50 protein-coding genes and 1 CRISPR repeat array (2 of these 51 cut by a window edge) are annotated in these 57,671 nt (G+C 55.4%); of the genes, 39 read left to right on the top strand and 11 right to left on the bottom strand.

Going from position 1 to position 57,671, the window contains the following annotated elements; translation table 11 throughout:
- The 4 genes from K7R23_RS11405 to K7R23_RS11390 form a co-directional block, all read left to right on the top strand.
- Positions 1-428, top strand: the 3' end of a protein-coding gene (locus K7R23_RS11405; RefSeq protein WP_012907146.1) for an enolase C-terminal domain-like protein. Its footprint begins 913 nt before the window's first position; 428 of the gene's 1,341 nt are visible here — the last part of the coding sequence; the start codon falls outside the window, past its left edge; it ends in the stop codon at positions 426-428.
- Between the two features lie 20 nt (positions 429-448).
- Positions 449-1,789: a glucarate dehydratase gene (gudD, locus tag K7R23_RS11400; RefSeq protein WP_012907147.1), complete on the top strand. Its 1,341-nt coding sequence runs from the start codon at positions 449-451 to the stop codon at positions 1,787-1,789.
- An 87-nt stretch (positions 1,790-1,876) separates the two neighbouring features.
- Positions 1,877-3,019 (top strand): glycerate kinase, encoded by a 1,143-nt coding sequence (locus tag K7R23_RS11395; RefSeq protein ID WP_012907148.1) that lies wholly within the window; start codon positions 1,877-1,879, stop codon positions 3,017-3,019.
- 223 nt (positions 3,020-3,242) lie between these two features.
- Positions 3,243-4,223, top strand: coding sequence for an IS110-like element ISCro4 family transposase (locus tag K7R23_RS11390; protein WP_012904434.1), 981 nt, complete (start codon positions 3,243-3,245; stop codon positions 4,221-4,223).
- 179 nt (positions 4,224-4,402) lie between these two features.
- Here K7R23_RS11390 and barA read toward each other — a convergent pair whose 3' ends face one another.
- Positions 4,403-7,159 (bottom strand): two-component sensor histidine kinase BarA, encoded by a 2,757-nt coding sequence (gene barA, locus K7R23_RS11385; protein WP_012907149.1) that lies wholly within the window; start codon positions 7,157-7,159, stop codon positions 4,403-4,405.
- 57 nt (positions 7,160-7,216) lie between these two features.
- On the opposite strand from barA, the gene rlmD reads away from it, so the two are divergent.
- The 6 genes from rlmD to queE all read left to right on the top strand — a co-directional run bounded on the left by rlmD (position 7,217) and on the right by queE (position 16,937).
- Positions 7,217-8,515 (top strand): 23S rRNA (uracil(1939)-C(5))-methyltransferase RlmD, encoded by a 1,299-nt coding sequence (gene rlmD / locus K7R23_RS11380; protein WP_012907150.1) that lies wholly within the window; start codon positions 7,217-7,219, stop codon positions 8,513-8,515.
- A gap of 51 nt (positions 8,516-8,566) precedes the next feature.
- Positions 8,567-10,801, top strand: coding sequence for a GTP diphosphokinase (relA, locus tag K7R23_RS11375; protein ID WP_012907151.1), 2,235 nt, complete (start codon positions 8,567-8,569; stop codon positions 10,799-10,801).
- A gap of 67 nt (positions 10,802-10,868) precedes the next feature.
- Positions 10,869-11,660: a nucleoside triphosphate pyrophosphohydrolase gene (gene mazG / locus K7R23_RS11370; protein WP_024132855.1), complete on the top strand. Its 792-nt coding sequence runs from the start codon at positions 10,869-10,871 to the stop codon at positions 11,658-11,660.
- A 223-nt stretch (positions 11,661-11,883) separates the two neighbouring features.
- Positions 11,884-13,521 (top strand): glutamine hydrolyzing CTP synthase, encoded by a 1,638-nt coding sequence (pyrG, locus tag K7R23_RS11365; RefSeq protein WP_012907153.1) that lies wholly within the window; start codon positions 11,884-11,886, stop codon positions 13,519-13,521.
- 88 nt (positions 13,522-13,609) lie between these two features.
- Positions 13,610-14,908 (top strand): phosphopyruvate hydratase, encoded by a 1,299-nt coding sequence (gene eno, locus K7R23_RS11360; RefSeq protein WP_012907154.1) that lies wholly within the window; start codon positions 13,610-13,612, stop codon positions 14,906-14,908.
- 289 nt (positions 14,909-15,197) lie between these two features.
- Positions 15,198-16,141: a CRISPR direct-repeat array (repeat unit 29 nt; unit sequence GTGTTCCCCGCGCCAGCGGGGATAAACCG).
- A gap of 124 nt (positions 16,142-16,265) precedes the next feature.
- Positions 16,266-16,937: a 7-carboxy-7-deazaguanine synthase QueE gene (gene queE, locus K7R23_RS11355; RefSeq protein ID WP_012907155.1), complete on the top strand. Its 672-nt coding sequence runs from the start codon at positions 16,266-16,268 to the stop codon at positions 16,935-16,937.
- Positions 16,938-16,972: 35 nt separating this feature from the next.
- On the opposite strand, the gene K7R23_RS11350 is transcribed toward queE, so the two are convergent.
- Together K7R23_RS11350 and K7R23_RS11345 are read right to left on the bottom strand one after the other, a co-directional pair.
- Complete coding sequence (locus K7R23_RS11350) at positions 16,973-18,361, bottom strand: MFS transporter (RefSeq protein ID WP_012907156.1); 1,389 nt, start codon at positions 18,359-18,361, stop codon at positions 16,973-16,975.
- Positions 18,362-18,387: 26 nt separating this feature from the next.
- On the bottom strand, positions 18,388-19,557 hold the full coding sequence (locus K7R23_RS11345; protein ID WP_024132856.1) for a M20 aminoacylase family protein: 1,170 nt from the start codon (positions 19,555-19,557) through the stop codon (positions 18,388-18,390).
- A 166-nt stretch (positions 19,558-19,723) separates the two neighbouring features.
- Here K7R23_RS11345 and K7R23_RS11340 point away from each other — a divergent pair, with 166 nt between their 5' ends.
- On the top strand, positions 19,724-22,054 hold the full coding sequence (locus K7R23_RS11340) for a helix-turn-helix transcriptional regulator (protein WP_012907158.1): 2,331 nt from the start codon (positions 19,724-19,726) through the stop codon (positions 22,052-22,054).
- 6 nt (positions 22,055-22,060) lie between these two features.
- Here the strand turns inward: K7R23_RS11340 and queD are convergent, their stop codons facing one another.
- Complete coding sequence (gene queD, locus K7R23_RS11335; protein ID WP_148222097.1) at positions 22,061-22,426, bottom strand: 6-carboxytetrahydropterin synthase QueD; 366 nt, start codon at positions 22,424-22,426, stop codon at positions 22,061-22,063.
- A gap of 300 nt (positions 22,427-22,726) precedes the next feature.
- On the opposite strand from queD, the gene cysJ reads away from it, so the two are divergent.
- The 11 genes from cysJ (at position 22,727) to cas2e (ending at position 36,167) form a co-directional block, all read left to right on the top strand.
- Entirely contained in the window at positions 22,727-24,526 is a 1,800-nt protein-coding gene (gene cysJ / locus K7R23_RS11330; RefSeq protein WP_012907160.1) for an NADPH-dependent assimilatory sulfite reductase flavoprotein subunit, read from the top strand.
- The gene (gene cysI / locus K7R23_RS11325) at positions 24,526-26,238 is read left to right on the top strand and encodes an assimilatory sulfite reductase (NADPH) hemoprotein subunit (RefSeq protein ID WP_012907161.1); all 1,713 of its coding nucleotides are present in this window, start codon (positions 24,526-24,528) and stop codon (positions 26,236-26,238) included. Before cysJ ends, cysI begins: the two co-directional genes overlap by 1 nt.
- A gap of 99 nt (positions 26,239-26,337) precedes the next feature.
- The gene (gene cysH, locus K7R23_RS11320; RefSeq protein ID WP_012907162.1) at positions 26,338-27,072 is read left to right on the top strand and encodes a phosphoadenosine phosphosulfate reductase; all 735 of its coding nucleotides are present in this window, start codon (positions 26,338-26,340) and stop codon (positions 27,070-27,072) included.
- A gap of 199 nt (positions 27,073-27,271) precedes the next feature.
- On the top strand, positions 27,272-29,920 hold the full coding sequence (locus tag K7R23_RS11315) for a CRISPR-associated helicase/endonuclease Cas3 (protein ID WP_024132857.1): 2,649 nt from the start codon (positions 27,272-27,274) through the stop codon (positions 29,918-29,920).
- Positions 29,921-30,415: 495 nt separating this feature from the next.
- Positions 30,416-31,975, top strand: coding sequence for a type I-E CRISPR-associated protein Cse1/CasA (gene casA, locus K7R23_RS11310; RefSeq protein WP_012907164.1), 1,560 nt, complete (start codon positions 30,416-30,418; stop codon positions 31,973-31,975).
- Positions 31,972-32,508 carry a type I-E CRISPR-associated protein Cse2/CasB gene (gene casB / locus K7R23_RS11305; protein WP_012907165.1) on the top strand — a complete coding sequence of 179 codons (537 nt, stop codon included), beginning with the start codon at positions 31,972-31,974 and terminating at the stop codon, positions 32,506-32,508. Before casA ends, casB begins: the two co-directional genes overlap by 4 nt.
- A gap of 13 nt (positions 32,509-32,521) precedes the next feature.
- A complete protein-coding gene (gene cas7e / locus K7R23_RS11300) occupies positions 32,522-33,577 on the top strand; it encodes a type I-E CRISPR-associated protein Cas7/Cse4/CasC (protein ID WP_024132858.1) in 1,056 nt (351 codons plus the stop codon).
- A 10-nt stretch (positions 33,578-33,587) separates the two neighbouring features.
- Positions 33,588-34,334 (top strand): type I-E CRISPR-associated protein Cas5/CasD, encoded by a 747-nt coding sequence (cas5e, locus tag K7R23_RS11295; RefSeq protein ID WP_012907167.1) that lies wholly within the window; start codon positions 33,588-33,590, stop codon positions 34,332-34,334.
- Entirely contained in the window at positions 34,316-34,966 is a 651-nt protein-coding gene (gene cas6e, locus K7R23_RS11290; RefSeq protein WP_012907168.1) for a type I-E CRISPR-associated protein Cas6/Cse3/CasE, read from the top strand. Before cas5e ends, cas6e begins: the two co-directional genes overlap by 19 nt.
- Complete coding sequence (cas1e, locus tag K7R23_RS11285; protein WP_012907169.1) at positions 34,963-35,886, top strand: type I-E CRISPR-associated endonuclease Cas1e; 924 nt, start codon at positions 34,963-34,965, stop codon at positions 35,884-35,886. The genes cas6e and cas1e overlap by 4 nt, the downstream gene beginning before the upstream one ends.
- A complete protein-coding gene (cas2e, locus tag K7R23_RS11280) occupies positions 35,883-36,167 on the top strand; it encodes a type I-E CRISPR-associated endoribonuclease Cas2e (RefSeq protein ID WP_024132859.1) in 285 nt (94 codons plus the stop codon). The genes cas1e and cas2e overlap by 4 nt, the downstream gene beginning before the upstream one ends.
- 638 nt (positions 36,168-36,805) lie before the next feature.
- Here cas2e and K7R23_RS11275 read toward each other — a convergent pair.
- Positions 36,806-37,231 carry a hypothetical protein gene (locus K7R23_RS11275; RefSeq protein ID WP_012907171.1) on the bottom strand — a complete coding sequence of 142 codons (426 nt, stop codon included), beginning with the start codon at positions 37,229-37,231 and terminating at the stop codon, positions 36,806-36,808.
- A gap of 22 nt (positions 37,232-37,253) precedes the next feature.
- Here K7R23_RS11275 and K7R23_RS11270 point away from each other — a divergent pair, with 22 nt between their 5' ends.
- Positions 37,254-37,535, top strand: a complete 282-nt coding sequence (locus tag K7R23_RS11270) for a DUF5339 domain-containing protein (protein ID WP_012907172.1) — start codon at positions 37,254-37,256, stop codon at positions 37,533-37,535.
- A gap of 89 nt (positions 37,536-37,624) precedes the next feature.
- Here K7R23_RS11270 and K7R23_RS11265 read toward each other — a convergent pair whose 3' ends face one another.
- Positions 37,625-38,662, bottom strand: a complete 1,038-nt coding sequence (locus tag K7R23_RS11265) for an aminopeptidase (protein ID WP_012907173.1) — start codon at positions 38,660-38,662, stop codon at positions 37,625-37,627.
- A 277-nt stretch (positions 38,663-38,939) separates the two neighbouring features.
- Here K7R23_RS11265 and cysD point away from each other — a divergent pair, with 277 nt between their 5' ends.
- From cysD to rpoS, 12 genes are all read left to right on the top strand, one after another.
- Entirely contained in the window at positions 38,940-39,848 is a 909-nt protein-coding gene (gene cysD / locus K7R23_RS11260; RefSeq protein ID WP_012907174.1) for a sulfate adenylyltransferase subunit CysD, read from the top strand.
- A 9-nt stretch (positions 39,849-39,857) separates the two neighbouring features.
- The gene (gene cysN / locus K7R23_RS11255; protein ID WP_012907175.1) at positions 39,858-41,285 is read left to right on the top strand and encodes a sulfate adenylyltransferase subunit CysN; all 1,428 of its coding nucleotides are present in this window, start codon (positions 39,858-39,860) and stop codon (positions 41,283-41,285) included.
- Entirely contained in the window at positions 41,285-41,890 is a 606-nt protein-coding gene (gene cysC / locus K7R23_RS11250) for an adenylyl-sulfate kinase (RefSeq protein WP_012907176.1), read from the top strand. The genes cysN and cysC overlap by 1 nt, the downstream gene beginning before the upstream one ends.
- A gap of 46 nt (positions 41,891-41,936) precedes the next feature.
- Complete coding sequence (locus K7R23_RS11245; protein ID WP_012907177.1) at positions 41,937-42,260, top strand: DUF3561 family protein; 324 nt, start codon at positions 41,937-41,939, stop codon at positions 42,258-42,260.
- A 184-nt stretch (positions 42,261-42,444) separates the two neighbouring features.
- Positions 42,445-42,756: a cell division protein FtsB gene (ftsB, locus tag K7R23_RS11240; RefSeq protein ID WP_012907178.1), complete on the top strand. Its 312-nt coding sequence runs from the start codon at positions 42,445-42,447 to the stop codon at positions 42,754-42,756.
- A gap of 18 nt (positions 42,757-42,774) precedes the next feature.
- A complete protein-coding gene (gene ispD / locus K7R23_RS11235; protein ID WP_012907179.1) occupies positions 42,775-43,470 on the top strand; it encodes a 2-C-methyl-D-erythritol 4-phosphate cytidylyltransferase in 696 nt (231 codons plus the stop codon).
- Positions 43,471-43,597: 127 nt separating this feature from the next.
- On the top strand, positions 43,598-44,077 hold the full coding sequence (gene ispF / locus K7R23_RS11230; protein ID WP_024132861.1) for a 2-C-methyl-D-erythritol 2,4-cyclodiphosphate synthase: 480 nt from the start codon (positions 43,598-43,600) through the stop codon (positions 44,075-44,077).
- Entirely contained in the window at positions 44,074-45,123 is a 1,050-nt protein-coding gene (gene truD / locus K7R23_RS11225) for a tRNA pseudouridine(13) synthase TruD (protein WP_012907181.1), read from the top strand. Before ispF ends, truD begins: the two co-directional genes overlap by 4 nt.
- Positions 45,104-45,865: a 5'/3'-nucleotidase SurE gene (gene surE, locus K7R23_RS11220; protein WP_012907182.1), complete on the top strand. Its 762-nt coding sequence runs from the start codon at positions 45,104-45,106 to the stop codon at positions 45,863-45,865. Before truD ends, surE begins: the two co-directional genes overlap by 20 nt.
- Positions 45,859-46,485, top strand: a complete 627-nt coding sequence (pcm, locus tag K7R23_RS11215) for a protein-L-isoaspartate O-methyltransferase (RefSeq protein WP_012907183.1) — start codon at positions 45,859-45,861, stop codon at positions 46,483-46,485. The genes surE and pcm overlap by 7 nt, the downstream gene beginning before the upstream one ends.
- Before the next feature lie 128 nt (positions 46,486-46,613).
- Complete coding sequence (gene nlpD, locus K7R23_RS11210) at positions 46,614-47,741, top strand: murein hydrolase activator NlpD (RefSeq protein ID WP_012907184.1); 1,128 nt, start codon at positions 46,614-46,616, stop codon at positions 47,739-47,741.
- Between the two features lie 61 nt (positions 47,742-47,802).
- On the top strand, positions 47,803-48,795 hold the full coding sequence (gene rpoS / locus K7R23_RS11205) for an RNA polymerase sigma factor RpoS (RefSeq protein ID WP_012907185.1): 993 nt from the start codon (positions 47,803-47,805) through the stop codon (positions 48,793-48,795).
- A 125-nt stretch (positions 48,796-48,920) separates the two neighbouring features.
- On the opposite strand, the gene K7R23_RS11200 is transcribed toward rpoS, so the two are convergent.
- Positions 48,921-49,325 (bottom strand): MarR family winged helix-turn-helix transcriptional regulator, encoded by a 405-nt coding sequence (locus K7R23_RS11200; protein ID WP_012907186.1) that lies wholly within the window; start codon positions 49,323-49,325, stop codon positions 48,921-48,923.
- A 169-nt stretch (positions 49,326-49,494) separates the two neighbouring features.
- Here K7R23_RS11200 and K7R23_RS11195 point away from each other — a divergent pair, with 169 nt between their 5' ends.
- The 4 genes from K7R23_RS11195 (at position 49,495) to K7R23_RS11180 (ending at position 52,455) form a co-directional block, all read left to right on the top strand.
- Positions 49,495-50,088, top strand: a complete 594-nt coding sequence (locus K7R23_RS11195; RefSeq protein ID WP_012907187.1) for a non-oxidative hydroxyarylic acid decarboxylases subunit B — start codon at positions 49,495-49,497, stop codon at positions 50,086-50,088.
- On the top strand, positions 50,088-51,515 hold the full coding sequence (locus K7R23_RS11190) for a non-oxidative hydroxyarylic acid decarboxylases subunit C (protein ID WP_012907188.1): 1,428 nt from the start codon (positions 50,088-50,090) through the stop codon (positions 51,513-51,515). The genes K7R23_RS11195 and K7R23_RS11190 overlap by 1 nt, the downstream gene beginning before the upstream one ends.
- A gap of 10 nt (positions 51,516-51,525) precedes the next feature.
- Positions 51,526-51,762 (top strand): non-oxidative hydroxyarylic acid decarboxylases subunit D, encoded by a 237-nt coding sequence (locus tag K7R23_RS11185; RefSeq protein ID WP_012907189.1) that lies wholly within the window; start codon positions 51,526-51,528, stop codon positions 51,760-51,762.
- A 153-nt stretch (positions 51,763-51,915) separates the two neighbouring features.
- Positions 51,916-52,455, top strand: a complete 540-nt coding sequence (locus K7R23_RS11180; protein WP_012907190.1) for a hypothetical protein — start codon at positions 51,916-51,918, stop codon at positions 52,453-52,455.
- Between the two features lie 104 nt (positions 52,456-52,559).
- On the opposite strand, the gene mutS is transcribed toward K7R23_RS11180, so the two are convergent.
- From mutS to sitB, 4 genes are all read right to left on the bottom strand, one after another.
- The gene (mutS, locus tag K7R23_RS11175; RefSeq protein ID WP_012907191.1) at positions 52,560-55,121 is read right to left on the bottom strand and encodes a DNA mismatch repair protein MutS; all 2,562 of its coding nucleotides are present in this window, start codon (positions 55,119-55,121) and stop codon (positions 52,560-52,562) included.
- Positions 55,122-55,251: 130 nt separating this feature from the next.
- Positions 55,252-56,118, bottom strand: coding sequence for an iron/manganese ABC transporter permease subunit SitD (sitD, locus tag K7R23_RS11170; RefSeq protein WP_012907192.1), 867 nt, complete (start codon positions 56,116-56,118; stop codon positions 55,252-55,254).
- Positions 56,109-56,966 carry an iron/manganese ABC transporter permease subunit SitC gene (gene sitC, locus K7R23_RS11165; protein WP_024132863.1) on the bottom strand — a complete coding sequence of 286 codons (858 nt, stop codon included), beginning with the start codon at positions 56,964-56,966 and terminating at the stop codon, positions 56,109-56,111. Before sitC ends, sitD begins: the two co-directional genes overlap by 10 nt.
- A protein-coding gene (gene sitB, locus K7R23_RS11160; protein ID WP_012907194.1) for an iron/manganese ABC transporter ATP-binding protein SitB crosses the window boundary here: on the bottom strand, positions 56,966-57,671 show its 3' portion. Its footprint extends 110 nt past the window's final position; the window shows 706 of its 816 coding nt (coding positions 111-816); its start codon lies off the right edge, out of view; its stop codon occupies positions 56,966-56,968. Before sitB ends, sitC begins: the two co-directional genes overlap by 1 nt.

Genomic DNA, 57,671 nt, shown 5'->3' with positions numbered 1-57,671 from the left:
CCGTTGATATACCGCTGGCCGATCCGCATTTCTGGACGCTCTCCGGCGCGGTACGTGTGGCACAGTTGTGCGACGACTGGGGGCTGACCTGGGGCTGCCACTCCAATAACCACTTTGATATCTCTCTGGCGATGTTTACCCACGTTGGCGCCGCTGCGCCGGGTAATCCCACCGCCATCGACACCCACTGGATCTGGCAGGAGGGCGACTGCCGCCTGACCAAAAATCCGCTGGAGATTAAAAACGGAAAAATTGCTGTTCCGGACGCGCCCGGGCTGGGCGTGGAGCTGGACTGGGATCAGGTGCAGAAGGCGCATGAAGCCTATAAAGCGCTGCCCGGCGGCGCGCGTAACGACGCGGGCCCGATGCAGTATCTGATCCCCGGCTGGACTTTTGACCGTAAACGCCCGGTTTTCGGTCGCCACTGATTTTGTATAAGGACGAGATTATGAGCACACAATTTACCACTCCCGTTGTTACCACCATGCAGGTGATCCCGGTTGCGGGTCACGACAGCATGCTGATGAACCTGAGCGGCGCGCACGCTCCGTTCTTCACGCGTAACATCGTCATTATTAAAGATAACTCCGGTCATACCGGCGTCGGTGAAATTCCCGGCGGTGAGAAAATCCGTAAAACGCTGGAGGATGCTATTCCGCTGGTCGTGGGCAAGGCGCTTGGTGAATACAAAAACGTGCTGAACGCGGTGCGGAATGAATTTGCCGATCGCGACGCGGGCGGCCGTGGCTTACAGACCTTCGACCTGCGCACCACCATCCACGTGGTGACCGGTATTGAAGCAGCGCTGCTTGACCTGCTGGGGCAGCATCTGGGCGTTAACGTGGCGTCGCTGCTCGGCGACGGTCAGCAGCGTAGCGAAGTGGAAATGCTCGGCTATCTGTTCTTCGTCGGCAACCGCAAGGCTACGCCGCTGCCGTACCAGAGCCAGCCGGATGAGAAGTGCGACTGGTATCGTCTGCGTCACGAAGAGGCGATGACCCCGGACGCGGTGGTGCGCCTGGCGGAAGCGGCGTACGAAAAATATGGCTTCAACGACTTCAAACTGAAGGGCGGGGTGCTGGCCGGGGAAGAAGAGGCGGAATCCATTGTCGCGCTGGCGAAACGCTTCCCGCAGGCGCGGGTGACGCTGGACCCGAACGGTGCATGGTCGCTGAATGAGGCGATTAAAATTGGTAAGTACCTGAAAGGCACGCTGGCCTACGCGGAAGATCCGTGCGGCGCCGAGCAAGGCTTCTCCGGACGCGAAGTGATGGCGGAATTCCGTCGCGCTACCGGCCTGCCGACGGCCACCAACATGATCGCCACCGACTGGCGTCAGATGGGCCATACGCTGTCTCTGCAATCGGTGGATATTCCGCTGGCGGATCCGCACTTCTGGACGATGCAGGGGTCTGTCCGCGTGGCGCAGATGTGCCATGAGTTTGGCCTGACCTGGGGCTCGCATTCCAACAACCACTTCGATATTTCTCTGGCGATGTTTACCCACGTCGCGGCGGCGGCGCCGGGCAAAATCACCGCTATCGATACCCACTGGATCTGGCAGGAAGGCAACCAGCGCCTGACCAAAGAGCCGTTTGAAATTAAAGGCGGGATGGTGCAGGTGCCGGCGAAACCGGGTCTGGGCATTGAGATTGATATGGATCAGGTGATGAAAGCGCATGAGCTGTATCAGAAATACGGTCTGGGCGCGCGTGACGACGCGATGGGCATGCAGTATCTGATCCCGAACTGGACCTTTGATAACAAACGTCCTTGTATGGTGCGTTAAGGTCTTGCCGGTCCCCCTGTGGACCGGCGATTTTTTATTTGCAGATGGGTATATGCTTAACAGAGTCATCATGCGTAAGGACGACTTATGAAAATAGTGATCGCACCGGACTCATATAAGGAAAGTTTGAGCGCACTTGAGGTGGCGAGCGCCATTGAGCAGGGCTTTCGTGAGGTCTGGCCTGATGCGGATTACGTAAAACTGCCGGTCGCTGATGGCGGTGAAGGTACGGTTGAAGCCATGGTTGCGGCGACGGCGGGACGCATTGTTGACGTCAAGGTTACTGGCCCTCTGGGCGAGCAGATTACGGCATTTTACGGTTTATCAGGCGACGAGCGCTCGGCCTTCATTGAGATGGCGGCGGCGAGCGGTCTGGAGCAGGTTCCCTTTCACCAGCGCGATCCGTTAAAAACCACCTCCTGGGGAACCGGGGAACTGATTCGTCATGCGCTGGATGCGGGCGTTGAACATATTATTATCGGACTTGGCGGCAGCGCGACCAACGATGGCGGGGCGGGCATGGTGCAGGCGCTGGGCGCGAAACTGCTTGATGCGCAGCACAACGACATCGCCCCGGGCGGCGCGGGGCTGGAGACGCTGGCGCGTATTGATATCAGCCAGCTTGATAAGCGGCTTGCTGATTGTCGCATTGAGGTGGCGTGCGATGTCACCAATCCGTTGACCGGAAAAGAGGGCGCATCGGCGGTGTTCGGCCCGCAAAAAGGGGCGACGCCGGAGATGATTGTCCGGCTGGATAAGGCGCTGGAGCAGTATGCGCAACTGATTGCCCGCGATCTGGATGTGGATGTTTCAACGCTGGCGGGCGGCGGCGCGGCAGGTGGAATGGGGGCGGCGCTGTATGCGTTTTGCGGCGCCCAGCTGCGACGCGGTATTGAGATTGTCACCGACGCGCTGCAACTGGAGGCGTGCGTAGCCGACGCCGACCTGGTGATCACCGGCGAAGGGCGCATCGACAGTCAGACCATTCACGGTAAAGTACCGGTAGGGGTGGCAAAGGTGGCGAAGCGATACAACAAGCCGGTAATCGGCATCGCAGGTAGCCTGACGGCGGATGTCGGTGTGGTACACGATCACGGGCTGGACGCGGTGTTTAGCGTAATTTACACCATCTGCACCCTGGACGACGCGCTGAAGAATGCGGAAGACAACGTGCGGATGACGGCGCGAAATGTGGCGGCAACGTTCAGTATTGGGCTGCTTTCACGCTAGTTGCCTGATGGCGCTGCGCTTATCAGGCCTTGTATTATCCCTTCAGTGCAGGGAGAACCGGCCAGTTCTCTCTGCCATGCGGTCCGCATGCCGTATCAGGCCTCAGGCTAATAACCTGTGACGTAGATTTATGCAGCGGACCGCCGTTCTCCACAAGTGACAAACCGGACAGTATCATGGACCGGTTTTCCCGGTAATCCGCATTCACAAGGCTGGTCTCACTATGGAACAGGAACTTCATTTTATCGGTATCGATGTCTCTAAAGCTAAGCTGGATGTCGATGTGTTGCGGCCTGATGGCCGTCACCGCAGCAAAAAATTTGCCAACACCCCGAAGGGCCACGACGAACTTCTCCGCTGGCTCAGCGGTCATCGCGTGGCACCGGCACATATCTGCATGGAAGCCACCAGTACGTATATGGAAGACGTTGCCGCTCATCTCAGTGATGCCGGTTACACCGTCTCCGTCATCAACCCCGCCCTGGGTAAAGCCTTTGCACAGAGTGAAGGTCTGCGCAGCAAAACCGATGCAGTGGATGCCCGTATGCTGGCAGAGTTCTGTCGTCAGAAGCGCCCTCCGGCGTGGGAAGCCCCGCATCCGGTTGAACGGGCCCTGCGGGCTCTGGTGCTGCGCCATCAGTCGCTGACGGACATGCACACGCAGGAGCTGAACCGCCTGGAGACAGCGCGTGAGGTGCAGCGTCCGAGTATAGACGCCCATCTGCTGTGGCTTCATGCCGAACTTAAGCGCATCGAAAAGCAGATAAAGGACCTGACGGATGATGACCCGGATATGAAGCACCGCAGGAAGCTGCTGGAAAGTATCCCGGGCATCGGGGAGAAAACGTCCGCGGTATTACTGGCTTATACCGGTCTGAAGGAGCGCTTCACCCATGCCAGGCAGTTCGCCGCTTTTGCGGGTCTGACGCCGCGGCGGTATGAATCAGGCAGCAGTGTGAACAGGGCCAGCCGGATGAGTAAAGCCGGACATGCGTCGCTTCGCAGGGCGCTGTATATGCCTGCGATGGTGGCGGTAAGTAAAACGGAATGGGGAAGAGCGTTCCGTGACCGTCTGGCAGGGAACGGTAAAAAAGGGAAAGTGATAATCGGTGCGATGATGCGCAAGCTGGCGCAGGTGGCGTACGGTGTTCTGAAGTCAGGCGTGCCGTTCGATGCGTCCCGGCATAATCCGGTAGCAGCGTAAAATATGGTGGAAGGGATGAAAAAACAGCGCCTGACGGCGCTGTGACTGGTATGCCTGCAATCCGGTAAGGCGGAAAATAAAAAAGCTTGCAGGCGATAACAGTATCTACAAATCAGGCCTGTAATTTGCGTATCTCCAGGCCGGATAAGGCGTTTACGTCGCCATCCGGCACCTGAAATTCATCCCAGCACCTTCTTCGCTTCGCGCGCCACGTTATCCATCTCGTCAAGCAGCTCCAGAAATTCCGGTTCCAGCTCGCTTTCCGGCGTACCGTTACGTAGCTGTCCTTCCAGCAACTGGCACAGGTTTTTCATGCGCGGCACGCCGCTATAGCCGCAGCTGCCGTGCAGCTTATGGATCAAATCCACGATTCCCCCCGGATCCTCTCCGACCAGCTGTTCTTCGATTCTGTTACGCACCTCCGGCAGAAAATCGATCAGCATTTGCAGCATATCGCGCGCCAGATCGGCTTTTCCGGCCGCCTGACGCAGCGCCAGCTGCCAGTCCAGCGTGGCGTTTGGGTTGACGGAGGGCTCTGGCCCTTCCGCCGTCAGCACGCGGGTGGTCACGCCGGTGCCCGGCTTGTAGCGCAGTAACAGGCTATGCAGCTTGTCTTCTTCGATCGGTTTCGCCAGATAGTCATTCATACCGGCGCTCAGAAGCTTCTCTTTCTGACCCGCCATCGCATGGGCGGTCACCGCGATGACCGGCGTCTGCTGCTGATGCGGCAACTGATGAATCAGCTCGCAGGCCCGGATGCCGTCCATGTCCGGCATCTGAATATCCATCAGGATCAGATCGAACTGCATCTGTTTGGCGCGATCGACCGCCTGCTGACCGCTGTCGCATAGTTCGACGTGCTGAACCAGATCGTCCAGCAGGGCGCCGATCAGCTTCAGGTTAGCGGGATTATCATCCACCGCCATTACCGTCATGGCGATCTTGCGATCGTTTACCGGCAGGGCGTTATCGTGGTGGTTATGGCGACACAGCTCCACCAGCGCCGGAAGCAGACGCGTCGAGGTCAGCGGTTTTAACAGACAGCTCGCCACGCCGTCCTGCTTGAGTTTCTCGGCGTTGACCTGAGCGTGGCAGGGCAGCGCCAGCATCAGGTAATCGGTCATTTTTGTCGCCTGAATCAACCGCTCATGCTGCATCGTCAACGGCTCTTTGAAGGTGACGGCGACGCCCAGCAGCATAATATCGTAATGTTCAGCGGCCAGCGCCGAGAAGGTCGGGCTGTAAATCACCTCCAGCGGGGTTTCGCTGAGAATATCCAGCGTACACTGTGCGGCGGTGGCGTTTGGCTCAACGTAGGCGATGCGTTTGCCCGCCAGGCTCATCGTGGCTGGCCCGTCGCTGATCACGCTCGGATTGAGATCGAGATTGATATGGAACCAGAAGGTAGAGCCCCGGTTTGGCTGGCTGTGGAAAGAGATATCGCCGCCCATTTCGTTAACCAGTTTTTGCGTAATCACCAGCCCCAGCCCGGTGCCGCCGTGACGGCGGGAGATGCTGGCGTCGGCCTGCCGGAAGGCCTGGAACAGACGCGACTGATCGCGTTCGGGAATACCGATGCCGGTGTCGCGGATTTGCACCTCTATCTGTACCTTGGTGTTACTGATCGAACGTTTCTCGACCAGAATGTCGATATTGCCGTTCTCGGTAAACTTAATCGCATTGCCGACCAGGTTAGTGATCACCTGCTGTAAACGCAGCGGATCGCCAATGACGTTATCCGGCACGTCATTTTTGATATTGAGCGTCAGTTCAAGGCCTTTATCATGCGACGAATGCGCCAGCAGCGTGACCACCTCGTCCAGCGTATTGCGCAGGGCGAAGGGGATGCTTTCCAGAATCAGTTTACCCGCTTCCAGCTTGGAGAAATCCAGCACGTCGTTAATGATCGCCAGCAGATTATTCGCCGAGCGTTCGATGGTATTGAGGTGGTCGCGCTGGGTGGTATTCAGCTCGGTTTTCAGCGTCAGGCGGGTGAAGCCAATCACGCCATTCAGCGGCGTGCGCAGTTCATGGGACATGTTCGCCAGGAACTCGGACTTAATGCGCGCGGCCTCCTGCGCACGTTTCTTCGCCAGATCCAGTTCAACGTTCTGGATCTCCATCTGCTCCAGCGTTTCACGCAGATCGGAGGTGGCCTGATCGATATTGTGCTGCATCTCTTCGTGATAGGCGGCGAGCGACATCGCCATTGAGTTGATGCCGTTTTTCAACATATCCAGCTCGCCGAGCATAAAGCCTTCGACGCGGCTGTCGAGCTGGCCGCGGCGAATACGGTCCACCGTATTGACCATATTGCGGATAGGCCCGGTGACGTCGCGCATCAGACGCCAGCCGAAGATAAGCGCAATGCCGATGCAAAACAGCATCATCACGGTGGAGATGAAAATTTCTTTATACTGCTGCAGGCGAACAGACTTGAGATCCAGCTCAAGCGCCACATATCCCAACATATTTTTCGCGTTTTTCGCATCGGTCACCGGCGACTCATCCGGCGAATAGCTTTCCGATACAATCGGCGTTCGCAGAATTAAAATATCGCCGTGCCGTTCAACGCTCAGCCGACGCGGGAAGGGTGCGCCCTGCGGAAGCTTTAGTTGTGACTGATTGAGGTTGAAGTTAGAGGTAACGAACAGCCGATTATTCTCATCGTAGACTGAAATCGCCCGCACAATATCCGAATGGCGACGATGCAGAACGCTGATAAGCTGGCCGATGGACTCACGATTTTGCAGGTTCATGCCATATTCGGTAGAGACTGCGAGAGGCTCAATAATGCTGGCCCCGGCATCTTCCAGTTGACGCTGCAGGTCGTGATAGCGATGGACGACAAAAAAGATGCTGAGCAGTAATCCGATAAGTACGGTCGGCGCCAGGATCAGAATCATCATGCGAGCGCGCAGGCTGTAGTTGGTCATGGAGTTCCGTTATGGGACAATCAGGGTCACACTGTTAATTTGAGAATAATCTCGTCGATGGCGCAATTCTACTCTGCAAAACGGCGCGTGACGACGCGCCAGATCATAACCGTGACAGTCAATGACCTCGACTCGTTTGGTCAGGGCGTGGCGCGGCATAATGGAAAGGCGCTGTTTGTCCCCGGACTGCTGTCGCAGGAAAGTGCGGAAGTGGTCGTTACCGAAGATAAAAAACAGTACGCCAGAGCGCAGGTGAAGCGTCGGCTGAATGACAGCCCGGAACGCGTATCGCCGCGCTGTCCGCATTTTGGCGTCTGCGGCGGCTGTCAGCAACAGCACGCCAGCATTGCGCTGCAACAGCGCAGTAAAAGCGCGGCGCTGTCGCGTCTGATGAAGTGTGAAGTGGCTGAGATCGTTGCCGCCGGGCCGTGGGGCTATCGCCGCCGCGCGCGCTTAAGTCTCCAGTACCAGTCGAAAACCCAACAACTGCAAATGGGCTTTCGCAAGGCCGCCTCCAGCGACATTGTCGATATCAGGCAGTGCCCCATTCTGGCGCCCCAACTTGAGGCGCTCTTGCCCGATGTCAGGGCATGCCTCAGCGCGTTGCAGGGCGTTCGTCACCTCGGGCACGTTGAGCTGGTGCAGGCGAGCAGCGGCACGCTGATGATTTTGCGCCATACGGCGCAGTTAAGCGCCGGGGATCGGCAAAAACTGGAACGCTTTTCGCATTCACGCCAACTGGCGCTTTATCTGGCGCCGACAGGCGAGATACTGGAGCGCGTTTCAGGCCAGACGCCCTGGTATGAGTCAAACGGGCTACGCTTACACTTTAGTCCGCGCGATTTTATTCAGGTCAACGAAGGGGTAAACCAGCAGATGGTTGCCCGCGCGCTGGCGTGGCTGGAAGTGCAGCCGACCGATCGCGTTCTTGATCTGTTCTGCGGCATGGGCAACTTCACCCTGCCGCTGGCGACCCAGGCGGCAAGCGTGGTCGGCGTTGAGGGCGTACCCGCGCTGGTGGAGAAAGGGCAGGAAAATGCCCGGCAAAATGAATTACACAATGTGACATTCTTTCATGCCAACCTTGAGGAGGATGTCACCCGGCAACCGTGGGCCAAAAGCGGTTTTGACAAAGTTCTGCTCGATCCCGCGCGGGCGGGCGCCGCTGGCGTGATGCAGCATATTATAAAATTACAGCCTCGCCGCATTGTTTATGTATCCTGTAATCCTGCTACGCTGGCGCGGGATAGCGAGCAACTGCTGCGCGCGGGATACCAGATTCAGCGGCTGGCAATGCTCGATATGTTCCCCCACACTGGACACCTGGAATCGATGGCGCTGTTTGAGCACAAGTAATAACGTCCGGCTTGCTGAATCCGGCAGGCCGGGTCCCTTAAGGAGAGGACAATGGTTGCGGTACGAAGTGCACATTTAAATAAAGCTGGGGAGTTTGATCCGAAAAAATGGATTGAAAGTCTGGGGATTGCCAGCCAGCAGTCGTGTGAACGTTTAGCCGAAACCTGGGCGTATTGCCTGCAACAGACACAGGGGCATCCGGATGCGGAGCTGCTGCTGTGGCGTGGCGTGGAGATGGTGGAAATTCTCTCGACGCTGAGTATGGATCTCGACACGCTGAGGGCGGCGCTGCTGTTCCCTCTGGCCGATGCCAGCGTGGTGAGCGAGGATACCCTGCGTGAAAGCGTGGGCAAGTCGATCGTCAATCTTATTCATGGCGTGCGCGACATGGCGGCGATACGCCAGCTTAAAGCCACCCATACCGATTCCGTCTCATCCGAGCAGGTCGATAACGTTCGCCGTATGCTGCTGGCGATGGTGGACGATTTCCGCTGCGTGGTGATCAAACTCGCCGAACGTATCGCCCATCTGCGCGAAGTGAAAGACGCGCCGGAAGATGAGCGCGTGCTGGCGGCGAAAGAGTGCACCAATATTTACGCCCCGCTGGCGAACCGTCTGGGCATCGGTCAGCTGAAATGGGAGCTGGAAGACTACTGCTTCCGCTATCTGCACCCGGCGGAGTACAAGCGCATCGCGAAGCTTCTGCATGAGCGCCGCATCGATCGTGAACACTATATTGAAGAGTTCGTCGGCCATCTGCGCGCCGAAATGAAAACCGAAGGCGTGAAGGCGGAGGTCTACGGGCGACCAAAACATATCTACAGCATCTGGCGCAAAATGCAGAAAAAGCACCTGGCGTTTGATGAGCTGTTTGACGTGCGCGCCGTGCGTATCGTCGCCGAACGTCTGCAGGACTGCTACGCCGCGCTGGGGATTGTTCACACCCACTATCGCCATCTGCCGGATGAGTTTGACGACTATGTCGCCAACCCGAAGCCTAACGGTTATCAGTCGATCCATACGGTGGTGCTGGGGCCGGGCGGGAAAACCGTTGAGATCCAGATCCGGACCAGGCAGATGCATGAAGATGCCGAACTGGGCGTTGCCGCGCACTGGAAATATAAAGAAGGCGCGGCGGCGGGCGGAACGCGTTCGGGCCATGAGGATCGCATCGCCTGGCTGCGTAAGCTGATCGCCTGGCAGGAAGAGATGGCCGACTCGGGCGAGATGCTCGACGAAGTGCGCAGCCAGGTCTTCGACGACCGGGTCTACGTATTTACGCCGAAAGGCGATGTGGTCGACCTGCCCGCAGGCTCCACGCCGCTCGATTTCGCCTATCACATTCACAGTGACGTCGGGCATCGCTGCATCGGGGCGAAAATCGGCGGGCGCATCGTACCGTTCACCTACCAGTTGCAGATGGGAGATCAAATCGAAATTATCACCCAGAAGCAGCCGAACCCCAGCCGCGACTGGCTTAACCCGAACCTCGGCTATGTCACTACCAGCCGTGGGCGTTCGAAGATCCACGCCTGGTTCCGCAAGCAGGATCGCGACAAGAATATCCTGGCCGGACGCCAGATCCTTGACGATGAGCTGTCGCATCTGGGCATCAGCCTGAAAGAAGCGGAAAAACTTCTGCTGCCGCGCTACAACTTCAACGAGCTGGAGGAGCTGCTGGCGGCCATTGGCGGGGGCGATATCCGTCTTAACCAGATGGTGAACTTCCTGCAGTCGCAGTTCAACAAGCCGAGCGCGGCGGAAGAAGATGCCGCGGCGCTGAAGCAGCTTCAGCAGAAAACTTATGCGCCGCAGAACCGTCGTAAAGACGACGGGCGGGTGGTGGTGGAAGGGGTCGGCAACCTGATGCACCATATCGCGCGCTGCTGTCAGCCGATCCCCGGCGATGAGATTGTCGGGTTTATCACCCAGGGACGCGGGATTTCCGTCCACCGGGCGGACTGCGAACAGCTGGTCGAGCTGCGCGCGCATGCGCCGGAGCGCATTGTGGATGCGGTATGGGGCGAAAGCTACTCGGCGGGCTATTCGCTGGTGGTGCGCGTCCAGGCCAACGATCGCAGCGGCCTGCTGCGCGATATCACGACCATTCTGGCGAACGAGAAGGTCAATGTGCTGGGCGTCGCCAGCCGCAGCGATACCAGACAGCAGCTGGCGACGATTGATATGACCATCGAAATCTACAACCTGCAGGTGCTGGGGCGCGTGCTCAGCAAGCTGAACCAGGTGCCGGACGTGATTGACGCGCGCCGTCTGCACGGCAGTTAAACACACTCTTCTGTAGGCCGGGTAAGGCTTCGCTGCTGCCCGGCTTGCTTTTTTAATGGAAAAGATTATGACTCAAATCGACCGCCTGCTCGGCATTATGCAGCGTCTGCGCGACCCGCAAAACGGCTGTCCGTGGGACAAAGAGCAGACTTTTGCCACCATCGCTCCTTACACGCTGGAAGAAACCTACGAAGTGCTTGACGCCATTGCGCGCAAGGACTTTGACGATTTGCGCGGCGAGCTGGGCGATCTGCTGTTCCAGGTGGTGTTTTATGCGCAAATGGCGCAGGAAGAGGGGCGCTTTAATTTTGACGATATCTGCGCCGCCATCAGCGACAAGCTGGAACGCCGTCACCCGCATATCTTTGGTGATGCCGCGGCGGGAGACAGTTCTCAAGTGCTGGCCCGCTGGGAGCAGATTAAAAGCGCCGAGCGGGCGGAAAAATCCCAGCACTCTGCGCTGGATGATATCCCGCTGAATCTGCCCGCGCTGATGCGCGCGCAGAAGATTCAGAAGCGCTGTTCCGCCGTGGGGTTTGACTGGACCTCTCTCGGCCCGGTGCTGGATAAGGTGCATGAAGAGATCGACGAAGTGATGCACGAAGCGCAGCAGGCCGTCGTGGATGAAGCCCGACTCGAAGAGGAGATGGGCGATCTGCTGTTCGCGACGGTCAATCTTTCCCGCCATCTGGGCGTCAAGGCTGAGTCTGCGTTACAAAAAGCGAACCTGAAGTTTGAGCGACGTTTTCGCGAAGTGGAGCGGATTGTGGCCGCGCGCGGCCTGGAAATGAGCGGCGTTGACCTCGATGTGATGGAAGCGGTCTGGCAGGAAGTAAAACGCCAGGAAACTGATCTCTAACGGGATTTTGCGAACAAGCGCTATTTGTGCGATTTTTTAAATGACAAGCGCTTGATTTGCGTCAAAAACATTTAGCCAAAAGGGGCTATTTTCTCACTCCTTATGTTTGTCATCGCCTGGAATGGAGACGAAGAATGAAAGTTTGTGGCGCTCGCTGTGTTCGGGTATACTACTTTCCCGTCCTGGTTATTCCATCGTTTCACCCTAACTTCTCAGGTTCAGCATGACAACGAACTATATTTTTGTGACCGGCGGGGTCGTATCCTCTCTGGGTAAAGGCATTGCCGCAGCCTCCCTCGCTGCCATTCTTGAAGCCCGTGGCCTCAATGTGACTATCATGAAGCTGGATCCGTATATCAACGTCGATCCGGGCACCATGAGCCCAATCCAACACGGGGAAGTGTTCGTTACTGAAGACGGCGCTGAAACCGACCTGGACCTGGGCCACTACGAGCGCTTCATTCGCACCAAAATGAGCCGCCGCAACAACTTCACCACGGGCCGCATCTACTCTGACGTACTGCGTAAAGAGCGTCGTGGCGACTATCTGGGCGCGACCGTACAGGTTATCCCGCACATCACTAACGCTATTAAAGAACGCGTACTCGAAGGCGGCGAAGGTCACGACGTTGTGCTGGTGGAAATCGGCGGCACCGTCGGCGATATCGAATCCCTGCCGTTTCTTGAAGCGATTCGCCAGATGGCCGTTGAAATTGGCCGCGAACATACCCTGTTTATGCACCTGACGCTGGTTCCGTACATGGCGGCGGCGGGGGAAGTGAAAACCAAGCCGACTCAGCACTCTGTAAAAGAGCTGCTTTCCATCGGTATCCAGCCGGATATCCTGATCTGCCGCTCCGACCGCGCCGTACCGGCCAACGAACGTGCGAAAATTGCATTGTTCTGTAACGTTCCGGAAAAAGCGGTGATTTCTCTGAAAGACGTCGATTCCATCTATAAAATTCCGGGCTTATTGAAATCGCAGGGCCTGGACGATTATATTTGTAAACGATTCAGCTTAGACTGCCCGGAAGCAAACCTGGCCGAATGGGAACAGGTTATTTATGAAGAAGCGAACCCGGCAGGCGAAGTCACCATCGGGATGGTCGGTAAGTATATTGAGCTGCCGGACGCCTACAAGTCGGTGATTGAAGCGCTGAAACACGGCGGTCTGAAAAATCGCGTCACCGTCAACATCAAGCTGATCGATTCGCAGGATGTTGAAACGCGCGGCGTCGAAATTCTGAAAGATTTGGACGCTATCCTGATCCCCGGCGGCTTCGGCTACCGCGGCGTGGAAGGGAAGGTCGCCACTGCGCGCTATGCGCGTGAGAATAATATTCCTTATCTGGGCATTTGCCTGGGTATGCAGGTTGCGTTGATTGAGTTTGCCCGTAACGTCGCAGGCATGGACAACGCCAACTCAACGGAATTTGTGCCAGACTGTAAGTACCCGGTCGTGGCGCTGATTACCGAATGGCGTGACGAGGACGGCAATGTTGAAGTCCGTTCTGAGAAAAGCGATCTGGGTGGCACCATGCGCCTTGGCGCGCAGCAGTGTCAGCTCAGCGATGACAGTCTGGTTCGCCAGCTGTACGGCGCGCCGACTATTGTCGAACGCCATCGCCATCGTTACGAAGTCAACAATATGCTGCTGAAACAGATTGAAGCTGCGGGTCTGCGTGTTGCAGGCCGTTCCGGTGATGATCAGTTGGTCGAGATCATTGAGGTACCGAATCATCCGTGGTTCGTGGCCTGTCAGTTCCATCCGGAATTTACTTCCACGCCACGTGATGGACATCCGTTGTTCGCCGGCTTTGTCAAAGCCGCCAGCGAACATCAGAAGCGTCAGGCGAAGTAAGAAGTAGAAAAGTTAGAACGGCAACGCGTACCAGGGGTACGCGTTGTTTGTCTGGAGTTTTAGTTTAACTTGTACTGAGGAAAACCTAATGTCCAAAATCGTTAAAGTCATCGGTCGTGAAATCATCGACTCCCGTGGTAACCCGACTGTTGAAGCCGAAGTACACCTGGAAGGTGGTTTCGTTGGTATGGCAGCTGCCCCGTCAGGTGCTTCTACTGGTTCCCGCGAAGCGCTGGAACTGCGCGATGGCGACAAATCCCGTTTCCTGGGTAAAGGCGTAACCAAAGCTGTTGGCGCGGTTAACGGTCCGATTGCTCAGGCTATCGTTGGCAAAGATGCCAAAGATCAGGCTGGTATCGACAAGATCATGATCGATCTGGACGGTACTGAAAACAAATCCAACTTCGGTGCGAACGCTATCCTGGCTGTGTCTCTGGCTAACGCCAAAGCTGCCGCTGCTGCGAAAGGCATGCCGCTGTACGAGCACATCGCTGAACTGAACGGTACTCCGGGCAAATACTCCATGCCGGTTCCGATGATGAACATCATCAACGGCGGTGAGCACGCTGACAACAATGTCGACATCCAGGAATTCATGATTCAGCCGGTTGGCGCAAAAACTGTTAAAGAAGCCATCCGCATGGGTTCTGAAGTTTTCCATCACCTGGCAAAAGTGCTGAAAGGCAAAGGCATGAACACCGCTGTTGGTGACGAAGGCGGCTATGCGCCGAACCTGGGTTCTAACGCCGAAGCGCTGGCTGTTATCGCTGAAGCGGTAAAAGCGGCTGGCTACGAGCTGGGCAAAGACATCACTCTGGCGATGGACTGCGCAGCATCTGAATTCTACAAAGACGGTAAATACGTTCTGGCTGGCGAAGGCAACAAAGCGTTCACCTCTGAAGAGTTCACTCACTTCCTGGAAGAGCTGACCAAACAGTACCCGATCGTCTCTATCGAAGATGGTCTGGACGAGTCTGACTGGGACGGCTTCGCTTACCAGACTAAAGTACTGGGCGACAAAATCCAGCTGGTGGGCGACGACCTGTTCGTAACCAACACCAAAATCCTGAAAGAAGGTATCGAGAAAGGCATCGCTAACTCCATCCTGATCAAATTCAACCAGATCGGTTCTCTGACCGAAACTCTGGCTGCAATCAAGATGGCGAAAGACGCTGGCTACACTGCCGTTATCTCTCACCGTTCTGGCGAAACTGAAGACGCGACCATCGCTGACCTGGCTGTTGGTACTGCTGCGGGCCAGATCAAAACCGGTTCTATGAGCCGTTCTGACCGCGTTGCTAAATACAACCAGCTGATTCGTATCGAAGAAGCGCTGGGTGAAAAAGCGCCGTACAACGGTCGTAAAGAGATCAAAGGTCAGGCGTAATCCTGTACTTTCGTTCTGATATAAAAACCCGCTTCGGCGGGTTTTTTGCTTTATATCATCCAGTGATTTTGACCCCGGTCGTTCTGTCTCGATCGTGAATTGAAATTTTCAATGGTGCGATAATCATCACACTGTTTTGGTAGATTTGAAGAAAGAATAGCTACCATCTTCTTTATCTTATTAAAATCAACAGATTAGTTGCTCTTTAAAAATGACTATTTGTAAGGATTAAGTTGGTAGAATGTTGTATTGATAGAAATTGCTTTATAAACAGTTGGTTGTATTTAGTGTGTTCCCCGCGCCAGCGGGGATAAACGGGACTCTAACGCACTCAATCCACTTAATCCCAGGTGTTCCCCGCGCCAGCGGGGATAAACGGAAACCACTGTAACCGCCTTCTAAGCGGTTTGCGTGTTCCCCGCGCCAGCGGGGATAAACCGTCATTCCGGCGCACCAACTGGAATTGCTGGAAGTGTTCCCCGCGCCAGCGGGGATAAACCGTAATAAACAAAAATCAACGCATCCTGGTGGCAGTGTTCCCCGCGCCAGCGGGGATAAACCGCAGCTGGCAAGAACAAAATCGACTGGAGCGACGTGTTCCCCGCGCCAGCGGGGATAAACCGTTTCGGTGCCGGAATGACGTGTGAGCGTATTTGTGTTCCCCGCGCCAGCGGGGATAAACCGATCTGTTTATAGCTGGCTATAAAATTTATAAAGTGTTCCCCGCGCCAGCGGGGATAAACCGTGGAAACGAACACCGCAGGGGTACGTGATTACGTGTTCCCCGCGCCAGCGGGGATAAACCGACTACGGTTGATTTATAAGAGCTACCATCCGGGTGTTCCCCGCGCCAGCGGGGATAAACCGTACGCGACATGTATTTTTTGCCGTGTTTCATGGTGTTCCCCGCGCCAGCGGGGATAAACCGTTCATGGGGGGTCACGACCCAGCCGCCCAGCTGTGTTCCCCGCGCCAGCGGGGATAAACCGTACCCCATTCAATACGGGCGATGCTGAATAGTGTGTTCCCCGCGGCAGCGGGGATAAACCGTTAATAGCTGAAACAGGTAAACTCAACCGCGAGTGTTCCCCGCGGCAGCGGGGATAAACCGGCGTAAACCCAGGGCTCGGCTTTTTTGTGAGTGTGTTCCCCGCGTCAGCGGGGATAAACCGCCATTATCGAACGCCGCGCTGAACTCGCTGATGTGTTCCCCGCGCTAGCGGGGATAAACCGACGCAACCATCATTGTTGCTGAGCACCACAATGTGTTCCTCGCGAGAGCGGGAAACACCGTAGTTTTGCCTGGCTATCTGCGATCTGCGATAATGCGCCCTCATAACCCCAGACAGAGACGATTATGCAGTACCCGATTAACGAGATGTTCCAGACCCTGCAAGGTGAAGGTTATTTCACCGGCGTCCCCGCCATTTTTATCCGTTTACAGGGATGCCCGGTTGGCTGTGCCTGGTGCGATACCAAACACACCTGGGATAAGCTTGAGGATCGGGAAGTCTCCCTGTTCAGCATCCTGGCGAAAACCAAAGAGAGTGATAAGTGGGGAGCGGCGAGCAGCGAAGATCTGCTGGCGGTAATCAATCGTCAGGGATATACCGCGCGTCATGTGGTGATTACCGGCGGCGAACCCTGCATCCACGATTTAATGCCGCTTACTGCGTTGCTGGAAAAAAACGGCTTCAGCTGCCAGATCGAAACCAGCGGTACCCATGAGGTGCGCTGTACGCCGAATACCTGGGTGACGGTATCTCCAAAAGTGAATATGCGTGGCGGCTATGACATCCTGTCTCAGGCGCTGGAGCGCGCCAATGAAATCAAACATCCGGTCGGTCGGGTGCGCGATATCGAAGCGCTGGATGAACTGCTGGCGACACTGAGCGACGACAAACCGCGGGTAATTGCGCTGCAACCGATCAGTCAGAAAGAAGACGCGACGCGTCTGTGCATAGAAACCTGCATCGCGCGCAACTGGCGCTTGTCGATGCAGACGCATAAATACCTCAATATCGCCTGATCGCGCATGGCCCCTTTTATCCGGGGCCTTTTTGTTTAACGGTTTCCCGGCAACAACGCCCAACTGACCAGCGCGGAGCTGAGGCAGATGGCGCTATTAAACAGCAGCGCATACTGCGCCGCACTGGCCATTCCCAGCGGCAGAAGCAGCGCGTACAGCGACGCCGTGACGGCAATGCCCATCGCTCCGCCGAGTGAGCTGCCCATCTTGTAAATGCCCGACGCCACGCCTACCTTACTTTCCGGGCTATTCATTACCGCAGTATCCGTCGAAGGCGTCGCGTAGCAGCCCAGCCCCAGCCCAAACAGTACGTTGCTGAAAAAGACCGTCACGATATAGACCTCTTTACTCAGGAACGTACAGGAGATAAAGGTAATGCCGATGGCGGTCAGTACCGGTCCGGTCAACATCGGCAGGCGTGCGCCGTAACGCTGCAACAGCTTCTCGCCGACCCTGATCATGGAAAGAACGGTAACCAGATAGCCCAGCGTCATCATACCGGTTTGCAGCGGAGAGAGATGATGGCCCTGTTGCAGCCAGATACTGGCAATCATCATCGTGCCTATACAGCCATTCAGCATAAAATTGGAGAGTACCGCCGCGCTGTAGGCCCGGTTTTTAAACAGCGCGAAATCAATAAGCGCCGCGTCGCCCTTACGCAGGCCTGTTGCGATAAAGCCGATCGCCGCCAGCGCCGCCAGTCCCAGCACCGACAGCGACAGACCGCTGTTCCATCCCCAGCCGTGCCCCTTACTGATAAACAGATTGAGCATCACCAGCATGGTGACAAAACTCACCAGGCCGGTGACATCAAGTTTATGCTGCTGCGCCTCTGCGCTACGGCTTTCCGGGGTGTTGCGGATGAGTATAAACGCCACCAGCGCCACCAGGATGGAGAAGGCGAAAATCCAGCGCCAGCCAAGGCTGGTGGCAATCGCTCCGCCGACAAACGAACTTAAGCCGCTGCCGCCCCACGATCCAATCACCCAGAAGCTAATCGCGCGCTGGCGCGCTTTACCTTCATACCAGGTTTTAATCAGCGCCAGCGTGGCGGGCATAATACACGCCGCCGACAGCCCCTGAATGGCCCGGCCAGCCAGAAACAGCGCCGGACCCTGCGCCAGCATCAGCAGGGCGCTGCCGGTCACGCTGAGCAGCAGGCCGATTAACGTCAGGCGAACGCGGCCAAACTTATCGGCCAGGCCGCCGCTGGCGACGACAAAACAGCCGCTAAATAATGCGCTGAGGCTTACCGCCAGAGTGAGGGTTTCAAGAGAGATATCGAGGCTACTTTTCATTGCCGGTACGACATTAATGACCGACTGGGCGAACAGCCAGAACGTCAGTACGCTTAATACAATGCCTGCCAGCAGGCGATCGTTACCGGCATAGGTCCGGGTGCCAGTCAGGGGAACGGTACTCATTTTGCAGCCCTCCGGTTATGCGGGGATCAACGCAGATAATGTTCGGTCAGAGCGCTCCACAGCGCTGCGCCGGTGATCAGGATCTTGTCGTTAAAGTCATAGCCGGGGTTATGCACCATACAGCGGTCCGCTTCGTCGCCAGCGCCAATAGTGAAATAACAGCCGTCAGGGTTTTTCTCGAGCATGAACGCAAAGTCTTCGCTGCCCATAAAGGCGTCGATAGAGGCGACAGACTCCGCTCCAAAGAGATCGGTTGCCACACTGCGCACCATATCGTTAGCCGCCGGACTGTTAAACAGCACCGGACTGCCGTTGACATGGCGCAGGGTGGCAGTGGCGTTAAAGCTTTCCGCCTGGGCGGTAGCAATATCGTGGATGCGCTGCAGTACGGTCTGGCGCACTTTTTCATTGAGCGTGCGGACGGTCAGCTTCATCAACACATTATCATTGATGATGTTGGGCGCATGGCCTGCCTGAATACTACCTACTGTGACCACGGCGGGTTCAAACGGCGTGATATTGCGTGACACGATGGACTGTAAGGCCAGGACGATATGGCACGCCACCAGCGTGGCATCAACGGTATGCTCTGGCACCGCGCCGTGGCCACCAACTCCCTTCACTTCAATATGAATCGTGTCGGAGGAGGCCATCATGGCGCCGTCGCGCAAACCGATAACCCCGAGCTTCTGCTTTGGCATATTGTGCAGGCCGAAAATATGGTCGCAGGGGAAGGTGTCGAACAGACCGTCTTCTAACATGACCCGTCCGCCGTACAGTAACTCTTCCGCCGGCTGAAAAATCAGGTGCAGCGTGCCGTTAAAGTTGCGGGTACGGGCAAGGTACTCCGCTGCGTACAGTAGCGTGGTGGTATGACCGTCATGGCCGCAGCCGTGGAATTTCCCCTCGACGGTACTGCTCCACGCTTTACCGCTGTTCTCCTGCATCGGCAGGGCATCCATATCGGCGCGCAGACCGAGGCGTTTACTGCCATTACCGACCTTTAATGTGCCGACCACGCCGGTTTTCGCCAGCCCCTGATGTACTTCATAACCCCATTCGCGAAGTAAACGAGCGACGTGTTCGCTGGTCTGCTGCTCCTCAAATCCTGTTTCCGGATGCTGATGAAAATGACGGCGTAGCTCAATGAACCGGGCTTCGGTGTGCCGGAGCGCTTCAACAATCGGATGTGTCATTTTTGTTATCCTTTTTTTGCCTGACGATGTTAATGTCGAGTTTATGATGGGCGCGCATCCAGAAATTGCGCTTTTTTGTTGTGAAGCGACGTATTTTTTCTGATTATTTTCCATACAATTCGGTTATGACAAAAAAGAGCGGTTATTATTTGTCTTCGGGGGACGTGTGGAGCAACGCGGCAGCGAATTTCAGGTGACGGTAGAGGACATCCGCCAGCTTCAGCAGGAGGAGAGCGATGCGCTGACGCTGTTGTGGATTCTGGAAGGCCGCGCTGAACTGATCACCGATGAGGGACGCGAAACGCTGGCGGCAAATAACCTGGCGATCGTGAACCGCCACCGGAGCTGGCAGATCACCAGCGAGACAGCCAATGCCACGCTGCGGGTGGTGCTTTCCGGACGCTGGCTGCTGCAACTCTGCGAAACCTTTTTTGCCCACGACTATCGTGTTCCGGCTGAAGCAGACGGCGTCTGGCCGCAGTGCGACGAGCTGCGTCGTCTGCTGCGACAGCTACTGGTGGCGACGCTGATTAACGACAGGCAGCGCTACCGGCTGGAAGCCAACCGCTGGCTGAGCGAAATTCTGTTGCTTCTGACGAGTCGGTTTCACTATCCTGCCCGGCCCGATTACCGGCAAAGCAGCCCTGGCTGGAGTAAGCGCATCGCCCGGGTGGTGGAGCGGATCCACGCTGGTTACACCCGGCGCATTTCCCTTGCCGAGATCGCCCAGGCGGAATTTGTCTCTGAAGCCTGGCTCTCCCGTCTCTTTCGTAAAGAGGTGGGCATCAGTTTTATGCAGTATATCAATACGCTGCGACTGGAAAAGGCGGCTGACGCCCTGCGTCTGACCAACCGTTCGCTGCACCAGATCGCGCTTGAACACGGGTTTGCCAGCACCCGCATGATGAGCGATCTGTTTCGTCGCCACCACCAGATGACGCCGCGGGAGTTTCGCCAGCAAAAGCGGCCTGTCGCCGATGCTCCTCGTACCCGGCTGGATGCGCCGCCGCAGCGTTACCCCGTTGCGGCGGATAAGTTGTTCAGGCTGCTGAACGAGCCTGAGCCGCGCGGTTGGGAGCCATCGCCGTTAACGATGCATTCGCTGCAGGAACGGGTTATTGATTTACAAAGCATCAACGCGCACGCCCCTGCGCTGCGTCACACCCGCGTTATTATCACCCTGCGCGAACTTGACGATTTATTGCGGGAAGATGTCCGCCGTGAGCTCGACAGGCTCCATGAACAGATCCCTCTTTACGGTATAGATATTGCTGAACCGTTCCTCAGCAGCCGCCTGTTCGCCAGCGGATGGGACGATCCTTTGATGGCGGGCTATGCCTGCTGGTATAACCTGCATCAGCTTTTTACCTGGCTTGCGCAGAAGGGCTGGACGGTGCTTCTGCACACCGGCTTAACCACCCGTTGCGATCTGCTGGCGCGTTTTTTACGCCAGTCGGTGAACCATTTTTCTGCGCAGGTTACCGCGGGCTGGCAATTTGTTTTGCACTGGTCGCCGCAGGCCAGCGATGAGGCGCGCGAGCAGGCCTGGCAGACCCAGCGCGCATTGTTGCGCACCTGGCTGCCACGGGCGCGGTTTGGCGTCTGGTATCGCTTTTCGCCCGATGAGTTTGCGCACGGTGATGAGGCGTTTCTCAGTTCATCCATTCTCCAGCAGGCCGACTTCCTCGCCTGTCCGGCTGATGCTAACGAGCTACTCGATCCGACACAGCTCGATCCGGCGCATCTGTCATCATCAGAAAATTACCCGGTGCAGAGGACCCGCCAGATCCTGGCGCAGCTTCGCCAGCGGCAGCTCTCGCTGCCCATGTGGCTACTCGCCTGGAATACCCTGACGGGGAACACCCGGGCGACGAACGGCTGGTTTTTTCGCGCGGCGCTGTTAATGCAGAATCTGCTCGGGCTGTCTGGTCAGGTCTGGCTTGCCGGATTCTGGCTTAATTCTGGCCTGCAGGGCGAAGCCCGGTCGAACAAAACGATCGATACCTCGAGCCTGGCGCTGCAGTATAACCACGGCCTGCCCAGGCCTATCTACTGGGTGCTGTGGCTATGGAGACGGCTGCGCGGCGAAGTGCTGGTGAATGATAAACATCTACTGCTGTTACGCCAGCAAAACGGGTATCAGCTGCTGCTAAGCAATACGGTGGTATATAACCCGTTGCTGTCGAGTGAACAGGCGTTTATCCAGCGTTTTCGCCAGCAGTATCGCGTCCATCTGCAGGGTATCAGCGGTCGGTGGCGCATCAAAAGCCATCTGTACGATCGCCACAACGGGGCGCTGTTCCCGCTAATGGAAGGCTTTCGCAGCGAAAGCGGCCCCGATGAAGAGGTGTGGCGCTGGCTGAGGCATAAAGCGCGTCCAACGCTTACGGTGCGCGATGAACGACTTCAGGAGGGGTGGCAGATAACGGAATCGCTTGAGAGCAACGCGCTGGTACTGTATGAGCTTACGCCGCTTACCGCCAGCGAAGACGAGTAGCTTCGTTTATTCGCCGCGATAGACGCAGCCCGCCGTACACGTCTCTTTCACCATCACCGCGCTCAGCAAAGGCATGGTCGGTTTGACTTCGTCCCAAATCCACTTCGCCAGCACTTCGCTGGTGGGATTAGACAGGCCGGGGATCTCGTTCAGATAATGGTGATCCAGGCGATCGTATGTTGGCTTAAACGCCGCCTTCAGCTCCGCGAAATCAATAATCCAGCCCGTGTGCGGATCAACTTCACCGGTGATCTCAAGGCGCACCATAAAAGAGTGTCCGTGCAGGCGGCCACATTTATGTCCTTCCGGAACGTGAGGCAGGCGGTGGGCGGCTTCGAAGGTGAAATCTTTAAACAGGGTGGTGGTCATCATAAATTCTCAGTCAGGCAAAAACCGCCGTAGGGTACAGGAAAGTACAATTTTTATCATTACCTAAAACGGCTCAACGCCGCCCATTATGTCATTGATACGATAAATGGAAAATAATATTATATATTTCAGTTGGTTATTTAATCGTTTTTGTCGTTATGAACTATAGCTAAAACAGGTTAGTCCATTTAGTTATTTGATATTTCCAAGCCTTCTTTGTTGTTATTATTCCCGCCGTTAACCTTACCCTCAGTTTGGGTTTTACCGCTTAAATCCGCTTTGCTTACTGGAACATAACGACGCATGACGACACAGGCCCCACCTTCCGCTTTGCTTCCGCTGAACCCGGAGCAGCTGGCACGCCTCCAGGCGGCCACCACCGACTTCACGCCCACGCAGCTTGCCTGGGTTTCTGGCTATTTCTGGGGCATGCTGAATCAGCAGCCAGGCGTAGCCGCTGCGACGCCAGCGCCAGTGGCGGAGATGCCGGGCATCACCCTGATCTCCGCCTCGCAAACCGGCAACGCGCGCCGCGTGGCGGAAGCGCTGCGCGATGATTTACTTGCGGCGAAGCTCAGCGTCACGCTGGTGAACGCTGGCGACTATAAATTCAAGCAGATCGCCAGTGAGAAGCTGCTGGTGGTGGTAACCTCCACGCAGGGGGAAGGGGAGCCGCCGGAAGAAGCCGTCGCGTTGCATAAGTTCCTGTTCTCTAAAAAAGCGCCGAAGCTGGAAAACACCGCCTTTGCGGTGTTCGGTCTTGGCGATACGTCGTATGAGTTCTTCTGTCAGGCCGGGAAAGATTTCGACAGCAAGCTGGCGGAGCTGGGCGGCGAACGTCTGCTGGATCGCGTCGATGCCGATGTCGAATACCAGGCCGCCGCCGCAGAGTGGCGCGCGCGGGTGGTTGAGGCGCTGAAAGCGCGCGCACCGGTTGCGCCTTCCGTTCAGACGGCGGCAACCGGCGCCGTCAACGAAATCCACTCCAGTCCGTACACTAAGGAAGCGCCGCTCAGCGCGTCGCTCGCGGTAAATCAAAAAATTACCGGCCGAGATTCTGAAAAAGACGTGCGCCATATTGAGATCGATCTTGGCGATTCCGGCCTGCGCTACCAGCCGGGCGATGCGCTGGGCGTCTGGTATCAGAACGATCCGGCGCTGGTGAAAGAGATTGTCGAACTGGCCTGGCTGAAAGGCGATGAGCCGGTGACGGTTGACGGGAAAACGCTACCGCTGTCTGAAGCGCTACAGTTGCACTTCGAACTGACCGTCAACACTGCCAATATCGTGGAAAATTATGCCACCCTGACGCGCAGTGAATCGCTGCTGCCGCTGGTGGGCGATAAAGCGCAGTTGCAGCACTACGCGGCGACGACGCCCATCGTTGATATGCTGCGTTTCTCGCCGGCACAGCTGGATGCAGAAGCGTTAATCGGCCTGCTGCGTCCGCTCACGCCGCGCCTGTACTCTATCGCCTCGTCGCAGGCGGAAGTGGACAGCGAAGTGCATATCACCGTCGGCGCGGTGCGTTACGAAGTGGAAGGCCGCGCCCGCGCTGGCGGCGCCTCCAGCTTCCTCGCCGATCGTGTCGAAGAGGACGGCGAAGTACGGGTATTTATTGAACATAACGATAATTTCCGTCTGCCGGAGAACCCGCAAACGCCGGTGATCATGATTGGTCCTGGCACCGGCATCGCGCCGTTCCGCGCCTTTATGCAGCAGCGCGCGGCGGATGAAGCGCCGGGGAAAAACTGGCTGTTCTTTGGCAATCCGCACTTTACTGAAGATTTTCTCTATCAGGTGGAGTGGCAGCGCTATGTCAAAGAGGGGGTCCTCACCCGTATCGATCTCGCCTGGTCACGCGATCAAAAAGAAAAAATTTACGTACAAGACAAACTGCGCGAACAGGGCGCGGAGCTGTGGCGCTGGATCAACGACGGCGCGCACATTTATGTCTGTGGTGACGCTAATCGCATGGCGAAAGACGTCGAGCAGGCGCTGCTGGAAGTGATTGCTGAATTCGGCGGTATGGAAGTCGAAGCAGCGGATGAATTTTTAAGTGAGCTGCGCGTTGAGCGCCGTTATCAGCGAGATGTCTACTAATGAGCGAAAAACATCCAGGGCCACTGGTGGTCGAAGGTAAACTGTCCGACGCCGAGCGCATGAAGCTGGAAAGCAACTATCTGCGCGGCACTATTGCTGAAGATCTGAATGACGGTCTCACCGGCGGGTTTAAAGGCGATAACTTTCTGCTGATCCGTTTTCACGGCATGTATCAGCAGGATGACCGCGATATTCGCGCCGAGCGCGCCGAGCAGAAGCTGGAGCCGCGTCATGCGATGCTGCTGCGCTGCCGTCTGCCGGGCGGGGTGATCACCACGCAACAGTGGCAGGCGATTGATAAGTTTGCGGGTGAAAACACGATTTACGGCAGCATTCGCCTGACTAACCGCCAGACGTTCCAGTTCCACGGCATTCTGAAGAAAAACGTCAAGCCGGTACACCAGATGCTGCACTCCGTTGGGCTGGACGCGCTGGCGACCGCCAACGACATGAACCGTAACGTGCTGTGCACCTCGAATCCGTATGAATCCGAGCTGCACGCGGAAGCATACGAATGGGCGAAGAAAATTTCTGAGCATCTGCTGCCGCGCACCCGCGCCTATGCGGAGATCTGGCTTGATCAGGAGAAAGTGGCGACGACGGATGAAGAACCGATCCTCGGCCAGACCTATCTGCCGCGCAAGTTCAAAACCACGGTGGTGATCCCGCCGCAGAACGACATCGATCTGCACGCCAACGATATGAACTTTGTAGCGGTAGCGGAAAACGGCAGGCTGGTAGGCTTTAACCTGCTGGTCGGCGGCGGTCTGTCTATTGAGCACGGCAACAAAAAAACCTACGCCCGCACCGCGAGTGAGTTTGGCTATCTGCCGCTGGAGCACACTCTGGCGGTGGCGGAAGCGGTGGTGACGACGCAGCGCGACTGGGGCAACCGCACCGACCGCAAAAACGCCAAAACCAAATATACCCTTGAACGCGTCGGTATTGAGACGTTTAAGGCGGAAGTTGAACGCAGGGCGGGGATCACATTCGAGCCGATTCGGCCTTATGAATTTACCGGGCGCGGCGATCGCATCGGCTGGGTGAAAGGTATCGATAATAAATGGCATCTGACGCTGTTTATTGAGAATGGCCGCATTCTTGATTATCCGGGCCGTCCGCTGAAAACCGGTCTGCTGGAGATTGCGAAGATCCACCAGGGCGAGTTCCGTATTACCGCCAACCAGAACCTGATCGTTGCTGGCGTGCCGGAGAGCGAGAAAGCGAAGATAGAGAAGATCGCCCGGGAGAGCGGCCTGATGAACGCCGTGACCCCGCAGCGGGAAAACTCTATGGCCTGCGTCTCGTTCCCGACCTGTCCATTGGCGATGGCGGAAGCCGAACGTTTCCTGCCGACGTTTATCGACAAGATCGATACGCTGATGGCAAAACATGGCGTGAGCGATGAGCATATCGTGATGCGCGTGACGGGCTGTCCGAACGGCTGCGGCCGCGCCATGCTGGCGGAAGTTGGCCTGGTCGGTAAGGCGCCGGGGCGTTACAACCTGCATCTGGGCGGTAATCGTATCGGGACGCGTATCCCCCGGATGTTTAAAGAGAACATCACTGAACCGGAAATTCTGGCGTCGCTGGATGAACTGATTGGGCGCTGGGCGAAAGAGCGCGAAGCGGGTGAAGGCTTCGGCGACTTTACGGTGCGTGCGGGCATTATTCGCCCGGTGCTCGACCCGGCGCGGGATTTCTGGGAGTAACCCATCCTTTGCCCGGTGGCGCTTCGCTTACCGGGCCTACGGGTTTTGTAGGCCGGGCAAACGCAGTACCGCCCGGCAAAACAGGCAAACGAGGTTCTTATGTCCGTACTCGATCTTAACGCCCTTAATGAATTGCCAAAAGTCGACCGCGTTATGGCGCTGGCTGAAACCAATAGCCAACTGGAGAAGCTGAACGCCGAAGGGCGCGTGGCATGGGCGCTGGAAAATCTGCCCGGTGAATATGTGCTGTCGTCCAGCTTCGGCATTCAGGCGGCGGTCAGCCTGCATCTGGTGAATCAGGTCCGTCCGGATATTCCGGTGATTCTTACCGACACCGGCTATCTGTTCCCGGAAACCTACCGTTTTATCGACGAGTTAACGGACAGGCTCAACCTGAATCTGAAGGTTTACCGTGCAACCGAAAGCGCCGCCTGGCAGGAGGCGCGCTACGGTAAGCTGTGGGAGCAGGGCGTTGAGGGCATTGAGAAATATAATGAAATCAACAAAGTCGAGCCGATGAACCGCGCGTTAAAAGAGCTGAACGCGCAAACCTGGTTTGCCGGACTGCGCCGCGAACAGTCCGGCAGTCGCGCACATCTGCCGGTGCTGGCCATCCAGCGCGGGGTGTTTAAAGTGCTGCCGATTATCGACTGGGATAACCGTACGGTTTATCAGTACCTGCAAAAGCACGGGCTGAAATACCATCCGTTATGGGATGAAGGCTATCTTTCCGTTGGTGATACGCATACTACCCGCAAATGGGAACCGGGAATGGCGGAAGAAGAAACCCGCTTCTTTGGCCTGAAGCGTGAATGCGGATTGCATGAGGGGTGATGGCAGAGAATATTTCACTTTAGGATCCCGGTTATTCCGGGATTTTTAATTTTAACGCCAGGAATAAGTATTTTTTATTATATTAACGCCCAGTATATTCATATCAGAAATCATCATAATTTGTTGATTGAAATCACAAAATTTCTGGCCTGATTCCGTAATTATACGTCAGTATAATTTCCCGTCAGGTAGAGAATTTGTGTCGATATTTAATTTTTGGGGCAAAACCCGCCAGGGAGAAAAAGATGGCGGTGATGATTACCATTTATTGTGCTGGCATTCACTGGACGTAGCGGCGGTAGGCTATTGGATGGTGAAAAATAATATCTATGGGCTGGCCGATCATTTTCGGCGGTTGGGTATGACGGATATTGAACAGGCCGCACAGTTTTTTGCCTGGTTATTATGCTGGCATGATACAGGTAAATTTGCCAGTTCGTTTCAACAGCTTTACAGCCATCCGGATCTGAACGTTCCTGCCGGACGGCGACAAAACTATGAAAAAATCTCTCATACGACGCTTGGCTACTGGTTATGGAATACCTGGTTAAGCGACTGTCCTGAATTATTTCCGCACTCGACGCTGACTCCCCGCAAACTGAAGCGAGTCATTGCGATGTGGATGCCGCTAACAACCGGGCATCACGGGCGACCACCAGACGGCGTACAAGAACTCGACAACTTCCTTCCGCAGGATAAAGAGGCGGCGCGCGAATTTCTTGCCAGCGCCAAAGCGCTGTTTCCGCAGATAGTGATTCCGTCATGCTGGGATGAGGATGATGGCATCGCGTTATTTCAGCAACTCTCGTGGCTCATTTCGGCGGCTGTAGTGCTGGCTGACTGGAGCGGCTCGTCTACCCGCTTTTTCCCGCGCATCGCCAGTAAGATGCCTGTCGAAACATACTGGCAGCAGGCGCTGGAGAAAGCGAAAGCGGCGCTTGCCATTTTCCCGCCTTCTTCTGGGGTGGCCCCTTTTTCGGGTGTTAACACGTTATTTCCTTTTATCCGGCAGCCCACGCCCTTACAGCAAAAAGTCCTGACGCTCGATATTCATGATGCAGGGGCGCAGTTATTTATCCTGGAAGACGTCACGGGGGCCGGAAAAACGGAGGCTGCGCTGATCCTTACGCACCGCTTAATGGCTGCCGGAAAAGCAAAAGGGCTGTTTTTTGGTCTGCCGACAATGGCGACGGCGAACGCGATGTTTGATCGGCTGGCGCAAAGCTGGCAGGCGCTCTACCAGCCCGGCTCTCGCCCCAGTCTGGTTCTGGCGCACAGTGCGCGTGGCCTGATGGACAGGTTTAATCAATCAATCTGGTCCGCTGATTTGATCGGTGCCGGGGAGCCGGATGAGCGCCAGGGCTGCGCCGCCTGGTTCGCCGACAGTAATAAGAAGGCGTTGCTGGCTGAAGTTGGCGTGGGCACGCTCGATCAGGCGATGATGGCAGTAATGCCGTTTAAGCATAACAATCTGCGCCTGCTGGGGCTGAGTAATAAAATCCTGCTGGCGGATGAAATACATGCTTACGACGCCTATATGTCGCGGATCCTTGAAAGCCTGATCGAAAATCAGGCTCGCAACGGCAACACCACCATACTTCTCTCCGCCACGCTCTCACAGCAGCAGCGTGACCGCCTGGTAGCCGCTTTTGCTCGTGGCAGAGGGAGCCATATCGAAGCACCGCTGTTAGGTCATGGCGATTATCCCTGGCTAACGCAGGTTACTGGTACAGGCGTCGTTTCCCGCCATGTCGCGACCCGTAAAGAGGTTGAACGTTGCGTCAAAGTCGGTTGGCTGTATAGCGAACAATCCTGTATCGAACGCATTGAACAGGCAGCGAGTGAAGGGCAATGCATCGCATGGATACGAAACTCGGTTGACGATGCGATACGAGTTTATCGCCAGCTTATCGCCAGAGGTGTGATAGCTGCTGAAAATATCTCGTTATTTCACAGTCGGTTTGCCTTTTATGACCGGCAAAGGATTGAGACGGAAACGCTGTCGCGATTTGGTAAAAGTGAGAGTACGCAGCGGGCGGGAAAAGTACTTATCTGCACTCAAGTAATTGAAAGTTCAGTAGATATTGATATGGATGCCATGATCTCTGATTTGGCGCCAGTGGATCTGCTTATCCAGCGGGCCGGGCGATTGCAGCGCCATATCCGTGACCGTAACGGTCAACTGAAAAATAGCGGACAGGATGAACGTGATGCGCCGGAGCTACTGGTGCTTGCGCCTGAATGGGATGAGGCGCCGCAGGAAGACTGGTTTTCTTGTGCTATGCGTAATAGCGCTTATGTCTATCCCGATCATGGTCGCCTGTGGCTCACGCAGCGTGTCCTGCGTGAACAGGGCGCAATCCGGATGCCGCAATCCGCCCGATTATTAATTGAGTCGGTCTACGGTGAAAGCGTCGTCATGCCTGTCGGATTTGCAGAAACTGAACAGAAGCAGGAAGGAAAATATTATTGCGATCGAGCATTTGCTACGCAAATGCTACTTAACTTTGCCGCAGGTTATAGCTCTGAAAATAGTCATTACCTGTCAGAAACGCTCTCCACTCGGCTGGCGGAAGAATCCGTCACGCTGTGGCTGGCCAAAATTGTCGATGGCGTGGTGATGCCTTATGCCCTAAGCGAGCATCCGTGGGAGATGAGCGTAGTGCGGGTGCGCCAGAGCTGGTGGGGAAAACATAAAGGCGAGTTTGAGCTTTTAGAGGGTGAAGCGCTGCAAAATTGGTGCGCTGAACACTACCAGGATAAGGATTTTACCTATGTGATTATCGTGACGGATTCAGCCGGGTGCGGCTATTCGGCAAATGAGGGATTGATTGGTAAGGGTGATTAGATTGCCCGGAGCCAGATGGCTCCGGGGCTTATCCCCGCTGGCGCGAGGAACGGGACCATTGTAATCAGACAGTTGTCTTTCACCACTGGTTTATCCCCTTCCTGGAAGGGGAATGTGTCAAGTTTAACAGGTTAATAGACTGGTAGGTTTGTTTTTTCATAAATTCTCTTTAACCACCATCCGACATATTGAACCTTGTTACGAGAGGATGTATTATCACCCATAATTCATGTGGGTTAGGCTCCAGAGCCTCTCCATAAGAAGAGATGCCCTGAAGCCTAATCATGCTTGGCGGTATTGATAATACTTGCAGGGTTTGGTTGTTATCAATAGAAAGGTTTTATATGCAAGAAGAATCAACCAGATTTAAATGCCTGTTTCTCCGGATGATGGTTCGTCTGGGGAAAAAACTATCAATTAGTTTCCAGCTCTCACTTCACTAATACGTTAAGGGAATATTGGCGCCATGGATGGCCCATCAGATAAGGAAAAAGCATGTTTCCTGTAAATTTGATTTTTTGTCAATGGCTGCCCGTTCGTTTCAAAAATGGCGCCACGGGTAAACTGGCGCCTGTCGATCTGGCGGATGAAAATGTGGTGGATATTGCCGCTACGCGAGCTGATTTACAGGGGGCTGCCTGGCAGTTTCTGTTGGGGTTATTGCAAAGCAGCATTGCGCCGAAAAACTATAGTCGCTGGGAGGATATCTGGGAAGAGGGGTTGACAGGGGAGATGTTGCATAAAGCCCTGGCACCGCTGGGGCATGCCTTTCACTTCGGCGCGGAGTCGCCGAGTTTTATGCAGGATTTTGAACCGTTAGCCGGTGAAAAAGTTTCAATAGCCTCTCTGCTGCCGGAAATTCCCGGCGCGCAAACCATCAAATTCAATAAAGATCATTTTATTAAACGCGGGGTAACGGAACGGCTTTGTCCGCACTGCGCAGCGCTGGCGTTATTTTCCTTGCAGCTCAATGCCCCCTCTGGCGGCAAAGGTTATCGCACCGGCCTGCGCGGCGGCGGACCGCTGACCACTCTGATTGAATTGCAGGAGTACAAGGGCGAACGGCAAACGCCGCTCTGGCGCAAACTGTGGCTCAACGTGATGCCGCAGGATACCGCGGATCTGCCTTTGCCTGCTGTCTGTGATGCGTCTGTTTTTCCGTGGCTTGCCGCGACGCGAACCAGCGAACCGCCTGCAAATACTGTTACCACGCCGGAGCAGGTCAATAAACTGCAAATGTACTGGGGAATGCCGCGCCGCATCCGCCTGGATTTTGCGACTACGCAGACAGGACTCTGTGATATTTGTGGTGTGGAGAGCGATGCGCTGCTTGGCTTTATGACCGTCAAGAATTATGGCGTTAACTACGATGGCTGGCGGCATCCACTCACCCCCTATCGCGCGCCTGTGAAAGATAAGAGCGGGTTCTTTTCCGTCAAACTTCAGCCCGGCGGACTTATCTGGCGAGACTGGCTGGGGTTAAACCAGAAAAATTCAACGGAAGCGAATGAGGAATATCCGGCGCAGGTCGTCAACGTGTTTAATGCGCATAAGCTTGCTGGCGTCAAAGCTGGACTATGGGGATTTGGGGCGGATTTCGACAATATGAAGATTCGCTGCTGGTATGAGCATCACTTCCCATTGCTTATGACGGAAAATCTGCTCTCCGATCTGCGTAAGGCCGTACAAACCGCAGCCCGTCTCCTCAGCCTGCTACGCAGTGCATTGAAGGAAGCATGGTTCGCCAGTGCAAAAGATGCGCGAGGCGACTTCAGTTTCATCGATATCGATTTCTGGAACCTGACGCAGGGGCGCTTTCTTCATCTGATTCACGATCTGGAGACAGGGCAGAAGCCGGATGAAAGGCTGAATCAATGGCAAAGAGAGCTTTGGCTATTTACGCGTCGCTACTTCGATGACCGCGCTTTTACCAATCCTTACGAGAATAACGACCTGCAGCGCATTATGGCGGCGCGCAGAAAATATTTTACGACATCGGCGGAAAAGCAAAGCGCAAAAGCCGCCAGGGAAAAAAAGCAGGAGGCTGCTGAATGAGTATTGTGCAAGAGGATCATAAAGCCACGCTGCGCAAATGGCATGAGGAGTTACAGGAGAAGCGTGGTGCGCGCGCCAGTCTGCGACGTAGTACGACGCTAAACGACGCCTGTCTTTCTGAAGGCTTCCGCTCCCTGTTGATGCGGACGCATACGCTGTGGAAAAGAGAAGGCCAGGAGTGGCGTTTTACCGCCTTGGCGCTGACGGCGGCGCTGGCGGCACATGTTAAATCAATAGATGAGCGTCAAACATTCGCCTCGCAGCTCAGCGGCGTTATGTCGGATCTGCGTTTTTCCCGGCTTTGTGCGGTAAAGACGCCGGATGAGCTATTAAGGCAACTGCGACGAGCAGTGAAGTTGTTAAATGGCTCGGTCAATTTGATTTCACTGGCGGAAGATATTTTCCGCTGGTGTCAGGAACAGGATGATTTACTGAAACATCAACGCCGTCAACAGCGGCCAACTGAATTTATCCGTATCCGCTGGGCGCTGGACTTTTACCAGGCAGGCGATGCTGATAACGACAATGATTAACAGGGATATTCACATGACAACGTTTATTCAACTCCATTTATTAACCGCTTACCCCGCAGCTAATCTGAATCGTGATGATACCGGTGCGCCTAAAACTGTCGTACTCGGCGGCACAACGCGTCTGCGTATTTCCTCTCAGAGTCTGAAACGCGCATGGCGCACCTCCGAGCTGTTTGAGCAGGCGCTGGCCGGGAATATTGGTATCCGCAGCGGACGTATTGCGCGTGAAGCCGCAGAAATCCTTATTAAAAGTGGTATTGACGAGAAAAAAGCGGTTGCGTATGTAGAAGCCATCGCCAGGTGCTTTGGCAAAGTGAAGGCGGATAAAAAAGCGAAAGAGCCGTTAACTAACAGCGAAACCGAACAGCTTGTGCATATCAGCCCTGCTGAATTTGATGCCGTAAAAGCGCTGGCGCACCGGCTGGCGGAAGAAAAGCGTGCGCCGAAAGAAGAAGAACTGGCTCTGTTACGTCACGATCGCATGGCCGTCGATATCGCCATGTTTGGTCGCATGCTGGCGGATAAACCTGAATTTAATGTGGAAGCAGCCTGCCAGGTAGCACACGCGTTTGGCGTAAGTGAAACCATCGTTGAAGATGATTTCTTTACCGCCGTCGATGACTTACGCGCCAACTCTGACGATGCGGGTGCGGGTCATCTTGGCTATACAGGATTTGGATCGGCGCTCTTCTATACCTATATCTGCATCAATAAAGATTTGCTGATAAAAAATCTGAACGGCAATGTTGATCTTGCAAATCAAACATTGCGGGCGTTTACCGAGGCCGCACTAAAAGTTTCTCCGACGGGCAAGCAAAATAGTTTCGCCAGCCGTGCTTACGCTTGTTGGGCGATGGCGGAAAAAGGCACCGATCAGCCACGTTCTCTCGCGGCGGCATTCTATAAACCTATTGTCGGTTCGGATCATCTGAACGTGGCGGTACAGCGCGTCACCGAGCTTCGGGAAAACATGAACGCCGTTTACGAACAGCAGACCGAATTCGTGGGCTTTAATGTCATGAATAAAGAAGGAAGCATAAAGGACGTGCTGGAATTTATCTGCGCGTAAGGAGCGGCTAATGAACCACTATCTGGTTTTTCAGCTTCATGGGCCGATGGCTTCATGGGGTGTTGATGCCCCAGGCGAAGTTCGCCACACCCATGAATTGCCGTCACGTTCTGCGCTATTAGGGCTTCTGGCTGCCGCGCTTGGCATTGAACGTGATGATGAAGCCCGGCTGAAGGCCTTTAATCGTCATTATACATTCTTACTGTGCGCCAGTGAGGGGCCCCGCTGGGCGAGAGATTATCACACCGTTCAGATGCCGAAAGAGGTTCGTAAAGCGCGGTACTTCAGCCGCCGTGAAGAATTACAGGATCCGGACTTGCTGAGTGCGCTGATCTCCCGACGCGACTATTACAGCGATGCGTGGTGGATGGTCGCGATGGCCTCAACATCAGGGGCGCCTTATTCTCTGGAGCAACTCCAGGAAGCGCTCAGGCATCCTGTTTTTACACTTTATGCGGGACGAAAAAGCCATCCTCTGGCATTACCGCTTTTGCCATTGCTCCTTCAGGGTAATGCCCCGGATGTGTTAAACAGCGCCTGGCGGCAGTATCAGGATAAACTCAAAGGCCTCAATATTCGGTTACCCAGATTGCAACCAACATGCTGGTGGGAGGGGGAACATGAAGGTCTGGTTGCCAATAAACTTCTGCGTCGCCGGGATGTGCCTTTATGTCGACAGCATTGGTTATTTGGTGAGCGTACCCTGAATCAGGGGCCCCTGTCTCTCAAGGAGGAAATGTGTACCTCTCAAGAATAACGTTACACACCAGCCAGTTATCGCCCTCACAACTGTTAAATATGGTAGAGCGTGGCGAATATGTCATGCATCAATGGCTCTGGGCGCTATTTCCGGACGAGCAGGAACGACAATATCTTTACCGTCGGGAGGAAGTACAGGGGGCATTTCGCTTTTTCGTTTTGTCTGCAAAACCACCTGTTTCGGACGACTTATTTCGCATTGAATGTCGTGCGTTTTCGCCTGAATTACGGGTCGGGCAACGATTACGCTTTAGTCTGCGTGCGAACCCGACCATTTGTAAAACAGGGAAACGTCACGATCTGTTGATGGATGCTAAGCGGCGGGCAAAAGCCTGCCCTGATGGAGAGACTATCTGGTTTCACCAGCAGCAGGCAGCGCAAAAATGGTTAGCCAGCCAGGGTGAGCAGCATGGATTTTCATTATCTGAAGTGAATGTTGATAGCTATCGACAGCAACAAATCATTCGTGGTAAATCCCGCCCGCCGATTCAGTTCAGTAGCGTGGATTATTCGGGCGTGCTGCAGATTAACGAACCGGATTTATTTCTCCAGCGTTTGATGCAGGGATATGGCAAAAGTCGTGCTTTTGGCTGTGGTTTGATGCTGATTAAGCCCGGAGACGGTGAGTGACGTTCGTTCCGTTGAGTCCGATCCCATTGAAGGATCGGACATCTATGATTTTTTTGCAGTATGGTCAGATTGACGTACTTGACGGCGCGTTTGTGTTGATCGACAAGACGGGCATACGCACCCATATTCCGGTTGGATCCGTCGCTTGCATTATGCTTGAGCCGGGAACCCGGGTTTCTCATGCAGCAGTAAGGCTGGCCTCAACGGTAGGGACGCTACTGGTTTGGGTGGGAGAGGCGGGTGTTCGCGTCTATGCTTCAGGCCAGCCCGGAGGCGCTCGCGCCGATAAATTGCTCTATCAGGCGAAGCTGGCGTTGGATGATGATTTACGGCTGAAGGTGGTGCGTAAAATGTATGAGTTACGTTTTCGTGAGCCGCCGCCTGCTCGCCGCTCAGTTGAGCAATTACGGGGAATTGAAGGTTCCCGCGTTCGTCAGACGTATGCGCTGCTGGCAAAACAATATGGCGTGAAATGGAATGGACGTCGTTATGATCCAAAGGACTGGGAAAAAGGTGACATTGTTAATCAATGCATTAGTGCGGCGACATCATGTCTTTATGGCATTACTGAAGCTGCGGTCTTAGCCGCAGGATATGCCCCGGCTATTGGTTTTATTCACAGCGGTAAGCCGCTTTCGTTTGTCTACGATATTGCCGACATTATCAAGTTTGAGTCAGTTGTCCCCAAAGCATTTGAAATCGCCTCCCGCCATCCGGCAGAATCTGATCGAGAAGTGCGGCTTGCCTGCCGGGATATTTTTCGTAGTAACAAACTTACCGGAAAATTGATTCCTTTGATTGAAGAGGTGCTATTAGCCGGTGAAATCGAGCCGCCGCAGCCCGCTCCGGATATGTTGCCCCCAGCGATACCAGAGCCGAAGCCGCTGGGGGATAACGGACATCGGGGACGTAGCGGATGAGCATGATGGTGGTTGTTACGGAAAATGTTCCTCCGCGTTTACGAGGGCGTCTTGCTATCTGGATGCTGGAAATTCGCGCTGGCGTTTATGTTGCAGATGTTTCGAAACGCATCCGGGAAATGATATGGCAGCAAGTCATTCAACTCGGTGGTGAGGGAAATGTTGTAATGGCATGGGCGACCAATACGGAGTCAGGTTTTGAATTTCAGACATGGGGTGAGAATCGTCGTATTCCCGTGGATTTGGATGGACTTCGTTTGGTCTCATTTCTTCCTGTTTAAAATCAAATAGTTGACTGATCTTTAAAAATGTGGATTTGTTGATTTTAAGTTGGTAGATTGTTGCCTTTGAAGAAAGTCTTTTAAAATCAGTCGGATATTTTTAGTAAGTTCCCCGCGCGAGCGGGGATAGACCGGAGTATGTTTAAACGTTTACTGGCGCGCCTGTAAGTTCCCCGCGCGAGCGGGGATAGACCGTCATATGTTGCCGCGTTTCCAGACGTCATGTTAAGTTCCCCGCGCGAGCGGGGATAGACCGTGTCGGATAATCCGCACTTTTTGGCGAATGACGTGTTCCCCGCATGAGCGGGGATAAACCGTATCGTTCCTTCGCGGATGTCGTCACGCAACAAAGTTCCCCGCACGAGGGGGATAAATCGGAAGGTGATGAAATTAATCAGCGCAAACTGGAAAGTTCCCCGCAGGAGCGGGGATAAACCGATATAGATAGCCATCAACAACACCGCTTGGACAAGTTCCCCGCGCGAGCGGGGATAAACCGGGGCAGACGTTTGCCCGCTGGATGTAGCTATTAAGTTCCCCGCGCCAGCGGGGATAAATCGGGCTAATAAGGGTGCCCGGCACATGACACAATTGTTTCTATATTGTACCCATTTTTACTATCATTTCTTATGCTTCAGTTATACTGGTATTAACCAGAGTCCACAGAAAACTGGAGAAGGGTAAAGCCAGATTTGCTCGTTGATGTAAGCTCTCTTTTTGGATTTCAGAGATATAATAATATTAGCAATAAAACTTCCGAGGAAAAACAATACGCCTGACATGTCGTAAGCCAGACCACCGTAACCTGCATTCCGGCTCTTAATGTAAAGCAATATCATGGCTGTGACGGGATAAAGCATCAGCAGCAACGTCAATAATATCTGTTTTTTTAAGCGCATTTCCCTTGCAGACATTACGCAAAATATAATAAACAGAAACAGCCTGCCTGAATACCTGTATCTACCCATAAAAAATGAAAAGTCCGAAAGCATAGACATGAGTTGTTTAATCGATAGCGTTGTTTTACCCTTCATAACGTGATTGCCGGAGGCAATCACGTCCATTTAAAACTGAGGGATAGAGCACATGAAAAAACTTATTTTTGTTGCGGCGCTGACTCTGGCGTCAGGTTCTTCTTTTGCAGCAATTACTGAGACTTGTCAGCAATATTTTAATGATGTGGATGCGCTGATCGTTGAGGCGTCTAAAACCAGCGAACAGGCTAAACAGCAGATGGAAGCCATGAAACCGCAGCTGGAGCAGGCTAAAGAACAGCTCGCGGCATTACCGGCGGAAAATCAGGATGCTGGCTGCAAACAGGGCGCGGCGGCGCTGGTACAAATGAAACAGTCGATGGGTATTAAATAAATCCTGGCAACAAGCGTAGTAAAAATACCGACAGATATAAATAAACAGCTTTCGCCGGATAAAGATTTTTCTTTATCCGGTTCTTACCCTTACTGCGCCTTCGCCAGCTCTTTTACCAACGGCAGCATAATTCGCATCACGTCGCGATTACGATGTTCAATACGCCCGGGCAGCGCTTTATCAATATGCTGTTGGTTATCCAGCCGGACGTCGTGCCAGCTATTTCCCGCCGGGAAAGAGGCCGTTTTCGTACGCTGCTGATAGCCATCCTTTTTGCCGAGATTCCAGTTGGTTGCCTCAACGGAAAGCACCGCAATGCCCGCTTTGTCGAATATCTCCGCGTCGTTACAGCAGCCGGTGCCTTTCGGATAATCCTTATTCAGACCGGGATTGGTGGCGGCGGCAATACCGTGACGGCGGGCAATGGCTAACGCCCGGTCGCGGGTTAATTTACGAACGGTTTCCGGGGTGCGTTGTCCGCTATTAAAGTACAGCTTATCGCCAACGATCAAATTATCGAGATTAATCACCAACAGGGTATTTTTCTTCTCTGTCGCACTCATCCGCCTGAGAAGGTTCTCGGCGCCGAGCCTGCCTTCTTCCTCGCCGCTGGTGGCGATAAAGCGTATGCCATACTCGGTTGGCACATCCTTCAGATGTTCCGCCAGTTCGAGCATCACGCCCAGCCCGGCGGCGTTATCATCCACGCCCTGCAGGGTCAGTCCGCCCAGATTCGCGTCGATATCGGCTTCGCTTTGCGGGGCGTAAGTATCCAGATGCGCCATGATGATAATTTGCTGCGGCGCTTTCCCCTCATGGGCGGCAATCACTGTGCTACCGGTGACGTTATGCCAGTTTTTACGGTTATCTTTGGTGGTAAAGATATATCGACTGTTGAACGTGCGGATATCGCTACGATAGCCCATCAGCTCAAACTGCTGGCGCAAATAGTCAGCGGACAGCATTTCTGCTGGCGAGCCCGTCATCCGTCCGGGAAACACGGTCGCGATGTGTCGGGTCTGAAGGGTCGCGAAATCGCCAGGTTTGAAAGACGTTGCCTGAACGGGAGCCATAAAGCATACGCCGAGCGCCAGCAGAGCAGAAAAATGGCGCGTTGCGGAAAACATAGTGAGTCCTTAAATAGCCAGCCGGGGGAAGCCCTGAATACAAAGCAAAAATTCTAATCCACGTAGTATGAAACCGTACCCCGACTAAAACAATTTCATTTGCTCTGAAATGCCAGAAAAAACGCCGGGTTAAGCACTTTTTGATATTTGCTTTCCCGAATCGTTATTCCTTTGAGGAACTACTCATTCCAATTCGTAATTTCATTCGTTCTCCTGCGCTCCCTATAGTCGGCATATCTGACGCGCTCGACAGTAGCGGTATTGTAAAGGAACGGCTATGGACCAAAAACGACTCACCCACCTGCGACAGCTGGAAGCGGAAAGCATCCATATTATTCGCGAGGTGGCAGCAGAATTTTCGAATCCGGTAATGCTCTATTCCATCGGCAAAGACTCCAGCGTCATGCTGCACCTGGCGCGTAAGGCGTTTTATCCGGGGACGCTGCCGTTCCCGCTGCTGCATGTCGATACCGGCTGGAAGTTCCGTGAAATGTACGCGTTTCGTGACCGTACCGCCAAAGCCTACGGCTGTGAGCTGCTGGTGCATAAAAATCCGGAAGGGGTGGCGATGGGGATTAACCCGTTTGTTCACGGCAGCGCCAAACATACCGACATCATGAAAACCGAAGGGCTGAAGCAGGCGCTGAACAAGTACGGCTTTGACGCCGCATTTGGCGGCGCGCGTCGCGATGAAGAAAAGTCGCGGGCCAAAGAGCGCATCTACTCCTTCCGTGACCGTTTTCACCGCTGGGACCCGAAAAACCAGCGCCCGGAGCTGTGGCACAACTATAACGGGCAGATTAATAAAGGCGAAAGCATCCGCGTTTTTCCGCTCTCTAACTGGACGGAACAGGATATCTGGCAGTACATCTGGCTGGAAAATATAGAGATTGTCCCGCTGTATCTGGCGGCTGAGCGTCCGGTGCTGGAGCGTGACGGCATGCTGATGATGATTGACGACGATCGCATTGACCTGCAGCCTGGCGAAGTGATCAAAAAACGGATGGTGCGTTTTCGCACCCTCGGCTGCTGGCCGCTGACCGGCGCGGTGGAGTCAAACGCGCAGACGCTGCCGGAAATTATTGAAGAGATGCTGGTTTCCACCACCAGTGAACGTCAGGGGCGCGTGATTGACCGCGATCAGGCAGGCTCAATGGAGCTGAAGAAACGTCAGGGGTATTTCTAAGGAGCCGCCATGAACACCACACTTGCACAACAAATCGCCAATGAAGGCGGCGTCGAAGCCTGGATGGTCGCCCAGCAACATAAAAGCCTGCTGCGTTTTTTAACCTGCGGCAGCGTGGACGACGGTAAAAGCACCCTGATCGGTCGCCTGCTGCATGACACGCGGCAGATTTATGAAGACCAGCTCTCCTCGCTGCATAACGACAGCAAACGTCACGGTACCCAGGGCGAGAAGCTGGATCTGGCGCTGCTGGTGGATGGCCTGCAGGCCGAGCGCGAGCAGGGGATTACCATTGACGTCGCGTACCGCTATTTCTCTACCGAGAAGCGCAAATTTATCATCGCCGACACGCCCGGCCATGAGCAGTATACCCGCAACATGGCAACCGGCGCGTCGACCTGCGACCTGGCGATCCTGCTGATCGATGCGCGAAAAGGCGTGCTGGATCAGACCCGTCGCCATAGCTTTATTTCAACGCTACTGGGGATCAAACACCTGGTGGTGGCGATCAATAAAATGGATCTGGTCGACTACAGCGAAGAAACGTTCGCCCGTATTCGCGAAGATTATCTCAACTTTGCCGAACAGTTGCCGGGCAATCTGGATATCCGCTTTGTCCCTCTGTCGGCGCTGGAAGGCGATAACGTCGCCTCCCGCAGCGAAAGCATGCCGTGGTACAGCGGCCCTACTTTACTGGAGGTGCTGGAAACGGTGGAGATCCAGCGCGTGGTGGACAACCAGCCAATGCGATTCCCGGTACAGTACGTTAACCGCCCGAACCTGGATTTTCGCGGTTATTCCGGCACGCTCTCCTCCGGCAGCGTCAAGGTCGGGCAACGGGTGAAGGTGCTGCCGTCCGGCGTGGAGTCCAGCGTGGCGCGTATCGTCACCTTTGATGGCGATCTGGATCAGGCGTTTGCCGGTGAAGCCATTACCCTGGTGCTGAAAGATGAAATTGATATCAGCCGCGGCGATCTGCTGCTGGATGCCAGTGAGAGTCTGCCTGCCGTGCAACGCGCTGCGGTTGACGTGGTCTGGATGGCGGAACAGCCGCTGGCGCCGGGCCAAAGCTACGAAGTCAAAATCGCCGGTAAAAAGACCCGCGCGCGGATTGACGGCATTCAGTATCAGGTTGATATCAACAATCTGACCCAGCGTGAAGTGGAAAACCTGCCGCTGAACGGCATTGGTCTGGTTAATCTGACCTTTGACGAACCGCTGGCGCTGGACGCCTATCAACAAAACCCGGTTACCGGCGGGCTGATCTTCATCGATCGTCTGAGCAACGTCACCGTTGGCGCGGGCATGGTACGCGAGCCGATAGCCGAGGCTGCGGCAGCGCCGTCGGCGTACAGCGCCTTTGAACTGGAGCTGAACGCGCTGGTGCGCCGCCACTTCCCGCACTGGGGGGCGCGCGACCTGGCGGGAGGCAAGTAATGGCGCAGCATGATGAAAACGTCATCTGGCATCCGCATCCGGTCACGCCGCAACAGCGTGAACAGCAGCACGGCCATCGGGGCGTCGTCGTGTGGTTTACCGGCCTTTCCGGCTCGGGGAAATCGACGATAGCCGGGGCGCTGGAGGAAGCGCTGCATAAGCTTGGCCTCAGCACCTATTTACTGGACGGTGATAATCTGCGTCACGGCCTGTGCAGCGATCTGGGATTCAGCGATGCCGATCGCGAAGAGAACATCCGTCGGGTTGGCGAGGTCGCCAGGCTGATGCTGGATGCGGGGTTGGTTGTATTGACCGCATTTATCTCTCCGCGCCGGGCGGAGCGGCAATGGGTGCGTGAGCGGGTAGGCGAAGGGCGTTTTATTGAGGTATTTGTCGATACGCCGCTGGAAATCTGCGAAGCGCGCGATCCGAAAGGGTTATATAAAAAGGCGCGTGCCGGCGAATTACGCAATTTCACCGGTATCGATTCCGTTTACGAAGCCCCTGAATCGCCAGAAATTCATCTGGATGGTGAACAATTAGTAACAAATTTGGTTAGTCAATTATTAGACCTGCTGAGACAGGACGATATTATCAGATCCTGAGATACCTGACCGGTATAGCCGGTCAGTCAAGGTGACAGGATTTGATATGCGTAATAGCCAGAACATGACTCTGCCGGCGTCAGACCCATTTTCAGCCGATGACGAAACCACCTGGTCGCTGCCAGGCGCCGTGGTGGGATTCGTCTCATGGCTGCTGGCGCTGGGGATACCTTTTCTGGTGTATGGCCCTAACACCCTGTTTTTCTTTATCTATACCTGGCCCTTCTTTCTGGCGCTGATGCCCGTTGCGGTGGTGGTCGGCATCGCGCTGCACTCCCTTCTTCACGGCAAATTACGCTACAGTATCGTGGCGACCCTGCTCACCGTCGGCGCGATGTTCGGCGCGCTGTTTATGTGGCTGCTGGGCTAAAACGCGACTGCTGTCCATAATTCAAACCGTAAGCAATTCTTAAGATTATGTTCAAAGGGTTCCGGGTATACGTTATACCGGGCAAATGTGGTACATTTGCCCGCGTTGTCGCGGCGTTTCCGCCCACAAACAGAGGGGCGTTTGTGGAACTATGGGATGATGGCGCCGTTTTTCAGGGGGCAGGATGGGTAAACTAACGCTGCTGTTGCTGGCTTTACTGGTCTGGCTGCAGTATTCGCTGTGGTTCGGTAAGAACGGTATACATGACTACAGTCGCGTCAGCGATGACGTGGCGGCACAGCAGGCGACGAACGCCAAACTTAAAGCGCGTAACGATCAGCTGTTCGCCGAAATTGACGATCTCAATGGCGGCCAGGAAGCGATCGAAGAACGCGCGCGCAACGAACTCAGCATGACGAAGCCGGGCGAAACGTTTTATCGCCTGGTGCCCGACGCGTCTAAACGCGCACAGAGTGCGGGGCAAAATACTCGATAAACCATCCAGGGATTTAACATGGCAGCCACTTATTTGGATGTTTGCGCCGTGGTGCCGGCGGCCGGCTTTGGCCGCCGTATGCAAACCGAATGTCCTAAGCAGTACCTCTCGATCGGCAATAAAACCATTCTTGAACACGCGGTCCATGCGCTGCTGAAGCATCCGCAGGTGACGCGCGTCATTATCGCCATCAGTCCTGGCGACAGCCGCTTTGCGCAACTTCCGCTGGCGCAGCATCCGCAAATCACCGTCGTGGACGGCGGGGCGGAGCGCGCCGATTCCGTACTGGCCGGACTCCAGGCCGCGGGTCGCGCTGAATGGGTGCTGGTGCATGACGCCGCGCGCCCCTGCCTGCATCAGGACGATTTAGCCCGCCTGCTGGCGATTCGTGAAACCAGCCGCACCGGCGGCATTCTCGCCGCGCCGGTACGCGACACCATGAAGCGCGCGGAGCCGGGCGTCGCTGCTATTGCCCATACCGTTGAGCGCGCCGATTTATGGCATGCGCTGACGCCGCAATTTTTCCCGCGCGAACTGCTGCATGACTGCCTGACCCGGGCGCTGAATGAAGGCGCGAACATTACCGACGAAGCCTCGGCGCTGGAATACTGCGGTTTCCATCCACAGCTTGTTGAAGGACGGGCTGATAATATCAAAGTGACGCGTCCGGAAGATTTAGCGCTGGCTGAATTCTATCTGACCCGAACAATGTAGACACATAATCATTCAGGCCGCAGTGCGTCGGCAACCGCCACGGGGGTTCAGATAACGATGTGGCCGGGAGGAATGCCGCCAGCAATGAGGTAGCCTGAAGATGACGTGTATAACTGGAGACAACATAATGCGAATTGGACACGGTTTCGACGTACACGCCTTTGGCGGCGAAGGCCCCATTATCATTGGCGGCGTGCGCATCCCGTACGAGAAGGGACTGCTGGCGCACTCTGACGGCGATGTCGCGCTCCATGCGCTTACCGACGCCCTGCTCGGCGCGGCGGCGCTGGGCGATATCGGTAAGTTGTTCCCGGACAGTGACCCGGCATTTAAAGGCGCGGACAGCCGCGAACTGCTGCGTGAAGCCTGGCGGCGCATTCAGGCCAAAGGGTACACCCTCGGCAACGTCGATGTGACGATTATCGCCCAGGCGCCCAAAATGTTGCCGCACATTCCGCAGATGCGCGTGTTTATCGCCGAAGATCTCGGCTGTCATATGGATGACGTCAACGTGAAGGCGACCACCACGGAAAAGCTCGGCTTTACCGGACGGGGTGAAGGGATCGCCTGCGAGGCGGTAGCGCTACTCGTTAAGGCCGCGCAATGACAGAGTTTGATAATCTCACTTATCTTCACGGAAAACCGCAGAGCGCCGGTTTGCTGAAAGCCAGCCCGGAAGATTTTCTGGTGGTCGAAGATTTAGGCTTCGAACCGGATGGCGAAGGCGAGCATGTGCTGGTGCGCATTCTTAAGAACGGCTGCAACACCCGTTTTGTCGCTGACGCGCTGGCGAAATTTCTGAAAATTCATGTCCGTGAAGTGAGTTTTGCCGGGCAAAAAGATAAACATGCCGTCACCGAACAGTGGCTGTGCGCGCGCGTGCCGGGTAAAGAGATGCCAGACCTGAGCGCCTTTCAGCTTGAAGGCTGCAAAGTGCTGGAGTATGTGCGTCATAAACGCAAACTGCGTACCGGCGCGCTGAAGGGCAATGCCTTTACGCTGGTGCTGCGCGAAATCACTCATCGTGATGAGGTAGAATCCCGCCTGAAGGCCATCAGCGAGGCCGGGGTGCCGAACTATTTCGGCGCGCAGCGCTTCGGCATTGGCGGCAGTAACTTACAGGGCGCGCTGCGCTGGGCGCAAAGCGATGCGCCGGTGCGCGATCGCAATAAACGTAGTTTTTGGTTGTCGGCGGCGCGCAGCGCGTTGTTTAATCAAATCGTCAGCGAGCGTTTGAAAAAACCAGACTTTAATCAAGTTGTTGACGGCGATGCGCTACAATTAGCCGGGCGCGGAAGCTGGTTTGTGGCAACGATGGAAGAGCGTGCGGAACTCCAGCGTCGCGTCGATGACAAAGCGCTGATGATTACGGCGTCGCTTCCCGGCTGCGGCGAATGGGGCGCACAGGGTGAAGCGCTGGCCTTTGAGCAGTCCGCGATTGCGGAGGAAACGGCGCTGCAATCGCTGCTGCTGCGTGAAAAAGTCGAGGCCGCGCGCCGGGCAATGCTGCTTTATCCGCAGCAGATGCGCTGGAGCTGGTGGGACGACGTAACCGTCGAGTTACGTTTCTGGCTCCCGGCGGGCAGCTTTGCGACAAGCGTAGTAAGGGAACTGATCAACACAACGGGTGATTATGCGCATATTGCTGAGTAACGATGACGGGGTTCATGCACCCGGTATACAAACGCTGGCGAAAGCGCTGCGGGAGTTTGCCGACGTTCAGGTCGTCGCCCCGGATCGTAACCGCAGCGGCGCGTCAAACTCGCTGACGCTGGAATCTTCGCTTCGCACCTTTACTTACGATAATGGCGACATCGCCGTACAGATGGGAACGCCGACCGATTGCGTCTATCTGGGAGTGAACGCCCTGATGCGCCCGCGTCCGGACATCGTGGTTTCCGGAATTAACGCCGGGCCGAATCTTGGCGATGACGTTATCTACTCCGGCACCGTCGCCGCCGCAATGGAAGGCCGACATCTGGGCTTTCCGGCGCTGGCCGTTTCGTTAGACGGGCATCAGCATTATGACACCGCCGCGGCCATTACCTGCCGTATTCTGCGTGCGCTAAGCCGCGAGCCGCTGCGCACCGGACGGATACTCAATATCAATGTGCCCGACCTGCCGCTGGACCAAATCAAAGGCATTCGCGTCACGCGCTGCGGCAGCCGCCATCCGGCGGATAAAGTGATCCCGCAGGAAGATCCGCGCGGCAATACGCTGTACTGGATTGGTCCGCCGGGCGATAAGCATGACGCCGGGCCGGACACCGATTTTGCGGCGGTGGATGAAGGCTATGTTTCCATTACGCCGCTGCATGTGGATTTAACCGCGCACAGCGCGCATGATGTGGTTTCTGACTGGTTAGAGAGCGTGGGAGTTGGCACGCAATGGTAAGCAGACGCGTACAGACGCTACTGGATCAACTGCGCGCGCAGGGCATTCGCGACGAGCAGGTGCTTGAGGCGCTGGCCGCCGTGCCGCGCGAAAAATTCATCGATGAAGCGTTTGAGCATAAGGCCTGGGAGAACATCGCGCTGCCGATAGGCCAGGGGCAGACGATTTCGCAGCCCTACATGGTGGCGCGGATGACCGAGCTGCTTGAGCTGACGCCGCAGTCGCGGGTGCTGGAAATCGGCACTGGTTCCGGCTATCAGACGGCGATCCTGGCGCATCTGGTGCATCATGTCTGCTCGGTCGAACGCATCAAAGGGCTGCAATGGCAGGCGCGCCGTCGCCTGAAGCAGCTCGATTTACACAATGTATCAACGCGCCACGGCGACGGCTGGCAGGGCTGGCAGGCGCGGGCGCCGTTTGATGCGATCATTGTAACGGCAGCGCCGCCGGAGATCCCGACCGCGTTAATGACGCAGCTGGATGAGGGCGGCATTCTCGTTCTGCCCGTTGGCGATGAGCATCAGTTTTTGAAACGGGTGCGTCGTCGGGGCGGCGAATATATTATCGACACCGTGGAAGCCGTGCGTTTTGTACCCTTAGTGAAGGGAGAGCTGGCGTAGGAAGCGGTTGTGAATACCGGAGTTTTCCTGGATATTTTGCAACAGGCCAGCGTATTGTGAACACGTTTTCCAGTGCTTTCATGGTGATTATGTCACTGGTTGTTAACCAATTTTTTCCTGGGGGATAAATGAGCGCGGGAAGTCCAAAATTCACCGTTAGTCGCATTGCGGCTTTGTCACTGGTTTCGTTATGGCTGGCAGGCTGTTCAAATTCCTCTAATCCGCCAGCGCCTGTCGGTTCAGTTAACGACAGCGCTTCTGCGAATACCAACTCCGGTATGTTGATTACGCCGCCGCCGAAAATAGGGACGGCGACAGCCGCTCCGCAGACGCCGCAAATTCAGCCAGTACAGCCTGCGGTGAGCCAGCCGACGTCCGTCCAGCCTGTCGCAGAACAGCCCGTGCAGATGGAAAATGGTCGTATCGTATACAATCGGCAGTATGGGAACATTCCGAAAGGTAGCTATACTGGCGGCAGCACCTATACTGTCAAAAAAGGCGATACGCTATTTTATATCGCCTGGATTACCGGTAATGATTTTCGCGATCTTGCCCAGCGCAATAACATCCAGGCCCCGTACGGCCTGAATGTCGGGCAGACGCTGCAGGTGGGTAACGCTTCAGGTACGCCGATTACCGGCGGTAATGCCATCACTCAGGCGGATGCAGCAGCGCAAGGAGTTGTGACCGCGCCTGCACAAAATTCCACCGTCGCTGTTGCGTCGAAACCGACAATTACGTATTCTGAGACCTCAGGTGAACAAAGTGCTAACAAAATGTTGCCGAATAACAAGCCTGCCGCGACAGTTGTCACGGCGCCTGTAACGGCTCCGGCAGTTAGCACAACCGAACCAACTGCAAGCAGTACGTCTACCAGTTCGCCCATCTCTGCATGGCGCTGGCCGACGGATGGCAAAGTGATCGAGAGCTTTGGCGCTACCGAAGGGGGCAATAAAGGGATCGACATTGCAGGCAGCAAGGGACAGGCGATTGTCGCGACCTCAGATGGCCGCGTCGTTTATGCCGGTAACGCGCTGCGCGGTTACGGTAATCTTATTATCATCAAACATAACGATGATTACCTGAGCGCCTACGCTCATAACGATACAATGCTGGTCCGGGAACAACAGGAAGTGAAGGCGGGACAAAAAATAGCGACTATGGGTAGCACCGGAACCAGTTCTACACGCTTGCATTTTGAAATTCGTTACAAGGGGAAATCCGTAAACCCGCTGCGTTATTTACCGCAGCGATAAATCGACGGAGCAGGCTGACACGGGCTTGTTTTGTCAAGGGATCACGGGTAGGAGCCACCTTATGAGTCAGAATACGCTGAAAGTTCATGATTTAAATGAAGACGCGGAATTTGATGAGAACGGAGTTGAGGTTTTTGATGAAAAAGCCTTAGTTGAAGAGGAACCCAGTGATAACGATTTGGCTGAAGAGGAGCTGTTATCGCAAGGGGCCACACAGCGAGTGTTGGACGCGACTCAGCTTTACCTTGGTGAGATTGGTTATTCGCCTCTGTTAACAGCCGAAGAAGAAGTGTATTTTGCGCGTCGTGCGCTGCGTGGTGATGTAGCCTCACGCCGTCGGATGATTGAAAGTAACCTGCGTCTGGTGGTGAAAATTGCCCGCCGTTATGGCAATCGTGGTCTGGCGCTGCTGGATCTGATCGAAGAGGGCAACCTGGGGCTTATCCGTGCCGTTGAGAAGTTTGACCCGGAACGCGGGTTCCGCTTTTCAACCTACGCAACCTGGTGGATTCGCCAGACGATTGAACGGGCGATTATGAATCAAACCCGTACCATTCGTTTGCCGATTCACATTGTAAAAGAGCTGAACGTTTATCTGCGTACCGCACGGGAGTTGTCCCACAAGCTGGACCATGAGCCGAGCGCGGAAGAGATCGCAGAACAACTGGACAAACCGGTTGATGACGTAAGCCGTATGCTTCGTCTGAACGAGCGTATTACCTCGGTAGACACCCCGTTGGGTGGCGATTCCGAAAAAGCGTTGCTGGATATTCTGGCCGATGAAAAAGACAACGGTCCGGAAGACACCACGCAGGATGACGATATGAAACAGAGTATCGTCAAATGGCTGTTCGAACTGAACGCCAAACAGCGTGAAGTGCTGGCGCGTCGTTTCGGTCTGCTGGGTTATGAAGCGGCGACACTGGAAGATGTGGGTCGTGAAATCGGCCTCACGCGTGAACGTGTTCGTCAGATTCAGGTTGAAGGTCTGCGTCGTCTGCGGGAAATTTTGCAGACGCAGGGGCTGAATATCGAAGCGCTGTTCCGCGAGTAAGCACCGTTCCATCAGAAAAGACCAGTCTCTGTGAGGCTGGTCTTTTTCTTTGGCTGCATTATTGCCCGCTGGCCGCTTCGCTTATCAGATCTGGCGGGATCGGGACGTAGCCGCCATCCGGCAAATCATCCCATCATCTTACGAATCAGATGCATGAGCTGCTCGCGCTCTTGCGCGCTGAGTCGTCCGAGAAAGACCTCGTCCACACGGTTTCCCAGCGGCATCATCGCGGTGAGCAGCGCTTCTCCTTCCGCGGTGAGGTAGACAAAGCGGCGGCGTTTATCCAGCGGATCGTTTTCCCGCTTTACCAGCCCGCGTTTTTCCATCCGGCTCAGCATTTCAGCAAGGGTCGCTTTGGTGCTGACCGCCGCTTCCATTAAATCAACCTGCTCAATGCCGGGGCGTTCGGCAATGGCGCGCATGACGGCGTACTGAGGTTTGGTTAGCTCCGGTAATTCATGCTGCCAGCGCGCGGTATGCTGTTGAAAAAGCTGACGCAACAGGTGAAACGCTTTGTTTCGTAACTCCATAAGCACTCCGGTTGACGTATCAGCTTCTATCATAACGGGTTTTTTTCAGGTTTTATAATGCCGTACTTTTAAGCGATCCGTGCGCAGATTTCCTTTCGCTGTTGTCGTCATGATGTCGCAGGCGTATTTTATCCGTAATGTTCGTATGCGAACAATTTGTGAGGAATGAATGAGACTGATTATCGGAATGACCGGAGCCACTGGCACGCCGCTTGGGGTGGCGCTCTTGCAGGCGCTGCGAAAGATGCCGGGAGTGGAAACGCATCTGGTGATGTCGAAATGGGCCAAAACGACCATTGAACTGGAAACACCCTACAGCGCGCGCGATGTCGCCGGACTGGCGGATTACAGCTATAGCCCGACGGATCAGGCGGCGGCCATCTCTTCAGGATCGTTTTGTACCGACGGCATGATTGTTATTCCGTGCAGCATGAAGACCCTGGCGGGGATCCGCGCAGGCTACGCCGAAGGGCTGGTGGGCCGCGCTGCCGACGTGGTGCTGAAAGAGGGGCGTAAGCTGGTGCTGGTGCCGCGTGAAATGCCGCTCAGCGCTATCCATCTGGAAAATATGCTCGCTCTTTCCCGCATGGGGGTCGCAATGGTGCCTCCCATGCCTGCTTTCTACAATCAACCGCAAACCGTCGATGACATTACGCAGCACATTGTGGCGCGCGTGCTCGATCAGTTTGCGCTGGAGCATCCTCTGGCCCGGCGCTGGCAGGGGTTGCCGCAGACAAGGAATTTTTCTCAGGAGAATGGATAATGGCATTTGATGATTTACGCAGCTTTTTGCAGGCGCTCGACGATCAGGGGCAACTGCTGAAAATCAGTGAAGAGGTAAACGCCGAGCCGGACCTGGCGGCGGCCGCCAACGCTACCGGGCGTATTGGCGACGGCGCGCCGGCGCTGTGGTTTGACAATATCCGGGGATTCACCGACGCGCGCGTGGCGATGAACACCATCGGTTCCTGGCAGAATCATGCCATCTCGTTAGGGCTGCCGCCCAATACGCCGGTAAAAAAACAGATTGATGAATTTATTCGCCGTTGGGATAACTTTCCCGTCTCGCCGGAGCGCCGGATGAATCCGCCCTGGGCGGAGAACAGCGTCGATGGCGATGCGATCAATCTGTTCGACATTCTGCCGCTGTTTCGTCTGAACGACGGCGACGGCGGCTTCTACCTTGATAAAGCCTGCGTCGTTTCCCGCGATCCGCTTGATCCTGACAACTTCGGCAAGCAGAACGTCGGCATCTATCGGATGGAAGTCAAAGGCAAGCGTAAGCTTGGCCTGCAACCGGTGCCGATGCACGACATTGCGCTGCATTTGCATAAAGCGGAAGAGCGTGGTGAAGATCTGCCAATAGCGATTACCCTAGGTAACGATCCGATCATCACCCTGATGGGGGCCACGCCGCTCAAATACGATCAGTCGGAATATGAGATGGCTGGCGCGCTGCGTGAAAGCCCGTACCCCATCGCCACCGCGCCGCTGACCGGCTTTGACGTACCGTGGGGCTCCGAAGCGATTCTCGAAGGGGTTATCGAAAGCCGTAAGCGCGAGATAGAAGGGCCGTTCGGAGAGTTCACCGGCCACTACTCCGGCGGACGCAATATGACGGTGGTGCGCATTGATAAAGTCTCTTATCGCAGCAAACCGATTTTTGAGTCGCTCTATCTTGGGATGCCGTGGACCGAAATCGACTATCTGATGGGACCGGCGACCTGCGTACCGCTTTACCAGCAGCTGAAAGCGGAATTTCCGGAAGTGCAGGCGGTAAATGCGATGTACACCCACGGCCTGCTGGCGATTATTTCAACCAAAAAGCGCTACGGCGGCTTTGCCCGCGCCGTTGGTCTGCGCGCGATGACCACGCCCCACGGTCTGGGCTACGTGAAAATGGTGATCATGGTTGACGAAGATGTCGATCCGTTCAATCTGCCGCAGGTGATGTGGGCGCTGTCATCGAAGGTCAATCCGGCGGGGGATCTGGTGCAGTTGCTGAATATGTCGGTGCTGGAGCTGGATCCGGGATCGAGTCCGGCGGGGATTACCGACAAGCTGATTATTGACGCCACCACGCCGGTTGCGCCGGACAACCGTGGACATTACAGCCAGCCGGTCTGCGATTTACCGGAAACCAAAGCCTGGGCCGAAAAGCTGACCGCCATGCTGGCTAACCGTAAATAAGGAGGAGCAGATGATTTGTCCACGTTGCGCCGATGAGCAGATTGAAGTGATGGCGACTTCGCCGGTTAAAGGGGTCTGGACGGTATATCAGTGCCAGCACTGCCTGTACACCTGGCGTGATAGCGAGCCGCTACGCCGTACCAGCCGTGAGCATTATCCTGAAGCCTTTCGCATGACGCAGAAGGATATTGATGACGCGCCGATGGTGCCGGCTATCCCCCCGTTGCTGGCAGAAGATAAACGTTGATAACAGTGCTGAGGCGGGTGAAATACCCGTCTTTTCATCAGGTGATATTCCGCTATTATTTATTCTCTTTGCTGCTTCCTGTGTTATTTTAGCCTCTACTTTAAAATCACTCGTAGAGTGTTTTTGCTTTATCACAAGGATGTCACTGAATATATGACAACACATTATTCTGTTGCTTTGTTATTTTCTCTGGGAGTGAGCACGGCAGCATATTGTGCTTCACATGAGCAAATTATTTCCCTTTATCATCTTTTACCTGTTGGGTCAGTGGTTAAATGTGAAGCCATTATGAAAGTTAAGAGTCGTAATACGACTATTCCTGTGCACATGGTTTCACGAATAACGATTACCGGTCGGCAGTTTAATCATCTCTATTTTGACGGAGAGGCAACATATTCCATTTTGAATGTCGGGAAACCTTATCTGTATGTGTCTTATTCTGCGATTCAGAAAATTGAAGGGAAGCAACGGAGAATACGTCTTGAGCTGGACAGAAAAAACATTCATGTCGATTTTCCAGGAAATCCCGAAATGGAAAGAAAAACGCATGAGGCATACTATAACCAACCTGTCAGCTATGTCGCGTATAGTGATATCACGATAAATGAACCGCCAGGGTACACTGTCAGACAATATAGCTATGAGGTTGCTGCTGGTGTAATTATACAGACCTGTTCGCCGGAAAACGTCTAATAAAAATGACGTCTTGTGTTGGCGGAGGGCGGCGCTGCCTTATCCGGCCCGGGAATACTGAACTCCACAGGTCCGGTAAGCGCAGCGCCACCGGGCAATAACGGTTATACCAGGCTCTTGAGCCGGTAAATCCACTCCAGCGCCTGGCGCGGCGTCAGCGAATCCGGGTCGAGATTTTCCAGCGCTTCCACGGCAGGGGAGGTTTCTTCCGGTATCGACAGCAGCGACATCTGTGTGCCATCAACCTGCGTGGCGGCGGCGTTCGGAGAAATGCTCTCCAGTTCACGCAGCTTCTGGCGTGCGCGCTTGATCACCTCTTTCGGCACGCCCGCCAGCGCGGCGACCGCCAGGCCGTAGCTCTTACTGGCCGCTCCGTCCTGAACGCTGTGCATAAAGGCGATAGTATCGCCATGCTCCAGCGCATCGAGATGCACGTTGGCAACGCCTTCCATCTTCTCCGGCAGCTGCGTCAGTTCGAAGTAGTGCGTCGCGAACAGCGTCAGCGCTTTAATCTTATTCGCCAGGTTCTCCGCGCATGCCCACGCCAGCGACAGTCCGTCATAAGTGGAGGTGCCACGCCCGATTTCATCCATCAGCACCAGGCTGTTGTCGGTGGCGTTATGCAAAATGTTAGCGGTTTCGGTCATCTCCACCATAAAGGTGGAGCGCCCGGAAGCCAGATCGTCCGCTGCGCCGACGCGGGTAAAAATACGGTCAATCGGGCCGATTTCCACTTTCTGTGCGGGCACATAGCTGCCAATGTAGGCCAGTAGCGCGATTAGCGCGGTCTGACGCATATAGGTACTTTTACCGCCCATGTTCGGTCCGGTGATAATCAGCATTCTGCGCTGCGGCGAAAGATCCAGCGGGTTGGCGATAAACGGCTCGTTCAGCACCTGTTCGACCACCGGATGACGGCCTTCGGTAATACGAATGCCGGGCTTATCGGTAAAGATCGGACAGGTATAGTTAAGCGTGTAAGCGCGCTCTGCAAGGTTCACCAGTACGTCGATCTCCGCCAGCGCGCTGGCGCTCTGTTGCAGATCCGCCAGATGCGGCAGCAGCAGGTCGAACAGTTCGTCGTAAAGCTGTTTTTCCAGCGCCAGGGCCTTGCCTTTGGAGGTGAGAACTTTGTCTTCGTACTCTTTCAGCTCCGGAATGATGTAACGCTCGGCGTTTTTCAGCGTCTGGCGACGGGTATAGTTAATGGGCGCCAGGTGGCTTTGCCCGCGGCTGATCTGAATGTAATACCCGTGTACGGCGTTAAAGCCGACTTTCAGGGTATCCAGCCCGGTGCGTTCACGCTCGCGAATTTCCAGCTTGTCGAGATAGTCGGTTGCGCCGTCCGCCAGCGCGCGCCATTCGTCCAGCTCTTCGTTGTAGCCCGGCGCGATCACCCCGCCGTCACGAACCAGCACCGGCGGCGTATCGATAATCGCCCGCTCCAGCAGCTCGCGCAGTTCGGTAAATTCGCCCATTTTTTCACGCAGCATCTGCACGGGTGCGCTGTCGACGCCTTCCAGCTGCGCGTGCAGTTCCGGCAGTTGCTGGAAGGCGTGGCGCATCCGGGCGAGATCGCGCGGGCGGGCGGTACGCAGCGCCAGACGCGCCAGAATACGTTCCAGATCGCCCACCTGGCGCAGGACCGGTTGCAGTTCAGCGGTGAGATCCTGCAACGCGCCGATGGTCTGCTGGCGTTCCGTGAGGATCCGGGTATCACGCACTGGCATATGCAGCCAGCGCTTAAGCATCCGGCTGCCCATCGGGGTTACGGTGCAGTCGAGCACCGAGGCCAGCGTATTTTCCACGCCGCCGGCCAGGTTCTGGGTAATCTCCAGATTGCGGCGCGTGGCGGCGTCCATAATGATGCTGTCCTGCTGGCGCTCCATCGTGATGGAGCGAATGTGCGGCAGGGAGGTGCGCTGGGTGTCTTTCACATACTGTAACAGGCAGCCTGCCGCACACAGCCCGCGCGGGGCGTTTTCCACGCCGAAGCCGACCAGATCCCGCGTACCAAACTGTAAATTCAGCTGCTGGCGGGCGGTATCAATTTCAAACTCCCACAGCGGACGGCGGCGCAGCCCGCGACGCCCTTCAATCAGCGCCATTTCGCTAAAATCTTCCGCGTACAGCAGCTCAGCGGGATTGGTGCGCTGTAGTTCGGCCGCCATAGTTTCGCGATCGGCAGGCTCGCTCAGGCGAAAGCGCCCGGAACTGATATCCAGCGTCGCATAGCCGTAGCCTTTACTGTCTTTCCAGATGGCCGCCAGCAGGTTGTCCTGGCGCTCCTGCAACAGCGCTTCATCGCTGATAGTGCCCGGCGTGACAATACGCACAACCTTACGTTCCACCGGCCCTTTGCTGGTCGCCGGATCGCCGATTTGCTCGCAGATAGCGACGGACTCGCCCTGATTCACCAGCTTTGCAAGATAGTTTTCCACCGCATGATGGGGAATGCCCGCCATCGGGATAGGCTCGCCCGCCGAGGCGCCGCGTTTAGTCAGTGAAATATCGAGCAGTTGCGACGCGCGCTTTGCATCGTCGTAAAACAGCTCGTAAAAGTCGCCCATGCGATAAAAAAGCAGGATCTCCGGATGCTGAGCTTTCAGCTTGAGGTACTGCTGCATCATCGGGGTATGGGCATCGAGATTCTCTAGTGTACTCATGGAGTTGTGTCCAGTTCCCTGTATTTAAATGGATTATGATGTTTTTTATTTTCATTATTATCACATCAGGGGGACATGATAGCGGAGATAGACAACCCAGGGAAAGTGAGGATCGATCGCTTCTCGATCCTCATTCCGTTTCTGAAACTGAGAGAGAGCGTTGTTGCCGCATTTCTGAACGTCGATCGCGTAGCGTCGCATAAATAAATGCCGCCACAAATATCACCGTGAACAGCACCACGATGGTCGGTGCAGGCGCGCTGTCGAGAAAAAACGACAGATAAACGCCGAGAAATGACGTCGTCACCGACAGCGCGACCGCCAGCAACAGCGCGCGGGCAAAGCGGCGGGTCAGTAAGACAGCAATCGCCCCCGGCGCTATCAGCAAAGAGATCGACAGAATAATACCGACCGATTTCAGCGTCGCCACGATGGTCAGCGCAATCATGCACAGCAGCCCGTAATGCAGCAGCACGACGTTCAGGCCGCTGGCTTTGGCCTGATGCGGATCAAAGGCGTGCAGCAGCAGATCTTTCCACTTCATGCTGACGATCAGCGCGATCCCCAGCGCAATCAGCGCGGTTTGCAGGATATCGTTCAGCGATACCCCAAGCATGTCGCCAAACAAAATGTGGTCCAGATGCACCTCTGACTGGATAGAAACGTACAGCACCAGACCCGCGCCAAACATTCCCGAGAAGACGATCCCCATAATGGTATCGCGCTTGATTCGACTGTTATCGTCGAGATATCCCGTAGCGACCGCGCAGAAGAGTCCGGCGATAAACGCGCCGACGGCCAGCGGAAGCCCGATGATATACGCCAGCACAATGCCCGGAAATACCGCGTGGCTCATGGCGTCCCCCATTAAAGCCCAGCCTTTCAGCACCAGGAAGACTGACAGCAGCGCGCAGGGGACCGCCACAATGGCGGAGACGGTAAGCGCATTCAGCATAAAGTCGAACTGAAAGGGTTCCAGCAGCGTGGTCAGGAACATGATGGCTCCTTAAGTCGCGCGCGACGACGGTTAGCGAGCAGGCCGTGTTTCGGCGCGAAGATAAACGCCAGCAGAAACAGCAGCGTTTGCAGAACCACGATAATCCCGCCGGTGGCGCCATCCAGCCAGTAGCTGAGCCAGGCGCCGAGAAAACTGGTCAGGCTACCAATGGCGACGGCAGCGGCAAGTAAGCGCGGAAAACGATCGGTCAGCAGCCAGGCCGTTGCGCCGGGCGTCACGACAAGACAGATCACCAGAAAAGCGCCAACGGTTTGCAGCGCGGCAACGGTGGAGACCGACAGCAGAGTGAAAAACAGTAGCTTCAGGCGACCCGGATGCAGGCCAATCGAGCGGGCGTGGTTTTCATCGAAAAAAGTGACCATCAGGTCTTTCCATTTCACCAGCAGAATGAGCAGGGAGACCGTGCCGATAATCGCCAGCTGCACAATATCTTCCGGCGCGATAGCCAGCACGTTGCCGAGGATAATGGTCTGAATATTCACCGACATCGGATTCAGCGAGACCATAAACAGCCCGATGCCGAAGAACGAGGAAAAAATCAGCCCGATAATGGCATCTTCTTTTAGCCGCGAGCGCTGGCTGAGAAACAGCATACTGCCCGCCGCCAGCCCGCCGGAGAGAAAGGCGCCGAGCGAGAAGGGCAGGCCCAGCATCCACGCGCCGGCGACGCCGGGAACGATGGAGTGCGACAGCGCATCGCCAATCAGCGACCAGCCTTTGAGCATTAAATAACAGGAGAGAAAGGCGCACAGGCCGCCGACCATCGCCGAAACCCACATCGCGTTGAGCATGTACTGATAGCCAAACGGTTCGATCAGCCAGTTCATCACGATCCTTCTCCCGCCGCGCGCTGAGAGATAAACGGACGTTCGTCATCGGTAATAATATGCTCTTCGCCGCCGCTCAGCGCGACGTGGCGCAGCACGCCGCTGAACGCCCGTTCGAGGTTCGCAGTAGTGAAGGTGGTTTCGGTAGGACCGCTTGCCAGCACGGTGCCTTTGATCATCACCGTGTAATCGCAAAACTCTGTCACCGAACCGAGATTATGCGTGGATACCAGCATGGTACGCCCTTCGTCGCGCAGCTCACGCAGCAGCGCGACAATGCGGGCTTCGGTTTTGACGTCCACGCCGGTAAAAGGCTCATCCAGCAGGATGACCTGCCCGTCCTGGGCGATGGCTCTGGCGAGAAAAACGCGCTTTTTCTGCCCGCCGGAAAGCTCGCCAATCTGGCGGTGGCGGTATTCCAGCATATCCACTCGCGCCAGCGCCGCCTCCACGCGCGCACGATCCTCCGCTTTCGCCCGCCGCAGCCAGCCCATATGGCCGTAACGTCCCATCATTACCACATCTTCCACCAGCACCGGAAACGACCAGTCCACCTCTTCAGACTGCGGTACGTAGGCGATCAGGTTTTGCTTCAGCGCTTTGTTCACCGGCTGTTGCAGGATGGAGATTTCTCCCTGCGCAAGCCGGACAAACCCCATCAGCGCTTTAAACAGCGTCGATTTTCCCGAGCCGTTTATCCCTACC

Source organism: Citrobacter rodentium NBRC 105723 = DSM 16636 (genome assembly GCF_021278985.1).
Taxonomy (GTDB): Bacteria; Pseudomonadota; Gammaproteobacteria; order Enterobacterales; family Enterobacteriaceae; genus Citrobacter_A; species Citrobacter_A rodentium.
The sequence above is the reverse complement of the archived record's forward strand: the minus strand, read 5'-3'. Positions and strand labels throughout refer to the sequence as shown.

Coding starts and splice junctions, on each gene's coding strand:
- cas5e (WP_012907167.1), top strand. CDS start 33,588: ATGAACCACTATCTGGTTTTTCAGCTTCATGGGCCGATGGCTTCATGG.
- K7R23_RS11345 (WP_024132856.1), bottom strand. CDS start 19,557: ATGACACATCCGATTGTTGAAGCGCTCCGGCACACCGAAGCCCGGTTC.
- rlmD (WP_012907150.1), top strand. CDS start 7,217: ATGGCGCAATTCTACTCTGCAAAACGGCGCGTGACGACGCGCCAGATC.
- casA (WP_012907164.1), top strand. CDS start 30,416: ATGTTTCCTGTAAATTTGATTTTTTGTCAATGGCTGCCCGTTCGTTTC.
- K7R23_RS11395 (WP_012907148.1), top strand. CDS start 1,877: ATGAAAATAGTGATCGCACCGGACTCATATAAGGAAAGTTTGAGCGCA.
- cysJ (WP_012907160.1), top strand. CDS start 22,727: ATGACGACACAGGCCCCACCTTCCGCTTTGCTTCCGCTGAACCCGGAG.
- cysH (WP_012907162.1), top strand. CDS start 26,338: ATGTCCGTACTCGATCTTAACGCCCTTAATGAATTGCCAAAAGTCGAC.
- K7R23_RS11265 (WP_012907173.1), bottom strand. CDS start 38,662: ATGTTTTCCGCAACGCGCCATTTTTCTGCTCTGCTGGCGCTCGGCGTA.
- casB (WP_012907165.1), top strand. CDS start 31,972: ATGAGTATTGTGCAAGAGGATCATAAAGCCACGCTGCGCAAATGGCAT.
- queE (WP_012907155.1), top strand. CDS start 16,266: ATGCAGTACCCGATTAACGAGATGTTCCAGACCCTGCAAGGTGAAGGT.
- pcm (WP_012907183.1), top strand. CDS start 45,859: ATGGTAAGCAGACGCGTACAGACGCTACTGGATCAACTGCGCGCGCAG.
- K7R23_RS11270 (WP_012907172.1), top strand. CDS start 37,254: ATGAAAAAACTTATTTTTGTTGCGGCGCTGACTCTGGCGTCAGGTTCT.
- gudD (WP_012907147.1), top strand. CDS start 449: ATGAGCACACAATTTACCACTCCCGTTGTTACCACCATGCAGGTGATC.
- queD (WP_148222097.1), bottom strand. CDS start 22,426: ATGATGACCACCACCCTGTTTAAAGATTTCACCTTCGAAGCCGCCCAC.
- surE (WP_012907182.1), top strand. CDS start 45,104: ATGCGCATATTGCTGAGTAACGATGACGGGGTTCATGCACCCGGTATA.
- nlpD (WP_012907184.1), top strand. CDS start 46,614: ATGAGCGCGGGAAGTCCAAAATTCACCGTTAGTCGCATTGCGGCTTTG.
- K7R23_RS11180 (WP_012907190.1), top strand. CDS start 51,916: ATGACAACACATTATTCTGTTGCTTTGTTATTTTCTCTGGGAGTGAGC.
- ispD (WP_012907179.1), top strand. CDS start 42,775: ATGGCAGCCACTTATTTGGATGTTTGCGCCGTGGTGCCGGCGGCCGGC.
- K7R23_RS11195 (WP_012907187.1), top strand. CDS start 49,495: ATGAGACTGATTATCGGAATGACCGGAGCCACTGGCACGCCGCTTGGG.
- K7R23_RS11190 (WP_012907188.1), top strand. CDS start 50,088: ATGGCATTTGATGATTTACGCAGCTTTTTGCAGGCGCTCGACGATCAG.
- K7R23_RS11350 (WP_012907156.1), bottom strand. CDS start 18,361: ATGAGTACCGTTCCCCTGACTGGCACCCGGACCTATGCCGGTAACGAT.
- cas2e (WP_024132859.1), top strand. CDS start 35,883: ATGAGCATGATGGTGGTTGTTACGGAAAATGTTCCTCCGCGTTTACGA.
- eno (WP_012907154.1), top strand. CDS start 13,610: ATGTCCAAAATCGTTAAAGTCATCGGTCGTGAAATCATCGACTCCCGT.
- cysC (WP_012907176.1), top strand. CDS start 41,285: ATGGCGCAGCATGATGAAAACGTCATCTGGCATCCGCATCCGGTCACG.
- K7R23_RS11245 (WP_012907177.1), top strand. CDS start 41,937: ATGCGTAATAGCCAGAACATGACTCTGCCGGCGTCAGACCCATTTTCA.
- mazG (WP_024132855.1), top strand. CDS start 10,869: ATGACTCAAATCGACCGCCTGCTCGGCATTATGCAGCGTCTGCGCGAC.
- cysI (WP_012907161.1), top strand. CDS start 24,526: ATGAGCGAAAAACATCCAGGGCCACTGGTGGTCGAAGGTAAACTGTCC.
- ispF (WP_024132861.1), top strand. CDS start 43,598: ATGCGAATTGGACACGGTTTCGACGTACACGCCTTTGGCGGCGAAGGC.
- K7R23_RS11390 (WP_012904434.1), top strand. CDS start 3,243: ATGGAACAGGAACTTCATTTTATCGGTATCGATGTCTCTAAAGCTAAG.
- sitD (WP_012907192.1), bottom strand. CDS start 56,118: ATGTTCCTGACCACGCTGCTGGAACCCTTTCAGTTCGACTTTATGCTG.
- K7R23_RS11200 (WP_012907186.1), bottom strand. CDS start 49,325: ATGGAGTTACGAAACAAAGCGTTTCACCTGTTGCGTCAGCTTTTTCAA.
- rpoS (WP_012907185.1), top strand. CDS start 47,803: ATGAGTCAGAATACGCTGAAAGTTCATGATTTAAATGAAGACGCGGAA.
- ftsB (WP_012907178.1), top strand. CDS start 42,445: ATGGGTAAACTAACGCTGCTGTTGCTGGCTTTACTGGTCTGGCTGCAG.
- truD (WP_012907181.1), top strand. CDS start 44,074: ATGACAGAGTTTGATAATCTCACTTATCTTCACGGAAAACCGCAGAGC.
- barA (WP_012907149.1), bottom strand. CDS start 7,159: ATGACCAACTACAGCCTGCGCGCTCGCATGATGATTCTGATCCTGGCG.
- pyrG (WP_012907153.1), top strand. CDS start 11,884: ATGACAACGAACTATATTTTTGTGACCGGCGGGGTCGTATCCTCTCTG.
- K7R23_RS11185 (WP_012907189.1), top strand. CDS start 51,526: ATGATTTGTCCACGTTGCGCCGATGAGCAGATTGAAGTGATGGCGACT.
- K7R23_RS11275 (WP_012907171.1), bottom strand. CDS start 37,231: ATGGACGTGATTGCCTCCGGCAATCACGTTATGAAGGGTAAAACAACG.
- cysN (WP_012907175.1), top strand. CDS start 39,858: ATGAACACCACACTTGCACAACAAATCGCCAATGAAGGCGGCGTCGAA.
- relA (WP_012907151.1), top strand. CDS start 8,567: ATGGTTGCGGTACGAAGTGCACATTTAAATAAAGCTGGGGAGTTTGAT.
- sitC (WP_024132863.1), bottom strand. CDS start 56,966: ATGAACTGGCTGATCGAACCGTTTGGCTATCAGTACATGCTCAACGCG.
- cysD (WP_012907174.1), top strand. CDS start 38,940: ATGGACCAAAAACGACTCACCCACCTGCGACAGCTGGAAGCGGAAAGC.
- mutS (WP_012907191.1), bottom strand. CDS start 55,121: ATGAGTACACTAGAGAATCTCGATGCCCATACCCCGATGATGCAGCAG.
- cas7e (WP_024132858.1), top strand. CDS start 32,522: ATGACAACGTTTATTCAACTCCATTTATTAACCGCTTACCCCGCAGCT.